The 56,981-nt window shown below is 50.0% G+C and carries 58 protein-coding genes and 2 pseudogenes (1 of these 60 running past the window's edge); 39 read left to right on the top strand and 21 right to left on the bottom strand.

Annotated elements, in window-relative coordinates; genetic code table 11:
• The first annotated feature begins 344 nt into the window (after positions 1-344).
• Together EDM54_RS17240 and EDM54_RS17245 are read left to right on the top strand one after the other, a co-directional pair.
• Positions 345-1,205 (top strand): DNA/RNA non-specific endonuclease, encoded by an 861-nt coding sequence (locus EDM54_RS17240; protein ID WP_031933043.1) that lies wholly within the window; start codon positions 345-347, stop codon positions 1,203-1,205.
• A 98-nt stretch (positions 1,206-1,303) separates the two neighbouring features.
• Entirely contained in the window at positions 1,304-1,504 is a 201-nt protein-coding gene (locus tag EDM54_RS17245; RefSeq protein WP_003386816.1) for a DUF1801 domain-containing protein, read from the top strand.
• Between the two features lie 291 nt (positions 1,505-1,795).
• Here the strand turns inward: EDM54_RS17245 and EDM54_RS17250 are convergent, their stop codons facing one another.
• From EDM54_RS17250 to EDM54_RS17260, 3 genes are read right to left on the bottom strand one after another with little or no spacing between them, the layout of a single operon-like run.
• Positions 1,796-2,038 carry a hypothetical protein gene (locus EDM54_RS17250; RefSeq protein ID WP_122958532.1) on the bottom strand — a complete coding sequence of 81 codons (243 nt, stop codon included), beginning with the start codon at positions 2,036-2,038 and terminating at the stop codon, positions 1,796-1,798.
• A 7-nt stretch (positions 2,039-2,045) separates the two neighbouring features.
• Positions 2,046-4,958: a DEAD/DEAH box helicase gene (locus tag EDM54_RS17255; protein ID WP_122958533.1), complete on the bottom strand. Its 2,913-nt coding sequence runs from the start codon at positions 4,956-4,958 to the stop codon at positions 2,046-2,048.
• Positions 4,955-6,562: an SWIM zinc finger family protein gene (locus EDM54_RS17260; protein ID WP_122958534.1), complete on the bottom strand. Its 1,608-nt coding sequence runs from the start codon at positions 6,560-6,562 to the stop codon at positions 4,955-4,957. Before EDM54_RS17260 ends, EDM54_RS17255 begins: the two co-directional genes overlap by 4 nt.
• A 182-nt stretch (positions 6,563-6,744) precedes the next feature.
• Here EDM54_RS17260 and infC point away from each other — a divergent pair, with 182 nt between their 5' ends.
• Both infC and EDM54_RS17270 read left to right on the top strand, forming a co-directional pair.
• Entirely contained in the window at positions 6,745-7,230 is a 486-nt protein-coding gene (gene infC, locus EDM54_RS17265; RefSeq protein WP_122958556.1) for a translation initiation factor IF-3, read from the top strand.
• A gap of 247 nt (positions 7,231-7,477) precedes the next feature.
• A complete protein-coding gene (locus EDM54_RS17270) occupies positions 7,478-9,817 on the top strand; it encodes an S-layer homology domain-containing protein (protein WP_228006658.1) in 2,340 nt (779 codons plus the stop codon).
• Positions 9,818-9,992: 175 nt separating this feature from the next.
• Here EDM54_RS17270 and EDM54_RS17275 read toward each other — a convergent pair whose 3' ends face one another.
• From EDM54_RS17275 to EDM54_RS17285, 3 genes are all read right to left on the bottom strand, one after another.
• Complete coding sequence (locus EDM54_RS17275; RefSeq protein ID WP_371862617.1) at positions 9,993-10,319, bottom strand: DoxX family protein; 327 nt, start codon at positions 10,317-10,319, stop codon at positions 9,993-9,995.
• 34 nt (positions 10,320-10,353) lie between these two features.
• Positions 10,354-10,956: a TetR/AcrR family transcriptional regulator gene (locus EDM54_RS17280; RefSeq protein ID WP_024984841.1), complete on the bottom strand. Its 603-nt coding sequence runs from the start codon at positions 10,954-10,956 to the stop codon at positions 10,354-10,356.
• 119 nt (positions 10,957-11,075) lie between these two features.
• Positions 11,076-12,017 carry an MBL fold metallo-hydrolase gene (locus tag EDM54_RS17285; RefSeq protein WP_122958537.1) on the bottom strand — a complete coding sequence of 314 codons (942 nt, stop codon included), beginning with the start codon at positions 12,015-12,017 and terminating at the stop codon, positions 11,076-11,078.
• A gap of 241 nt (positions 12,018-12,258) precedes the next feature.
• Between EDM54_RS17285 and EDM54_RS17290 the strand changes: the two genes are divergently transcribed.
• From EDM54_RS17290 to EDM54_RS17305, 4 genes are all read left to right on the top strand, one after another.
• Positions 12,259-12,627: a sigma factor gene (locus EDM54_RS17290; protein WP_052259727.1), complete on the top strand. Its 369-nt coding sequence runs from the start codon at positions 12,259-12,261 to the stop codon at positions 12,625-12,627.
• A gap of 303 nt (positions 12,628-12,930) precedes the next feature.
• Positions 12,931-14,565, top strand: a complete 1,635-nt coding sequence (locus EDM54_RS17295) for a spore germination protein (protein WP_228006657.1) — start codon at positions 12,931-12,933, stop codon at positions 14,563-14,565.
• Positions 14,555-15,781: a Ger(x)C family spore germination protein gene (locus EDM54_RS17300; protein WP_122958539.1), complete on the top strand. Its 1,227-nt coding sequence runs from the start codon at positions 14,555-14,557 to the stop codon at positions 15,779-15,781. Before EDM54_RS17295 ends, EDM54_RS17300 begins: the two co-directional genes overlap by 11 nt.
• A gap of 20 nt (positions 15,782-15,801) precedes the next feature.
• On the top strand, positions 15,802-16,929 hold the full coding sequence (locus EDM54_RS17305) for a GerAB/ArcD/ProY family transporter (protein WP_024984846.1): 1,128 nt from the start codon (positions 15,802-15,804) through the stop codon (positions 16,927-16,929).
• 6 nt (positions 16,930-16,935) lie between these two features.
• On the opposite strand, the gene EDM54_RS17310 is transcribed toward EDM54_RS17305, so the two are convergent.
• Entirely contained in the window at positions 16,936-17,160 is a 225-nt protein-coding gene (locus EDM54_RS17310) for a YczF family membrane protein (protein WP_003386801.1), read from the bottom strand.
• Between the two features lie 128 nt (positions 17,161-17,288).
• Here EDM54_RS17310 and EDM54_RS17315 point away from each other — a divergent pair, with 128 nt between their 5' ends.
• The 3 genes from EDM54_RS17315 (at position 17,289) to EDM54_RS17325 (ending at position 19,455) form a co-directional block, all read left to right on the top strand.
• A complete protein-coding gene (locus tag EDM54_RS17315; protein WP_003386799.1) occupies positions 17,289-18,209 on the top strand; it encodes an aldo/keto reductase in 921 nt (306 codons plus the stop codon).
• A gap of 88 nt (positions 18,210-18,297) precedes the next feature.
• Complete coding sequence (locus EDM54_RS17320; protein ID WP_003386797.1) at positions 18,298-18,498, top strand: hypothetical protein; 201 nt, start codon at positions 18,298-18,300, stop codon at positions 18,496-18,498.
• Positions 18,499-18,609: 111 nt separating this feature from the next.
• Positions 18,610-19,455, top strand: a complete 846-nt coding sequence (locus EDM54_RS17325; RefSeq protein WP_122958557.1) for a nucleotidyltransferase domain-containing protein — start codon at positions 18,610-18,612, stop codon at positions 19,453-19,455.
• 187 nt (positions 19,456-19,642) lie between these two features.
• Here EDM54_RS17325 and EDM54_RS27045 read toward each other — a convergent pair whose 3' ends face one another.
• Genes EDM54_RS27045 through EDM54_RS17335 form a run of 3 tightly spaced genes read right to left on the bottom strand, consistent with a single transcriptional unit; the run spans position 19,643 to position 21,054 of the window.
• Positions 19,643-19,768, bottom strand: a complete 126-nt coding sequence (locus EDM54_RS27045) for a hypothetical protein (RefSeq protein ID WP_255320348.1) — start codon at positions 19,766-19,768, stop codon at positions 19,643-19,645.
• A gap of 20 nt (positions 19,769-19,788) precedes the next feature.
• The gene (locus tag EDM54_RS17330) at positions 19,789-20,760 is read right to left on the bottom strand and encodes a tetratricopeptide repeat protein (protein WP_122958540.1); all 972 of its coding nucleotides are present in this window, start codon (positions 20,758-20,760) and stop codon (positions 19,789-19,791) included.
• Between the two features lie 39 nt (positions 20,761-20,799).
• Positions 20,800-21,054, bottom strand: coding sequence for a helix-turn-helix domain-containing protein (locus EDM54_RS17335; protein ID WP_081607718.1), 255 nt, complete (start codon positions 21,052-21,054; stop codon positions 20,800-20,802).
• A gap of 499 nt (positions 21,055-21,553) precedes the next feature.
• Here EDM54_RS17335 and EDM54_RS17345 point away from each other — a divergent pair, with 499 nt between their 5' ends.
• Both EDM54_RS17345 and EDM54_RS17350 read left to right on the top strand, forming a co-directional pair.
• Positions 21,554-22,930 carry an MATE family efflux transporter gene (locus EDM54_RS17345; protein ID WP_003386789.1) on the top strand — a complete coding sequence of 459 codons (1,377 nt, stop codon included), beginning with the start codon at positions 21,554-21,556 and terminating at the stop codon, positions 22,928-22,930.
• Between the two features lie 69 nt (positions 22,931-22,999).
• Entirely contained in the window at positions 23,000-23,359 is a 360-nt protein-coding gene (locus EDM54_RS17350; RefSeq protein WP_003386788.1) for a Lin0512 family protein, read from the top strand.
• 72 nt (positions 23,360-23,431) lie between these two features.
• Here the strand turns inward: EDM54_RS17350 and EDM54_RS17355 are convergent, their stop codons facing one another.
• Positions 23,432-24,382 (bottom strand): LysR family transcriptional regulator, encoded by a 951-nt coding sequence (locus EDM54_RS17355; protein WP_122958542.1) that lies wholly within the window; start codon positions 24,380-24,382, stop codon positions 23,432-23,434.
• A gap of 205 nt (positions 24,383-24,587) precedes the next feature.
• Here EDM54_RS17355 and EDM54_RS17360 point away from each other — a divergent pair.
• Together EDM54_RS17360 and EDM54_RS17365 are read left to right on the top strand one after the other, a co-directional pair.
• A pseudogene (locus EDM54_RS17360) lies at positions 24,588-25,964 on the top strand (MFS transporter).
• Positions 25,965-26,178: 214 nt separating this feature from the next.
• A complete protein-coding gene (locus EDM54_RS17365) occupies positions 26,179-26,742 on the top strand; it encodes an AAA family ATPase (RefSeq protein WP_003386783.1) in 564 nt (187 codons plus the stop codon).
• Positions 26,743-26,748: 6 nt separating this feature from the next.
• On the opposite strand, the gene EDM54_RS17370 is transcribed toward EDM54_RS17365, so the two are convergent.
• Together EDM54_RS17370 and EDM54_RS17375 are read right to left on the bottom strand one after the other, a co-directional pair.
• Positions 26,749-26,958 (bottom strand): CDGSH iron-sulfur domain-containing protein, encoded by a 210-nt coding sequence (locus EDM54_RS17370; RefSeq protein ID WP_081607731.1) that lies wholly within the window; start codon positions 26,956-26,958, stop codon positions 26,749-26,751.
• A gap of 135 nt (positions 26,959-27,093) precedes the next feature.
• On the bottom strand, positions 27,094-28,230 hold the full coding sequence (locus EDM54_RS17375; protein WP_122958543.1) for a zinc-dependent alcohol dehydrogenase: 1,137 nt from the start codon (positions 28,228-28,230) through the stop codon (positions 27,094-27,096).
• Positions 28,231-28,349: 119 nt separating this feature from the next.
• On the opposite strand from EDM54_RS17375, the gene EDM54_RS17380 reads away from it, so the two are divergent.
• The 12 genes and pseudogenes from EDM54_RS17380 to EDM54_RS17435 all read left to right on the top strand — a co-directional run bounded on the left by EDM54_RS17380 (position 28,350) and on the right by EDM54_RS17435 (position 39,674).
• Positions 28,350-28,826, top strand: coding sequence for a hypothetical protein (locus EDM54_RS17380; RefSeq protein ID WP_024984852.1), 477 nt, complete (start codon positions 28,350-28,352; stop codon positions 28,824-28,826).
• 531 nt (positions 28,827-29,357) lie between these two features.
• On the top strand, positions 29,358-30,356 hold the full coding sequence (locus EDM54_RS17385; protein WP_024984853.1) for a histidinol phosphate phosphatase domain-containing protein: 999 nt from the start codon (positions 29,358-29,360) through the stop codon (positions 30,354-30,356).
• 244 nt (positions 30,357-30,600) lie between these two features.
• The gene (locus EDM54_RS17390; RefSeq protein ID WP_122958544.1) at positions 30,601-31,659 is read left to right on the top strand and encodes a putative 2-aminoethylphosphonate ABC transporter substrate-binding protein; all 1,059 of its coding nucleotides are present in this window, start codon (positions 30,601-30,603) and stop codon (positions 31,657-31,659) included.
• A gap of 55 nt (positions 31,660-31,714) precedes the next feature.
• Positions 31,715-32,779: a putative 2-aminoethylphosphonate ABC transporter ATP-binding protein gene (locus EDM54_RS17395; protein WP_003386777.1), complete on the top strand. Its 1,065-nt coding sequence runs from the start codon at positions 31,715-31,717 to the stop codon at positions 32,777-32,779.
• Positions 32,776-34,476 (top strand): putative 2-aminoethylphosphonate ABC transporter permease subunit, encoded by a 1,701-nt coding sequence (locus tag EDM54_RS17400; RefSeq protein ID WP_003386776.1) that lies wholly within the window; start codon positions 32,776-32,778, stop codon positions 34,474-34,476. The genes EDM54_RS17395 and EDM54_RS17400 overlap by 4 nt, the downstream gene beginning before the upstream one ends.
• 16 nt (positions 34,477-34,492) lie before the next feature.
• The gene (gene phnX, locus EDM54_RS17405; RefSeq protein ID WP_122958545.1) at positions 34,493-35,287 is read left to right on the top strand and encodes a phosphonoacetaldehyde hydrolase; all 795 of its coding nucleotides are present in this window, start codon (positions 34,493-34,495) and stop codon (positions 35,285-35,287) included.
• A gap of 2 nt (positions 35,288-35,289) precedes the next feature.
• Complete coding sequence (gene phnW / locus EDM54_RS17410; protein WP_003386773.1) at positions 35,290-36,402, top strand: 2-aminoethylphosphonate--pyruvate transaminase; 1,113 nt, start codon at positions 35,290-35,292, stop codon at positions 36,400-36,402.
• 195 nt (positions 36,403-36,597) lie between these two features.
• Positions 36,598-37,383, top strand: a complete 786-nt coding sequence (locus EDM54_RS17415; RefSeq protein WP_003386771.1) for a DeoR/GlpR family DNA-binding transcription regulator — start codon at positions 36,598-36,600, stop codon at positions 37,381-37,383.
• A 74-nt stretch (positions 37,384-37,457) separates the two neighbouring features.
• Positions 37,458-37,625: pseudogene (locus EDM54_RS17420) on the top strand (PduL/EutD family phosphate acyltransferase); the annotation flags it as partial.
• A 5-nt stretch (positions 37,626-37,630) separates the two neighbouring features.
• Complete coding sequence (locus EDM54_RS17425; protein ID WP_122958546.1) at positions 37,631-38,449, top strand: hypothetical protein; 819 nt, start codon at positions 37,631-37,633, stop codon at positions 38,447-38,449.
• 5 nt (positions 38,450-38,454) lie between these two features.
• Positions 38,455-38,727 (top strand): EutN/CcmL family microcompartment protein, encoded by a 273-nt coding sequence (locus tag EDM54_RS17430; protein WP_003386764.1) that lies wholly within the window; start codon positions 38,455-38,457, stop codon positions 38,725-38,727.
• 80 nt (positions 38,728-38,807) lie between these two features.
• Positions 38,808-39,674 (top strand): SMR family transporter, encoded by an 867-nt coding sequence (locus tag EDM54_RS17435; RefSeq protein WP_122958547.1) that lies wholly within the window; start codon positions 38,808-38,810, stop codon positions 39,672-39,674.
• A 278-nt stretch (positions 39,675-39,952) separates the two neighbouring features.
• Here EDM54_RS17435 and EDM54_RS17440 read toward each other — a convergent pair whose 3' ends face one another.
• Positions 39,953-41,146: a saccharopine dehydrogenase family protein gene (locus EDM54_RS17440; protein ID WP_003386761.1), complete on the bottom strand. Its 1,194-nt coding sequence runs from the start codon at positions 41,144-41,146 to the stop codon at positions 39,953-39,955.
• Between the two features lie 366 nt (positions 41,147-41,512).
• Between EDM54_RS17440 and EDM54_RS17450 the strand changes: the two genes are divergently transcribed.
• The 6 genes from EDM54_RS17450 (at position 41,513) to EDM54_RS17475 (ending at position 45,450) form a co-directional block, all read left to right on the top strand.
• Positions 41,513-42,037, top strand: a complete 525-nt coding sequence (locus EDM54_RS17450; RefSeq protein ID WP_003386759.1) for an MgtC/SapB family protein — start codon at positions 41,513-41,515, stop codon at positions 42,035-42,037.
• A gap of 249 nt (positions 42,038-42,286) precedes the next feature.
• Positions 42,287-42,952 carry a bifunctional transcriptional activator/DNA repair enzyme AdaA gene (locus tag EDM54_RS17455; RefSeq protein WP_024984863.1) on the top strand — a complete coding sequence of 222 codons (666 nt, stop codon included), beginning with the start codon at positions 42,287-42,289 and terminating at the stop codon, positions 42,950-42,952.
• Positions 42,936-43,472, top strand: a complete 537-nt coding sequence (locus EDM54_RS17460) for a methylated-DNA--[protein]-cysteine S-methyltransferase (protein WP_031933017.1) — start codon at positions 42,936-42,938, stop codon at positions 43,470-43,472. Before EDM54_RS17455 ends, EDM54_RS17460 begins: the two co-directional genes overlap by 17 nt.
• Entirely contained in the window at positions 43,465-44,178 is a 714-nt protein-coding gene (locus EDM54_RS17465) for a 2OG-Fe(II) oxygenase (RefSeq protein WP_024984865.1), read from the top strand. The genes EDM54_RS17460 and EDM54_RS17465 overlap by 8 nt, the downstream gene beginning before the upstream one ends.
• Positions 44,179-44,237: 59 nt before the next feature.
• Positions 44,238-45,059: an SPL family radical SAM protein gene (locus EDM54_RS17470; RefSeq protein ID WP_122958548.1), complete on the top strand. Its 822-nt coding sequence runs from the start codon at positions 44,238-44,240 to the stop codon at positions 45,057-45,059.
• 130 nt (positions 45,060-45,189) lie between these two features.
• Positions 45,190-45,450 carry a DUF2573 family protein gene (locus EDM54_RS17475; protein WP_003386754.1) on the top strand — a complete coding sequence of 87 codons (261 nt, stop codon included), beginning with the start codon at positions 45,190-45,192 and terminating at the stop codon, positions 45,448-45,450.
• Between the two features lie 92 nt (positions 45,451-45,542).
• On the opposite strand, the gene EDM54_RS17480 is transcribed toward EDM54_RS17475, so the two are convergent.
• From EDM54_RS17480 to EDM54_RS17505, 6 genes are all read right to left on the bottom strand, one after another.
• A complete protein-coding gene (locus EDM54_RS17480) occupies positions 45,543-46,136 on the bottom strand; it encodes a YdeI/OmpD-associated family protein (protein ID WP_003386753.1) in 594 nt (197 codons plus the stop codon).
• A gap of 236 nt (positions 46,137-46,372) precedes the next feature.
• Entirely contained in the window at positions 46,373-47,206 is an 834-nt protein-coding gene (gene nadE / locus EDM54_RS17485) for an NAD(+) synthase (RefSeq protein WP_031933015.1), read from the bottom strand.
• Positions 47,206-47,850, bottom strand: a complete 645-nt coding sequence (nadD, locus tag EDM54_RS17490; protein WP_024984868.1) for a nicotinate (nicotinamide) nucleotide adenylyltransferase — start codon at positions 47,848-47,850, stop codon at positions 47,206-47,208. Before nadD ends, nadE begins: the two co-directional genes overlap by 1 nt.
• Before the next feature lie 14 nt (positions 47,851-47,864).
• A complete protein-coding gene (locus EDM54_RS17495) occupies positions 47,865-49,499 on the bottom strand; it encodes a nicotinate phosphoribosyltransferase (protein WP_122958549.1) in 1,635 nt (544 codons plus the stop codon).
• 65 nt (positions 49,500-49,564) lie between these two features.
• On the bottom strand, positions 49,565-50,119 hold the full coding sequence (locus tag EDM54_RS17500) for a cysteine hydrolase family protein (RefSeq protein ID WP_122958550.1): 555 nt from the start codon (positions 50,117-50,119) through the stop codon (positions 49,565-49,567).
• 77 nt (positions 50,120-50,196) lie between these two features.
• The gene (locus EDM54_RS17505) at positions 50,197-50,973 is read right to left on the bottom strand and encodes an NUDIX hydrolase (RefSeq protein ID WP_122958551.1); all 777 of its coding nucleotides are present in this window, start codon (positions 50,971-50,973) and stop codon (positions 50,197-50,199) included.
• A gap of 754 nt (positions 50,974-51,727) precedes the next feature.
• On the opposite strand from EDM54_RS17505, the gene EDM54_RS17515 reads away from it, so the two are divergent.
• The 6 genes from EDM54_RS17515 (at position 51,728) to EDM54_RS26540 (ending at position 56,115) form a co-directional block, all read left to right on the top strand.
• Entirely contained in the window at positions 51,728-52,447 is a 720-nt protein-coding gene (locus EDM54_RS17515) for a YebC/PmpR family DNA-binding transcriptional regulator (protein WP_024984872.1), read from the top strand.
• A 194-nt stretch (positions 52,448-52,641) separates the two neighbouring features.
• Positions 52,642-52,935 (top strand): hypothetical protein, encoded by a 294-nt coding sequence (locus EDM54_RS17520; protein WP_024984873.1) that lies wholly within the window; start codon positions 52,642-52,644, stop codon positions 52,933-52,935.
• Complete coding sequence (locus EDM54_RS17525) at positions 52,919-54,343, top strand: FMN-binding glutamate synthase family protein (protein ID WP_003386743.1); 1,425 nt, start codon at positions 52,919-52,921, stop codon at positions 54,341-54,343. The genes EDM54_RS17520 and EDM54_RS17525 overlap by 17 nt, the downstream gene beginning before the upstream one ends.
• Positions 54,344-54,483: 140 nt before the next feature.
• On the top strand, positions 54,484-55,041 hold the full coding sequence (locus tag EDM54_RS17530) for a spore coat protein (protein WP_039071237.1): 558 nt from the start codon (positions 54,484-54,486) through the stop codon (positions 55,039-55,041).
• Between the two features lie 34 nt (positions 55,042-55,075).
• Positions 55,076-55,759 carry a hypothetical protein gene (locus EDM54_RS17535; RefSeq protein ID WP_122958552.1) on the top strand — a complete coding sequence of 228 codons (684 nt, stop codon included), beginning with the start codon at positions 55,076-55,078 and terminating at the stop codon, positions 55,757-55,759.
• 200 nt (positions 55,760-55,959) lie between these two features.
• Positions 55,960-56,115: a hypothetical protein gene (locus EDM54_RS26540; RefSeq protein ID WP_003390366.1), complete on the top strand. Its 156-nt coding sequence runs from the start codon at positions 55,960-55,962 to the stop codon at positions 56,113-56,115.
• A 74-nt stretch (positions 56,116-56,189) separates the two neighbouring features.
• Here EDM54_RS26540 and EDM54_RS17540 read toward each other — a convergent pair whose 3' ends face one another.
• Positions 56,190-56,981, bottom strand: partial view of a flavin monoamine oxidase family protein gene (locus EDM54_RS17540; RefSeq protein WP_122958553.1) — the 3' portion only. It continues 666 nt past the right edge of the window; the window shows 792 of its 1,458 coding nt (coding positions 667-1,458); the start codon falls outside the window, past its right edge; its stop codon occupies positions 56,190-56,192.

A 56,981-nucleotide genomic window follows, 5' to 3' on the forward strand; every position in this document is an offset into this window, starting at 1 on the left:
ATGTAAAAGCCATTGAAATTGCAAATACCCGCAAGGGTGCATGGCGTACCACAAAATCTCCGCATATACACAAAGCCCTCGGCATTGCCTACTGGCAACAACAAGGGCTGAAAAGCTTAGTGCAACGATATTCTCAAATTCGTCAAGCTTGGTGAACCGCCGTATACCGAACGGTACGTACGGTGGTGTGAGAGGACGGGGGTTAGTCGCCCCCTCCTACTCGATTTTTGCTATATGCGAGCAGGTTCCACAAACCGACAAAAATCACAAGGAAACGAAGGTATAATCAGAACAAGGCCGCCTGCGGTTTACCATTCTCGTGATCAGAAGGAGGAGAGGACGAAATGAGTACCGGCTACGATCCTTTTTTTCTGGGAGAAAAACACGAGGTTCCCTTGCCGTTGTTAATCGGCAAAACGGCACAGGATGCACTGCATAATGGAAAAGTGTACGATTTTACGCATTTTTCGATTGTTATGAATCAGAGACGCAAATGCGCCATTTATTCAGCAGCCTGTGTGGATGAAAGCAGGATGGTGCAGATTCCGAGGGATAACAAGTCTTGGCACTTTGATCCGCGGATCGGCGAGGAGAATCAGGCGGGCCACGAATATTACGCCCAAAATGATTTTGACAAAGGGCATCTGACCCGAAGAAAAGACGTGTGCTGGGGGGATCGGCGCGAGGCGGAAAAAGCCAATTACGATTCATTTTGCTATGCCAATATCGCCCTGCAGTACCACCACTTCAATACCGGAATATGGAATTGCCTGGAGGATTGGGTGCTGGACGGTTTGGAAAACGAAAAGAAAATGCTTGTCTTCACAGGACCGATTTGCAAGGAAGAAGATGAAGAGTACTGCGGCGTCCACGGCGAGCCGGGATGTCAGATCAAAATTCCTTTCGGTTTTTGGAAGTGCGTATTTTTTACCGTCAGGCAAAAGCTGACGAGCCTGTCATTTGTCATCAGGCAAAGGCCGGATCGTTTGCATGATTCCTGTGAGTACGAGCGCTTGGAGACGTACCAGGTACCGCTCGCTGTCATTACAAAAGAGACGGAGCTGTTGTTCATGCACAGCTTGTACGAGGCAAATCCGCTCTATTTTTGGAAGCGACTCTCTCCCGCGGCGGGGCCCATCAATATTCCGGAGCAGCACCGGATTCAACAGCCGTCAGACATTGTCTTTGGCCGAGAACCGGAATGAAAAAAGCCAGGTTCCGCTGTCGCTGGCGACAAGTAGCTGGTTTAACGTGGGTTTGAGTAATATCCCTGCATGAATACATTATTTTTTGGAGGAACAACATGGAAGTTTTTCAGGATTTTTTAGCCCGCATAGACAACCCGCAACATCGGGCCCGAACAGAAGCGGTTTTGGCTTGGGTAGCTGCAACATTTCCAAATTTAACGCCAGCAATGAAGTGGAATCAGCCTATGTTTACCGATCACGGCACATTTATTAATATCTTGGATAAGGCAGGCTGTTCAACCTTTTGGCGGGAATAGGATAAACAGGGTAATCTAATGTCGCTCAACTAACGGAGAACAAAAGTAAAATAGCCCAACATAATAAAACAGATCACGTAATGGCATCTATGTTCCATCAAGTGATCTGTTTTTGCACGTATGCGGCAGTATCTGTTGTCGGGCTCCCAAATGCCGCTACGATACCATCTGCTTTTCAGATGGCGGGAGCTTTGCTGGTACTACGTCCTCCTTGTATTAGGTTCAGCCGGAGAAACAAGCTTGACGGAAAGCGTTATCCAGTTTGGGGCGGGAGAGGGTGGGTGTGTACTATCACTTCTCCGCAACTCTCTTTCTGACTTCCTCGAAAAACCGGCGCCATGCTTCCGGAAGCTCTGCCTGTTCGCGTTTGTGTCCGGAACGGTCGGCAGGAACCTCTGCCCGCTCCTGCTCTTGACCAGACTGAAGCATGCCATTTTGGTCCTTGCCGACTGAAGGCGATCCGCCCGTATTCGCAGAAAGCGAAATACCCGGCTCGATCTCAGTCGAGAGCTGTTTTCCAGATGCATTGTCCATGGGTCACCTATCCTTTCAGATCAAGCCACTCGCTGCGGAGCAGAAACAGCTCCCGAAGCTCCTGCGTGGACAGCTCGGTTATCCAGTTTTCGCCGTTGCCGACAATCTTCTCGCTGAGGCTCAGCTTTCTTTCCATCATTTCGTCGATCTTCTCCTCGATCGTCCCGAGAGAGATAAATTTATAGACCTGCACATTGCGCTGCTGACCGATCCGGTACGCCCGGTCCGTCGCCTGTTTTTCGACGGCGGGATTCCACCATCGGTCGATGTGAAAGACGTGGTTGGCTTCCGTCAAGTTCAGGCCGGTTCCGCCTGCCCGCAGGGAAAGGATGAAGATCGAAGCACGCTCCGAGTCAGGCAAGGCGGTATCTTGAAAGCGAGAGATCATCCAGTCCCGCTGTTCCTTTGGGGTAGAGCCGTTTAAAAACAGGACGGGGCCATAGCCTTCTCTTTCGAGGACGCGCTGCAGCAGCTTGCCCATCTCGATGTACTGGGTAAAGATGAGGCTGCGTTCGCCTTTCTGCCGAATGTCGCTGATCAGCTCAAGCAAGCGCTCGATTTTCGGAGAGCGCGTCTTCTCATCCGGCGCGCCGAGTCCATTGTCGATCAGTCCGGGGTGATCGCAAAGCTGCTTTAACCGGGTAAGCGTTGTCAGAATCAGCCCGCGCCGCTGCATCGGCGAAGCCTGGTCCAGCCGGTCAAACATCGACTGGATCGTTGTCTCGTACAGCGCACCTTGCTCAGCGGTCAGTGTGACGTACTCTTTTCCTTCATTTAATGCAGGCAGGTCCAGTTGGATATGCGGGTCCGTTTTTACGCGCCGCAGCAAAAACGGCTGGATGAGCCGCTGTACCTGCTGAACCAATGTCTGATCTTGATCACGCTCGATAGGATGGACAAAACGCTGCGAAAAATCGCGCAAACTACCCAGGTAGCCTGGATTCAAAAAATCGAAAATCGACCAAAGCTCCGTCAAACGGTTTTCGATCGGTGTACCGGTCAAAGCGATGCGATGTCCGGCACGCAAGCTGCGGATGGATGTCGCCTGTTTGGTCTGGGCGTTCTTGATGTGCTGCGCTTCGTCCAGACAAATGGTGCTCCAGGCAAGAGAAGCGAGCTCCTGTTCATCCAGATGGGAAAGGGAATAGGAGGTGATCACCAGGTCAGCTTCCTGTGCCGCCTGGATAAATGCCTCATTTTTATGCCGAGCCGTACCGTAGTGCACGTAAACAGAAAGAGACGGGGCGAACCTTTGGAGCTCTTTCTGCCAGTTGCCGATCACTGAGGTCGGGCAGATCAGCAGGGAAGGGCTTTGCCGTGATTCGGTTTCCTTCAGAAAGAGCAGATAGGTAATGAACTGGATTGTCTTCCCCAGACCCATATCGTCCGCGAGACAGGCTCCCAGCCCAAACTGCCGCAAAAAGAGCAGCCACGAACTGCCCTCCCTTTGATAGTTGCGCAGCTCTCCCTGAAAACCGGGTGGCTGCTCGATCAGCGGTATGCGCTTTGTATCCTGGAGCTTCGCCATGAACTGAAAGAGATGCCGGTTCAGCTCAACCTCGACGGGAAGGGCAGATGGCCGGTCCCATTCCTCCCATGACGGGTCGGATGGCTCCTCTGTGCCGGCCAGATAGAGCTTCATGACCTCGCGCAGCGTGAGCCCATTCTTTCCTGTCGTTCCCTTCAATGTCTCCTGCATTTGCGCAAACAGCGCGGGAGTCAATTGCACCCACTGTCCCTGGACCTTCAGCAAACGCTGTTTCTGGTCCAGCAATCGGCGAAATTCCGCTTCGCTCAGCTCGAGCGGACCGAGCGCAAGCTTCCATTCAAAATCCATGACTTGATTGATGCCAAAAAAGGACGGGCTTCTTCCCGAGGAATGCGCCGACACTTTTATTTTCACCCGAGGTTTGGTCCGCTTGACCTGCTCCCACCAAACGGGCAGGAAGACGTGGATTCCTGCTTGCACCAGCTGCAAACTGTGTTCCGTCAGAAACGTCCAGGCCTGCTCATTGGACAATCGGGCAGAAAGAGGGGTGTCATTTGCTCCTTTGTCCATCCATGGGAGAATTTCCTTGCACTTCTCGATGTCGCGCCTCAGACGGTGGCGATACTCTCGCCAATCGTCCGGCATGGCGGTCGTCATGATGGCGTTACCAGTCGGGGCGGTCTCGTCTTGGTTTCCGAGCGTCAACGGGAATACCGCGAGTTGGCCCTCCAGGTCTTCCGACAATAGCTCGAAGACACGGTCGGGCAAATCCCGATCCTGCAAAAGAAGCTTGAGAGACCAGTCAGCCTCGTCACCCTTCGGTTCGAGCAGCTGCAAGCAGGTGCGGAAAGGAGTATTGTCGGGGACAAGTCCAATCGTTTGCAGCCATTCCGATTCCCCCAGATGGGGCGACATGTCTTCTCCCAGCACATCGAGCGCAGGAAACTGTCTGAGCAGTCCGTTCCAGGCATTCCGTACCCCGCCCCTCTGGGAGAGAAGATCGTTTATAACGAGAGAAAGCAAGCGTTCTCCTGAGGCTGGCAGCGGTTCACGCGGATCAGCCAGCTTCCAGCCATAGCGGCCATTCTGCCAATCGGAAAAGCTCGGCAGGAAGTTGCCGGCTGCAAGGGCATCCATGATCGTCCCGGCGGCTGTCCGGTAACCGGCCAAGTCTTCACTCAGCGTAAAGGTAACGTGCTCAAGCCACCCCGGTGACACGAGAAACCGGAGAGCCTCCAGCGGCTCCAGCAGGATGACCTGATCTGTTTTTTCGATAAACGTTCCATAAAAAGAGTGTTCATCCCAGGCGAACAGACAGGCTGCCGCCCGCTCCGGATGCACGGGATTGCCCATGCAGTCCTCAGCCTTGAGGAAAAAACGACCGTCCGGCAAGAGTCCTCCGGTGAGAAACATATGCAAAGTAACATTCATGAAATCAGATTCCCTCTCTTTAGCTCCTCTTGAAATGCCCGCAAACGGCTATACTTGGTTGCCAGCCCTTGTATGAAACGCTCCCAAACGTCAAGCTGATCGGCTTTCTGATAACTGGCCCGAACTTTTTTCAGCAGTTTCGCCGCTTCCCGATAACCCGAGCGATTTCGCGACCCGATCTGTTGATTGATCTCACGGATCAACAGCGGCAGGAGAAGAAGGGGCTTTTGGTCCTCAATGATCTTGGCTTGCTGCTGATTCATCTGTTCCAGAGCGCTTTGGTACGTCATGAGTACATCCAGATATTGCTTGTACTGCCGGTTTTCAAACAAGTAGGCGCAGTAGTCGGTCAGGCTTGCCGGCAAAAAACGCTTCAGCATCGCGCCGGAGTCGGCCGATCTGCCCAGCCGTTCCATCGCTTCCCGCCAGACGGCAGCAACCAGGCGGTATTCGGGTCCATCCGCTGTCCCGATCAAGGTTTCCAGCCTATCGACCCAGTACAAGAAGCGTTCCCATTCTTCATGCCGCGCAAAAGCTTTCATGTAAGGCAGATAGAAGGACAAAGCAAGCGACTGCGATCCATTCCATATCCGGAGAGCTGTTTCGTCTTCCCCTTTCATAACCAAAAAATGCGCTTGCAGGATCGAAAACCTTTCACGCTCGGCGTCGGTCAGGACGGGGTTCTTGATCAGGCGGTCCAGCTCATCCATTTCCTCTTGTATCCAAGCAGGGGTGTTCAATAGGTACCACCACAGGAGGCGATATGCTTGTATCCAGTAAATCGTGGCAGAATCGCAATGCTTCCATTCCTTGCTTTTCTCGTGTGTCTCTTCCAGGTGGGAGGAGAAATGCTTCCGCAAGCTCTCTGCATCCAGATAAAAGAGGGCAGCCTCCAGCTGCTCGACAAGCCTGTCAGCCGTTTGCGTCAAGTCGGAAGCCCAGTAGGAGGAGCGCACGTCTTTTACGAACGTTTGCAGCTTCAGCAAATGAAACAGGTTGGCGTGAACAGAAAATAGCTGTGCCAGCTCTTCCGGCCAGGAGCTTGTAACTCCCAGGACGTTTTCATAGCTGGAAAACAACTCCGAAGACGGGCGCGCTGTTTCCATGGCCAGCGGGAGATTCCGTGTCCATTTCTCCAGGAAGCTCCACCAATCGCTTACCTTGCTTTCTGGGCGCAGGGAAGCGCCTAGCGAAGCGGAGGGAGTCGGATTTGCCCCGGATTTTACGATTTTTTTATAGGCAGGAACAAGCATGGCGGGAGAAAACACAGTGCTCCGCGGCTTGTGCAGTACGTTCATAAAGGCTCGGGGATTTTCAAACACACTGTATGCTTGAAAAAAGGTAGCGGCGATGTGCTTGCAATAGCGGGCATACGAACAGGTACAGGTGCTGTTTGCAAAGGCATTCAGGTCAATTTCCACATGGTAAACCGCAGATCCCTGCACATCGCTGCGGAGATGTGCGCCATCTTCCGCCTGAACGTTAAACACCATGCCATCGGTAAAGTACTGATATCCTTGCTCCACGATGTGTTCCTCCATGTTAACGAGGATTTGTTCGCCCAGTTGCTTGACTTGTTCCCGCGTTAACTCTCTTTGCAACATGTAGTCGATGCCTCCGTGCCAAGTGTCATCCCTCCATTATACCGAAAACGGCCGCAGAAACAAAAACGGATCGTTTCACAAACCGTATGAGGCATCATCGAAACCATGCTGCGTGCCTTGACTATTTAGGAAAGTATAAGAAAATGGGAAGGAACGAAATCGAAAGAGGACGGTGCAGCGATATGCTGATGAATGAAAAAATCAAAGCCTCCGAAGTGGAGCTGACCGGACTTCAGGGAGAAAATCTGGGCATCGTTTCTACCAAAGAAGCATTGCGTATGGCCAAGGAGCTGAATGTCGATCTGATTTGTCTGTCACTGGCTACAAGTCCGCCGCCATGCAAGCTTGTCAGTCGGGATGAGTATCAACAACAGCGCGTCCAGGAAAAGAAAAAGGAGCGCAAAGCGGCGCAAGGCCATAAAACAAAGGAAATTCGTCTTAGTGCATATATTGAACAGCACGATTACGATACGAAAAAAAGGCAGGCGGAGCGAATCCTGCACTTCGGAGATGCCGTACAGCTATGTGTTCGTTTGGAGAAAAAAGAGACACAGCAGGCAAAAGAATTGATCGAGCAGCTTGTCAAAGAGTTGGGTCATTGCGGGAGACAGGAAAAGGGCATCCAGGTGAGCGGGAAGCAAGTGGTTGCCGTGCTTTTTCCTTGTTGAGAAATTGTATAGTTTGTTGTCGTATATTGTCAGTTAGCCTTGAACAGCGCACTTTTTCTTTACCATCCTTTCCCTTGCAACTTTTCTCGACAATCCATCGTCAAGTAATCACCTGCTCATGAAGCGTATAGACTATTTCTGACAGAATCGTATATGACCAAAATTTACGAAAAGTACGATTCGTGACCGCAAACATCATGCATCCCAAAAAAAATCAAAAATCAAAATGAGTAATGGGGGAGTTATTTTGCATCATTTCAAAGTTTTATCGACAAAAACAGTAAAAAAAGGACTGGCAGGCGCTGTTATGGCCGGGCTTTTGGCGGTGTCGAATACCGGTTTGGCCGCAACTGCTCTTCCATTGTCCGATATTGCATCGAATGCTTATAAAGGAGCGATCCTGAAGCTGAATTATGCCGGAGTCCTGAAAGGCTATACGGATGGCACATTCAAGCCCGAAAAAGAGGTTACTCGTGCAGAGTTTGCCAAAATTGCCGTGTTGGCAATGGGATACACCGACGAGCAAGCCAAGCTGATGCAAGGAAAAACAGCGTTTAAAGACCTGCCGGCGGATCACTGGGCAACAGGCTACATAAATCTTGCCGTTTCTCAGGGAATTATCAAAGGGTACCCGGACGGCACATTTAAACCGAACAATACCGTGAAAGTCGCAGAAGCTTTGACCGTTTATGTACAAGGCTTGAAAATCAGCGTACCGGCTTCGACTACCGGACAATGGTACTATCCCTATCTGCTCGAAGCCAACAAGGCGGGCATTTACGATTCAAAGGACGAACCGACTGCAGCAGCAAGACGTGATGTCGTAGCCAAGTTCACCGACTTCTTCATGGAGACGCCTGTTTACGCCAATGGCGCTTATTACGACAAGAACGGAAATGCAAAAGGCACGGTCCAGAAGCTTCCTGTCGTAAAAGGAACTGTCGATTCCTACGACAAATCTACAAAAAAACTGAAGCTGACCGGACAAAAAACAGAAGTGACGATCGCTGACAATGCGCAAGTATTCGGCAGCATCGTGGCAGGAGCCAAAGTCGAGTACATCGTGAAAAACGGAAAAATCGCTTTCCTGAACGTAGTGACTGCTGACACCAATATCGTCGAAGGCATCGTGAAAACAGGCCTGAACTTCTCCAGCGCGGTTGGGGACGAAAAACAATTCAAGGCGATCGTAAACGGGAAAGAGATCATCCTGGAAGTAGAAAGCGGCGTAACGGTTTCCCGCTCTCACATCGGCAAGAAATTCGTGGCCGTTATGGATGAGGACGGAAAGGTAGCCTCCATTACCATTTCGGATAACGCAACGAGCGGTCTCGTGAAAAAGACCTCGACCGTTAGCGGCACAAAAGCGAAGAAAGAGATTCAAGTCGGCGATCAAACGTATGAATTGACCGCAAATGCTGTCATCAAGGGGAAAACTCATCCGCTGGCCAAGGAAGCAACGGGATCGTTCGCTGACATTGCCAAAGGGGACCTCGTTGAGCTGACACTGGATGTTGACCGAAAAGCGTCTGCTGTCACCTACACGAAGCTGAGCACGACACAAACGATCAAGGTCGATGCGGATGACAACGTGATCAGCTTTGACGGGTATGAATACGAAGTTCTTCAAGATACGAAGCTCTATGTCGACGAGGACAAGGTATCGGAATTGGATGATCTGAAAAACAACAGCGTTGCCGTTCTCACCTTTGACCAGGACGGAAATTTGATCAAAGTGGAGCAGGGCGTAGGCGTCTCGGAAGGCAAGCTGGTAGACGATACGACAGCATATGAAGGTCAGACGAAACTGGCGACGATCAAGGTTGACGGCAAAACCTACGACATCTTGGCAAACGCGAAGCTGACTATCGACGGAAACTCGGTCTCCGCAACAACAATCAAGGCCGACCAGTTGAATGATTACCGGATCGTCAGCTGGAAATACAATCTGGGAACCAATGATATCGTCGAGCTGACTGCTGAGAAGCAGACGGTAGTGGGCTATGTAACCGAGAAATCGGGTAAAACCATTACGGTGAACGGCAAGGATTATGAGCTTCTTTCCGGAGTATCGATTGATGACAATGCAGACACCAACGACAAAGAGTATACACTCGTACTGAACAACGACGGCAAGGTAAAAGCGGTGACTGGTGCTGCCAAAACACTCAGCGGCGTAGTCGATTCTGTAGAAGTGGTGAATGAAAACGGCTCGACCAAATCGGCCGAGATCGAAGTAAACGGCAAGACATACAAGGTCCTGAACGCGGATACGGTAGATGATGTCGACCAATTTGAGTTGGTTACACTGACAATGAACCGTGAAGGCGAAGTGACGAAAGCCGTTGTACAAGGCACTCTGACCAAGGAAGAAGAAAAGTTCATTGGAATTGAAGCCCGTGTAAACGGAGATAAATACGTCTTCTTCAACAACGTCTCCACGAGCATCAAGCTGTCGAAGGACGCAAAAGTGAAATACTACGACGGTTCTGATATGGATGAGGACGAAGTGAAGTCTTCCGATAAAGTCGACTTGTGGACGAATGCGGACGGCCAGGTTTATCTGATCGTTGTAAACAAGCGATAACGGGTAGCCTTCCGTTCAGCAGGGAACAGAATATAGGGGAAATCAAAAAGATTCAGGATCGGGCTCATTTTTTGAGTCGATCCTGAATCTTTTTTACGTTGTACGACTGCCTCATGAAAGCAAGGGAAGCGTAAATGGTCTACGGTTTTTATAGCTGCTGTCTTGTGGTGAATCCTCAGAGCCTTGAGCTGATAACGATGACAGATAGAATCAGGCAGATTGCCGCCGGCAGGATGGTGACAATCGGCTGCTCTGCTCGAAACAGATCGGCGTGGATCGCCCCCGCCATAAGAACGACAAAGAGTACCCCGGAGCCAATGGCCAAATACCGGTTCCATATTCCGCCAATCAGCGCCAGCGCTCCCACGATCTCAAGAATGCCGACAACGGACATGAACCAGAGAGGATAGTGATAATGGCTCCAATGCTCGACTTGAAACGGAACGCGTGCGAGCTTGATGATACCCCCTGACAAAAGAAACAGCGACAATACGGCTTGCATGATAATCAGTCCCACCGGTTATTCCTCCATTATGTTATTCTTTGGCCTTTGACTCCCGGGGCAGCATGCCGTACATGAGAACATCGACGACCTGCTTCGCCAATCGTGCTGGCGTTTGTTTACCCGGCAACAGGTGTGTAACCGTCAATCGCTCAATCATCCCGAGCAGACATTCCGCGACCGTCGCCATCTCCACATCGGCCCGAAAGTAACCCGCTTCCTGCTCGGCACGCAAGTTTTCAAGCAGGAGAGAAGTCAGATCTTCTTTGATCTGTTCCGCTTGCGGAGCAAGGAAGAGCCCGATTCGAGTCATATGCGGATTGCGGACGAGGAAGCTGAAAACCATTTCCAGCGCCTGTACGATCCGCTGCAGCAAATGCTCCGGCTCGATCCCTGGTTCCAGACGGATGGACGCCGTAAGCTCGCCCAGACCAGACCGAAAGTCATGGATGATTTCATCGAAAATGGCTTCTTTGCTGGCGAAGTAGAGGTAAAAAGATGGCTGGGTCAATCCCGCCTGCTTTACGATCGTACTGATTTTTGTCTCGTGGAATCCCCGCAATGCAAATTCTTCCGCAGCAGCTTCCAGCAGCCGCTTCCGACTTTCCTTCCCTTTCCACCCCTTTTCACGAACCACAATAGCCAATCCTCCTCCACAAAAAGATACTCAAAAGTAATGTTACTTACGAGTAATGTAACAAAGGAATCAACTTCCAGTCAAGAAGATAGAGGGGAAAAAGAAAAAGCCCTTCCAGCTTAAGAGACTGGAAGGACAAATGTTTCGCCTTGTTCCTCAATGACGATGCGGTCTTTTTCATCGCTAGCTGCCGCAAGCAGCCGTTGAATAGGTTCCTCAACAGGCTCCTGGGAGAGAACGAACGTATTCCAATGGATGGGAACGAGCCATTTGGCTCCGCTCTGTTTAAACATCTCCCAAGCTTGCTCCGGAGTACAGTGGGCAGCTTGATATGCATCGGGCTTATAGGCACCTATCGGCATAAAGGCAATGTCAATGCTTCCAAAAGCACGAGGAAGTTCCTCAAATGATGTGTAGGCCGTGTCTCCCGGATAGAGGATGCGTACCCCGTTTTTTTCAATGATGTAGCCGTTATAGCCATAATCTTTATTCCATGGAAAGCGGTTGCCCCAGTGCCGGACAGGGATAGCCGTAATCTTCACTCCGCTGGCAGTACGTACGGTTTCATGCGGAGCAATTTCTTCATACGAACCAAAAGGCATGCGGGCAATCAGTCTGCTGGTGTTTTTTGCAGTGATGACATGGATGGATGGACGAGCCAGCTCCCGCAAGCTGGGCAGATCGACGTGATCCATGTGAGCGTGAGAGATCAAAATAATGTCCACATCTCCGATTTCCGCAGAGCTCAGAGCGGGTGGCGTATAACGCTTCGGCCCAAAGTGAATCCCCGCGATGCGAAGCCCCAATTTTTCCCCAAGCACGGGATCAGTCAGAATTTTTGTGCCAAAAAGATTGATTAGAATGGTTGAGTGTCCCACCCAGGTAAACGTAACCTCTTCATCTTTCCAGGTTGCGGGCATCGGTTTATTCCGGATAGACCGGGATGGGGGTTTCGGAAGCCGGCCCATGTGGTACCAATAGCGGTACCCGATATAAGCCAGCAGGATGACGAAGAGCACAGCGAGCGCCCCGCCCAGCCACGATAACAATGTAGGTAGCATGCCAAAACTCCTTTTGCTTAGCATCGTAATCACTATAGCAACGACCCAACTTTGAAGTAAAGAGATCGATGTGCATTTTTTAGCCGCAGTATTTTCGTGATTGTGCCAGGCAGTGTAAATTCTTATAGATGATACATACCTCTTTCGAGTCTTGTTTATATTTGCTTTGAACTGATAACCGAACCTTTTCGGATGTCGGAACCAATATGTAGTGAAATAAGCACTAGGGGGCCGGCCGCCTATGACAGAAACAGAATTGCATGAGTGTATCCGCAGTACGAGAAGCGGCAACAAGGACGCTTTTCGCAAAATCTACGCACACAGCAAGGACTATGTGTACGGGACCGTTTCGCTGCTTGTCAACAACAAGCAGGATGCAGCTGATGTCGTCAGTGAGGTCTACGTAGAAGTGTTTAAATCGCTGTACCGGTACGACTTTGATAAACCGTTCCGATCCTGGATAACCGGTGTTGTTATCCGACAGGTACGCAACTGGAACCGGAAGCTATGGCGCAAATTTCGATTGTATGAACGAGGCAAGCTCATGGAGCTGCCTGAGCCGAGCCCAGATTCGGAATCACTTTTTCTGCGGCACAAAAATTGCAAATAATTTCCTCATTGAATCAAAAGAGGCCCATGCACTCAACTGGACTCAGCAAAAAGACGGGGCCGCTGTACTCTACACCATTACTTCAACATCCAAGAATGTTACCAAAGCGGATTTGCTGTCCATAGCAGATCAACTGAGATAACAAAGGCAAGAAAAGACGAAGCCGAACCGAAACAAGACGAAGCTGAAGCTGCTTCGTCTTGTTTCTTGTTTTGCAGGAAGTCGGGCGAGTCTTTCAAGTGCATATCCCCCTGATAGATTGCAAATAATTTACATACTACGATGGGGATATAGGTGTTGAAGATGAAGTTCATCAGGAAGTTTACTCAAAAGACAAGGACTAGCAGCAACCGAAACAGAGACGAGAACCATCAAGGTTCCGCCATAGATGACGGTCACCGCCCGTTAGACACAGACCTTGACATCAACATCAAAAGGTTTCGGGAAGAAACAGGAAACAGCCCTGATTTGAAAGTGCGTCAGTTTGAATTGGGGAGCAATCCGCAAATTCGGGTTGCGGCCATTTATAACGAGGGTCTGGTAGATCAGCCCCAGCTAAACGAATTTGTCATCCAGCCGCTGATGCTCTCCAAAGATAGGGGGCGCCTCTCCGAAGCATCCGGAGAGCAGGTCTTTCATTTTCTCCGAAATCACGCCTTGCCGGTCGGAGAAGTCGACACGGTTGAAAATTGGAATGAAGTCATGAACACCGTTATGGACGGGAACACAATTATTTTTATTGATCACTTCCCGGTGGCTATCGGCTGCAACACGTCTGGCGGAGAATGGAGAGGCATCGAAAAGCCTACGACCGAACTGTCGATCCGGGGACCGAAGGATAGTTTTAATGAATCCATATCGACGAATATTTCACTCATACGCAGACGGATAAAAAGCCCGAATCTCTGGTTGGAGATGTATCGGATCGGAGAAATCACCCATACCGATGTGGCTATTATGTACATGAACGGGATTGTAAGTGACCAAATTGTAGAAGAAGTACGACAGCGGCTGACCGGCATAAAAGTGGACGGGATTCTGCAGGCGGGGAATATTGAGCAGCTCATCGAGGATCAGACGATGACGCCGTTTCCCACTGTGTACAATACCGAACGTCCCGATCTGGTATCGCGCTACCTTCTGGATGGGAGGGTGGCCATCATCGTAGACGGGACCCCGTTTGTATTGTTGGTACCCGCATTGTTCACCCAGTTTTTCGTTGCATCCGACGACTACGCCCAACGCTATGACATCAGCAGCTTTATCCGCTTGCTCCGCTATGCAAGCTTCTTGATATCCCTGCTGGGGCCGTCCATCTATATCGCCGCTATCACCTTCCACCAGGAGATGATTCCGACTCCACTGCTGTTCAGCCTGGCCGCTACCCGCGAAGGTGTGCCGTTTCCGGCGCTGGTCGAAGCGCTGCTGATGGAGCTGAGCTTTGAGATATTGCGAGAGGCCGGCATCCGCATGCCGCGGGCGGTGGGCCAGGCGGTGTCCATCGTTGGCGCCCTCGTCCTGGGGCAGGCAGCGGTACAGGCAGGGATTGTCTCGCCCGCGATGGTCATTGTCGTCTCCATTACGGGAATCGCCAGCTTTTCCACGCCTGCGTACAATCTTGCTGTGTCGGCACGGCTCATCCGTTTTGTTCTGATGATCCTGGCGGCGACTTTTGGCTTTTACACATTGACACTGGCTATGATTGTTCTCGTTGCGCATTTGAGCAGTCTGCGCTCGTTTGGCATTCCGTATTTGAGCCCCTATGCCCCGTTTCAGATGGATGACCAAAAGGATGCGCTCGTCCGGCTGCCCCTCTGGATGCTTGCCACCCGCACGAAAGCGATAAACAAAAAGAACATCAAAAAGATGGAGCCAAGCGGACACTCGATGTTGAAAAAGCAGAATAACAGGCCGGAGGGGGAGCGCCATGAGGAGTAGAAGCCTGCTGATGATCTTGTGCATGGCCCTTCTGCTTTTGACAGGCTGCTGGAATAATCGGGAGCTTGGTACGCTGGCCATCGTTACCGCGATTGGATTGGACAAGGGAAAGAATCAGAATGAGCACGTCTTTTCTTTTCAAGTGGTCAACCCTTCCGCCGTGATTTCGGGAACGGTTGGGCAAGGGGACGAAAACATGGGGCCAGTCACCGTTTATACGGAAACGGGGGAAACCCTTTTTGAGGCCGCTCGAAAAGCCTCGCAAAAAGCACCGCGACGGCTTTTTTTCTCCCATGTTCGCTACATCATGATTGGCGAACAGCTAGCCCGCCAAGGCATCAACGGGGTGTTAGACTCTTTTGAGCGGTCCAATGAAATCCGTTTGACGGCCCGCTTGGTTATTGCCAAGGGCAGAACTGCCCAAGAAGTCCTGGCAATCGTCACACCGATGGAAAAGATTCCAGCAACAGCAGGGGTAGGCGCATTGGAATTTTCCGAAGAGCTGTGGGGAGAAAGCATCAAAATCGAGTTCGATGATGTAATCCGGGCTATTGGAAACCCAGGGAGAGAACCGATGATAAGCGCGGTCGAGCTCCTTGGAAATCCGCGAGCCGGCCAGCGTGTGGAAAATATCCAATTGACCAAGCCGGATGTTATCGAGAAGATCGGCGGGATCGGGGCATTTAGAACCGGGAAGCTGGTGGGTTGGCTGGAAGGAGAGCAAGCACGCGGTGTGAATTGGCTTCACGGCAGTTTAAAAAGCTCCGTTTTGATGGTCGATTGCGATGGAAAAAAGGATCAAGTCGGAATCGAGATTACCCGTTCCAAGACGGATATCCAAGGAAAGGTGGTTCAAGGAAAGCCGCAAATCACCGTAACGATAACGGAAGAAGCCAGCATTGCAGATGTCAAATGCGCCATTCATTTGTCCAGTCCAGCGGTCATTTACGAACTGGCAAACAAGCTGGAAGATAAAACGATGCTTCAGATCATGTCGGCCGTGAAAGCAGCCCAACAGTACAAAACAGATATTTTTGGATTTGGAGAAGTAATCCGCCGGGCAGACCCGAAGGCATGGGGGCATTTAAAGCTGGACTGGCCAGACCGCTTTTCCCAACTGCCAGTGGAGGTGAAGGTGAAAGCGTTTATCCGCCAGCCAGGGATGATCACTGAACCATATTTACTAAAGCGAGACAAGAAAGTCAGGAATGAATGAAGCGGGGGTGACCATCCCACATGGAAAAAATCAGAATCAGTCCAAGACAATTGTTTTGCTTGATTGTATTATTTGAATTAGGCAGTTCACTGGTTATCCCCTTGGGAGCCGATGCGGGACAAGATGCATGGCTCGCCATTTTGGCAGGGCTGATAGCCGGTTTGCTTATTTTTCAGGTATACTTGTATTTGTATCGGCAATATCCTGCCATTCCTTTGACAGGCTACATACGAAAAATCCTCGGAAATGTCCTTGGGTGGCCCATTTCCTTGTTGTACGTCGCCTTTTTCATTTATGGGTCGGCTCGAATTACACGTGACATCGGCGATTTGCTGTTTAACTCTGTGTATGATGAGACCCCTTTGTTCCTGCTGCATTTTCTTATGCTTGCTGCCATTACGTACGTGCTGCACAAAGGGTTTGAGGTATTGGCCAGAACCGGGGAAGTGTTTTTCGGCATTGTGATGATATTGGTCTGTGTCGGCATCCTGCTGGTGATATTTTCGGGGATCGTCCAGTTTACGCTTCTTCAGCCAGTTCTGGAGAACGGATGGGAACCCATCTTTCAGGCTGTCGTGTCGCAAACCTACACCTTTCCGTTCGGACAGATCATCTGCTTTGCCATGATTCTTCCCTATCTGGCAAAGCCGGGGCGTGCCAGACGGGCGGGGATGACGGGGTTGATTGTAAGCGGGATCATTTTAAGCCTGATAACCGCTCTGGAGATTTCCGTTCTTGGCGCTGACCTCGTCCAGCGTTCAACCTTTCCCTTGCTGATCACTCTCAGCAAGGTGGATATTGCCAATTTCCTGCAAAGACTGGACGCGCTTGTCGTCTTTACCCTGATCATCGTCAATTTCTTTAAAATCTCCATCTTTTATTATTCGGCGGTCATCGGTGCTGCCGATCTGTTCAAGGTGGATAAGCTTCGCAGCCTGATCCTCCCGATCGGGGTAATCATCCTGTTCTCCTCCATGAATATCGCCGGCAGTCATGCCGAGCATTCTGTAGAAGGGGACTTTTATTTGAAATATACGCTTGAGTTATTCGTGACCGTCATTCCGCTGTTTTTGTTGGTTGGTTCCTTTATTCGCAGACTTCTCGGCAATCGCGGGGAAAGTGGCTTTTCCACTGAACAGCAGAGGTAAGGCGAGTTATCGCTTCGTTTCTTTTGCATGCTTGAAGGTGTGCGCAAAGTGAAAGACAATCACGATCAATAGGAAAATGACGAGGATATATTCAGCGGGAGACATGATCCAGAACAGGTTTGCCAGATTTTGCAAGGATGCCGGAGCACCCAGGCCGATCAAAACATCCATTGCCATTGCAAATAGCAGAGACAGGATTGTCAGGAAAAGAAAGATCAACAAGCTTTTCATGGAGTCCACCTCTTGTGGAAGAGACATTACGCGTATTTTCTGCCAATCACCACGGATTATTCCCGCAAGCATGCAGGGAGACAGTCCGGGGCTCAGAGCAATTTAGCAAAGATAGAGGAGGGCTTCTCGTGAAATATCGCAGATTGGGAAAAACAGAGTTGAAGGTGTCAGTAGTCGGCATCGGGACATGGCAATTCGGCGGCGAATGGGGTATGGATTTCTCCCAGGAGGAAGCGGATCGAATCCTGCACAGAGCCAAGGAACTGGGCATCAATCTGATCGACACAGCGGAGTGCTACGGCGATCACTTGTCGGAGCGGTTGATCGGCGGCTTCCTGAAAAAGGATCGACGGGAAGACTGGGTGGTAGCGACCAAGTTCGGCCATCACTTCCACGACAAGTTTACACGGACGAACAACTACAGTGCAGACGATGTATTGAAACAGCTGGACGCGTCACTTCTGGCGCTGCAGACCGACTATATCGATCTGTATCAGTTCCACTCCGGTCCCGATGAAGCCTTTGACAATGACGAGCTGTGGACGGTGCTGGACAAACAGGTGCAAGCAGGGAAGATTCGCCATCTCGGCCTCTCCATCGCCAAGAATGACAACATTCATCAGACAGGATCGGCCCCGAAGGTAAACGCCAAGACAATACAGGTCGTCTACAATCGGTTGGATCGTACCCCTGAGGAGCAGGTTTTCCCCGCGTGCATGGAGAATGACCTGGGGGTGCTGGCTCGCGTCCCGCTGGCAAGCGGCTATCTGAGCGGCAAGTACAAGCCGGGTTCCGTCTTTGCCGAAAATGACGTACGCCATAATCACGACCAGGAGCGCGTTCGCTCTTTGCTGCAGCAGGTCGAAGAGATCAAGCAAAACGAAGTGCCTGCGGGTACGGACATGGCACAGTGGGCTTTGGCCTGGTGCTTGAAGCATCCTGCCGTCACTGCGGTGATTCCGGGATGCAAGAGTCCATCTCAGGTGGAAGCGAACGCCAAAGCGGCAGAGCTGGTGAACGAGGACCATCCACAAGCGTGGAAGGCGTGATTGGAAAACCAATGCCATTCCCGTTTGCAAGCAATAAAACAAAACTGTTTTTCAAGCGAGAGAAAAGTAGAAACAAGGTGGTGTTTTTTTGGGTACGGTAGATTTGTCTCTTTTGCCGTGGAATGTGTTCTGGGTGGGCATCGCGTATTTTAGTGTAACGGGAGTTCTTTTCTGCTTTGGCTTTCTTCATCTGTTTCAGAAGAAGACGAAAAGCGGAGTTCTTTTCATGGGCGGAGCCGCAATCAGCGCTTACTTCTTCTTGTCCTATTTATTTACGCATCACATATAGCAGCGCCTCATGCGATCAAACAATAAAGGTATGGCATGGCCAGGTTGCCGTATCAGCGGAGGGTGAAAAAATGGACAAATAACTGTAGATGATCAGATTCAAAAAATGGAGATGAGCTTTTTGACCGTACAAAAAATCATAGAAGATGTTGCGAAACATTTGCAAGGCGTACCTGGCGTAGTAGGAATCGTATTAGGCGGGTCCAGAGCTAGAGAGACTCATCGCCCCACTTCCGACATCGACATCGGCATTTATTATGACGAAGCCGGTGGTTTTGACGCAGCCGAGATCGGAAAAATCGCCACGAAGCTGGATGACGAGCACAGAGAAAACATCATCACACCTCTGGGCGCTTGGGGTCCGTGGGTAAACGGCGGAGGATGGCTGGTCGTTCAAGGGTACCATGTGGACTTTATCTTTCGCGATGTAAACAGGGTCTCGCAAGTAATCGATGATTGCCTGTCAGGTTCTGTCACCGCGAATTACCAAACCGGGCATCCACATGCTTATTTGAATGTGATGTATATGGGCGAGCTGTCGATCTGCCGGATTTTATGCGATCCGGCCAAGAGACTAGCCGCTTTGCAAGCGAAAACCAAGCCGTATCCAAAAGCCTTGCAGCAGGCAATGATCGGGTATTTCATGTTTGAAGCATCGTTCTCTCTGATGTTCGCTGATAAAAACGTTGACAAAGATGATGTGACCTACGTGGCTGGCTGCTGCTTTCGGGCGATTGCATGCTTGAACCAAGTATTATTTGCCAAGAATGAAGAATATTGCATCAATGAGAAAAAGGCTGCAATGATGATCGACCGTTTTTCTGTCAAGCCAAAGGACTACAAGGCCAGGATCGATCAGGTCATTACCTTGTTGTCTGTAGAGGAGGCAAGCACGAGAAGAGGGGTAGAGCAGCTTCGGGAGCTGGTAGCTGAAGTGGAGCAGCTATTAGGCAGCTAACAGTACCCGCTATTTGAGCAGAAAGCACCATGCGTATGGTAGTACTCGCCCAAGAATTTGGAGTGGTATTGGGTGCTAACACATTCTTCCGTTAAACGGTTCTGATTGGTTTTTATTAAAAAAATGGGCTACTTCTCAAATAGGGTGTCTATTTTGAGGTAGCCCATTCTTACATGTTAATGAAAAATTACCATTCAGGATCTACGGACATGATGACAGATGGAGCCTTAATTAATGTTTGCTCAATATCAGAGGATAAAGCAAAAAATCCCAAAAGCAGAACTGAACACAACAGCGTTAAGAACTTTTGCATAAAAAACTCCTCCTGTTTTATTAACTATGATTGCATATATCTGAGATTTTTTCTATGATCTCAGATGGAATACTTCTTTCGCTTTCCTCAATTGACTTCAGTACAAATCCGACACAATTCATTGCCTCTTTGTATTGACCAATTTGTTTGAAATGAGTTGCACTAACCAATGTGTGATTGATTCCTTCGTCAAACTTATCAATCGAGAAATTATAAAATCCCTTAAGTCTTAAATATTTTGCCATCTTTTCAATACGTCTTGGATTCTTGATGGGAACAGAAGGGAAGAAAGTAGCCTCGGAAGCAATTATTTCGTTTACTGTATTTGTGTCTCCGAGGCGCAAGCAATCCTCTATGAGATCGACTACAATAGATATTCGACGTTCCTTATCTACAGAATGGAGCAATTCTTTGTATAGACTGATTGATTTATCATACTGACCCTTCTTTGAATAGATCATTGCTTGTATATGGTCTTGTTTGAAATCAGCAAATTGACTGTTTTTGTATTCTTTCAGGTAAACCTCTGCCAAAGTTGTATCGTCTAAATACAGGTAGGAGCCGATGACCGCAGTTAAAGCTTCGGCCTTCATATGATTATCTGATTCGTCTCTATCAAAGGCAATTTTGCAAAAGTTTATGCATTCGTCGTATCTCTGTAGTGCGTAGGCATGTATTCCCATACGATAATAGAATTGAACGTAGTCGTGCGGATCTAGATGCTCAGTATAATGTGTTAATTCTATTCCACGCTGGTAAGCTTCTTCAAGGCGAACAAAATCATCTCGCTCTAGTAAGTATCTATCTAGTAATGCTTTGGCAAGGTATCCATGACTCCTTGAATAATTAATGATGGTCTCTAATAGCAGTAACTTCATTTTGGCATTATCTAAAGTAGTTGATCGCTGGAGAACAAAATCAAGAGCAATAAAGGTATCTATTTTGGGGGAATTAAATAAAGCTTGGGCGCTCTTTTGGGCTAAAGTTTCCAATTGGTTTTGGATGGATTCTTCTAGTAGCAGCTTTAATGTTTACGGATTGTCCGCAGTCTCAATGAAAGAACTAATAATAAATGGATAGGGAAGCTCTAGAACACCGCTGAGTTTCTTCCAGGTAGTAAAGGCTGGTTGCTTTGTTTCTCCCTTCTCAATTTTAGCAAGGACAGTCTTACTTACGCCTGATAATTCTGCCAATTGACTCAAAGTAATATTTGCCTTCTCCCGATACTGGTTGATCAAATCTCCAAGTGATAACAAAGACATTTCCACACCACCTATCAAACTCATTTACAATTACACCTTACCATATATGGTAAACATTGTAAATACCTGTCGATCAGCTGTTTTTGTTCGGTAAATCCGATTATGGCAGAGAAAAAATCCTCTGGATGAACCAAGGGGGATTGTTAAAAAGAGCAAATCCAAAGAGAAGCTTAAAAACCTCATGCGAAAGATAGCCTGTGCGGCCGGCAGCTCTCTACAGGAGCTAAGCCGGCTTTTTGTTGCCCTTTCATTCCATATCTGCAGGCAAATCATCTTATTCGCCGCTAAACTATTTATTAATTTCTTGGACTGGCTTACAATAAGTTTTGCAAAAAAGTTAGTGCTGTTAAAATTTGCAATGCTGTTAGACAAGGAGATGATCTCTGCAAAGAAAGAACAGTTTCATCTAGGTAGATCAGTTCATTTTGTCCTTAATAAGAATGCGAGAACAACTCAAAAAGCCGCTGGTCAACACCTGCATCATGCGGTGTCGCCTCAGACAAAGGGTTAGAAAGGTACGATCATGAAATCAATCGCAACCAAGGCTGCAACCAAGCAGACGACTCCAAAAGACTTCAATCTCTTTGTATTGACCTGGCCCATCTTTTTGGAATTGTTTTTATTCATGCTCATGGGCAGTGCCGACACCTTCATGTTGAGCGAGGTCTCGGACAATGCCGTTTCGGCGGTTGGAGCGGCCAATCAATATATTTTTATCGCCATCTTGATCATGGAGGTTATCGGAAACGGAGCTTCCATCGTGATTGCCCAGTATATCGGCTCAAACAGACGGGAAGATGCGGCGAGAATTTCCGCCATTGCCGTCACATTGAACCTGATGATCGGCGTTGTGATCAGCACCTGTTTCATCCTGTTTGGAAAATCCCTGCTCCAGTCTGTCAATCTGCAGGGGGAGATTTTGCATTACGCGCAAACCTACATTACGATTGTCGGTGGCGGGCTTTTTCTGCAAGCAGTCATCAATACGCTGGCCAGCATTATACGGACGTATGGCTATACAAAAGAGTCGATGCTTGTATCCTTGGGGATGAATGTCATTCACGTCATCGGAAATTACCTGTTGATTTTTGGCCATCTCGGCTTTCCAGAGCTGGGAGTGGAAGGTGCAGCGATCTCAACCGTTGTAAGCCGGCTCATCTCCCTCTTTATCTTTTTCTGGCTGCTATACCGTCTGATGGAAGTCAAGATCGCGGTCCGGGATTACTTCAGCTTTTCCATGGAATACATCAAAAAAATCTTGCGGATCGGCATTCCCTCCGCGTTTGAGCAGGTAACCTACAATGCGTGTCAGACGGTGTTTCTTTATTACGCGACACTCCTCGGGGCTGTCGAGATGGCATCACGGCAATATGTCATGAACATCTCTACGTTCATCTATCTGTTTAGCTTGGCTATCGGGATGGGGACGGCGATTATCACAGGCCGCATGGTCGGAGCCGGGCGGACCGAGGAAGCGTATAAGCGGGTGTGGCGAAGCTTGCGCTGGGGCCTGTTTTTAACCATTGCCGTTAATATTGTCATTATCCTTTTCCGAGTGCCGATCATCGAGCTCTTTACGGAAGATCGGGAGATAATCGCTCTGGCGACGCAGATCCTTTTGCTTAGCATACTGCTGGAATCCGGCAGGACGTTCAACCTGATCCTGATCAACTCCTTGCGCGCGGCAGGGGATGCCAAATTTCCGGTTTATATGGGGCTGCTGTCGATGGTCTGCATGAGCCTGCCGCTCGGCTATTATCTCGCATTTTCGCTCGATCTGGGCTTGGCGGGAATCTGGCTGGCGATTGCGGCAGATGAGTGGATGCGCGGAATCATCATGTTTTTCCGCTGGAGAAGCAGAGCGTGGGAACAAAAGTCTTTGGTGCATCCATCTGCGTAAAGCGGCTGACCGTGAAAAGATGGTAAGATAGAGATGGCGACCAAAGTTTGATAGAGGAGTGAACCTGTTATGGATAAAGTAATGTTTATCGAGATCGGGATGGGGGTTGATTTGCACGGCCAAAACGTGACAAAAGCAGCCGTGAGAGCGGTGCAAAATGCAATCCACCACAACTCGATGCCGGGTCTGCGATCTGTATTGCCGAATCATGACATCAACATGATGAAAGTAAACGTCAGACTCGCTGTGCCGGCTGACATGGACAAGCTGGATTTGGCTGCCGTTCGTGCAGAATTGCCATACGGCGAAGTCACCTTTGACGTTGTCGAGGGAGGCATGCTCACGAGCAGCGGTGTCGTCCTTGCTGACAAGGAGGATAAAAATGATCTCGCTTATGTGGTCATCGCTTCTGTGGAAGTAGGCTATTGAGCGGCTGCCTGCAGCCTTACAAGGAAAAACCATTTTCCTATTTGGAAGGGAAAGGAAGAACCCGGTGATGCGTTATACCGCCGGGTTCTTTTTATTTGTTGCCTGTGAAGCGGCAACTTCCTGCAAAACGGGAGGTGCAGCTGCTCCTTGCTGCATATCGGTAAAATATTTCACGACAAACTCCCGGAACTTCTTAGCTGCCTTGGAGAGATAGCGCTTTTCATGCCACGCAAGCTGGTACGTTCGCTGACAAACCGGGCTTTCAATATCCAGCTTGATCAATGGAGATTTCTTGTCGGTTTTGCATGCGCCCACAAAAGCGACGCCGAGTCCTGCCTGAACAAGGCTGCTGATCGCGGATGGCTCATCAACCTCGCAGACGACATTGGGTTTGAACCCTGCCTGAAGACAGAACTCATCATTCATTTTCCGAAAAGGAAAGCTCTCCTTGTACCCGACAAATGGATCATGGGCCACCTCGCTCAACGATACGCTTTTTCTAGAAGCCAACCGATGCCCAGGAGGCACCGCCAAAAACACCTCCTCCTTCAGTACGGGCAATTGATGAATGCCCGCACCTTCAATAGGAACGGCAGTAAAACAAAAATCGACATCGCCGTTTTCCATAAGACGCGACATTTCCTCCAGAGAAGCTTGTGTGATCCGAAAATTCACGTTTGGGTGCAGAGCCAGAAAAGCACCTAGCGGCTCAGACAAGCGATGCAAGGTAGGAGTCGCTACATAAATGCTGCCGCGCTCCATCCCCGCCATATCGGCCACCTCTCTGCGCCCTTCTTCCAGTGCAGTCAGCGCCGTTTCCACCTTTTTCAAAAATGCCTGACCGAACATATTGAGGCGGATTTGTCTGCCTTGACGGTCGAACAACGGAACGCCGAGATCCTCTTCAAGCCGTGAAATCGTCTTGCTGAGGGCAGGCTGTGCAATGCGCAGCTCTTGGGCCGCCTTCGTCATATGCTCAAGTCTGGCAACTGTCCGAAAGTAGTGCAGCTGCAGCAGTTCCATATCATCTATCACCCCGGATTCATATCCCCCAGTATATGTAGAGATATATTAATAAATATTTTTATTTCTATAGTATCGATTGTAGAATAAATCGTGCGAGACGACAACAGTGAAACAACCTGGTGAAACCGTGCATGTAGAGGACACACAAAGGTGACGCACATCAGAACAATCTGAAAGAAAGGGGAGTTTACCCATAAACAAGATTGATGTACATCAAGCGGGAGAAAAATTGATTCGACTATTGGCTGTCACGCTCGTCATCTCAGTGATGAGCGCGACTATGTTCAATATCGTTCTGCCTGAGATCAGATCTGATTTTCAACTTTCCTTCGCGCAGGTCAGCTGGGTGTCGGTCTCGTACATGCTGATTTATGCGATCGGAAGCGTCACGTATGGCAAACTGGCGGACACATAAAGGCTGAAAAGCTTGCTCACCTTTGGACTGGCAGCCTTTGCAGTTGGCTCGATGATCGGTCTGGCCGCACAAGCATTTTGGATGGTTCTGCTTGGACGGATTTTACAGGCAGTAGGGGCTTCGGTTATTCCGGCAACAGGCATGATCATACCGATCCGCTATTTTCCACCGGAGAGCAGGGGACGCGCTCTGGGCATATCTGCTACGGGACTTGCGCTGGGTGGGGCGCTTGCGCCAATTGTAGCGGCGTTCGTTGCTAGCTTTGTCCATTGGCGGTGGCTGTTCTGTATCCCTCTTCTCACCCTTATTACGCTCCCGTTTTATCGAAAGTATTTGGACGATGAGCCCGGACGGAAAGGCAAACTGGATTGGATCGGCGCTGGTTTGCTGGCAGGAACGGTGGCTCTGGTGCTTTTGGCTGTTACGAATGGAGGATGGATGCTCGCATTGGCTGGAGCCATCTTGCTTGCCTTGTTTTTGCTTCACATCCATCGTTCAACCGAGCCTTTTGTCCAACCGAGACTGTTTGCAAACAAAAGCTACTCGCTCATGCTCGTGCTTGCTTTTCTGGCAAGCGGAATCGGCTACGCGCTTCCTTTTCTAAGCCCGCAGATGCTGTCCCAACTGAATCAACTCGCTCCCGGAGTCGTCGGTTTTGTCATGGTGCCGGCCGCTATCTCGGCGGCCATTCTGGGAAGGACTGGCGGGAAGCTGGCAGATTCAAAAGGAAATCCCTTTTTGTTCTATACGGCTACGGCATTGCTCTTTATCTGCTTTGTCCTGCTGTCATTCTTTGCCGGGTTCTCCCCGGTCCTTATCGCCGTCATTCTCATCTTCGGCAATGTGGGCCAGACGTTCATTTTAATTGCACTATCCAATACGACCTCCAAACTGCTGCCTAAGGATCAGGTTGGGGTCGGCATGGGAATGATGTCTCTCTTGAACTTTATCGCTGGAGCTGTTTTTGCAAGTGTTTACAGCAAAATCGTCGATCTGGGGAGCGGCTCCGCCGGTAACGTGATCGTTGCCCCTTTATCCGGCGAGGCATCTGTCTACAGCAGCATCTATTTTGTCTTGGCGTGTCTGTACATCGCCATGGTGTCGATTTACTTCACATTGATGAGAAAAACGAGTCAGGCAGGAAAGCTTCATGCGGATGCCTGATGACGGGAATTCGTGTACCCGTGAACGCAACACAATCGTAGAGCAAGAAAGGCAAAGAGAGGATGAAGATCATGAAAGGAAGACCTGTCTGGTCATCATTCTTGCTTAGCTGTTTCCAGAGAAGACGCTTATCGATTTTATCCGGCTTGTTCTGACGAGCGTGAAATAATTCGGATCGGGAATAACGGCGGCGGTCAGATAAGGGGGATACAAGATGCAAAAAGAAAACAGAAACGGAATATTTCTCATAACGGGAGTCATGGCTGCAGGAAAATCAACGATCGCACAAATGCTTGCGGAGAAATTCGAAAAGAGTGTCCACCTGCGGGGAGATGCGTTTCGGAAGATGATCGTCAACGGAAGAGAAGAAATGCTGCCGGAGACATCCCAAGAGTCCGTCCGGCAGCTCAGCCTGCGGCATGAAATAGCGGCTTCGACCGCAGATCGATACTACCGTGCGGGATTTACCGTCGTTTTGCAAGATGTCATAATCGGTTCCTTCCTCGCTGAAACCGTGACGAGGATTCAAAGCAGGCCTTTGTATGTAATCGTTCTGGCTCCCCGTCCGGAAGCCGTAATGGAGAGGGAGAAGAGTCGCCCAAAAACAGGGTACGGACTTTGGACGGCAGACGAGCTTGATCGGCGCTTGCGGGAAGAGACACCCAAGATCGGTCTGTGGCTGGATACCACCAACCAAACCGCAGCGCAAACCCTCGATGAAATATGGGGGAGGGTGTGGGCCCAAGGAATCATCGAAGAAACAGACAGTCCATACTAGCAGGAGTCATCCTCCCGCCCGCGGCGCGCTCTCGAATCCGATTTTTTTATGCGTCCCGTCACAGAAAGGCTTTTTCTCTGAATGACCGCAGCGGCAAAGTGAAAACGTGGAGCCTGCCTCAAACCGGCCGCCGAGCGCATCTATCAGGTCAACATTGCCGTTGACGCGGATGGAGCCGTTATCGTTGATTTTTATCGTGACTTTCTCGTTTTCCAGATTTCATCACCTCGGAAGGATGATCGTGAGTATTGTTCCGGCCAAGCTTGTCATCTCGGAATTTGTTTTCCGGTTTACACCAGCAGACCCTTTTTAAATAAAGGGATCGATCATAATCAGCCAGAGGAAATCCTCTTATGGCTTTAGTACGACTTTAATGCAGCCATCCGTCTTTGTGTCGAAGATCTCATAGCCGTGTTCTGCTTGATCCAGCGGCAAAACATGTGTCACGATGTCTCCGGGATCGACTTTTCCTTCCGCAATCAAGTTGTACAAATGCGGCATGTAGTGAATGATAGGGGCTTGTCCGGTTCTGAGATTCACATTCCGTTGAAAAATGTCGCCGAGCGGGAAAGCATTGTATCTCATCCCGTACACACCCGTAATCTGAATGGTGCCGCCTTTGCGAACAGCCTGGGTTGCGATGACGATGGCGCCCATGGCACCGCCTTGCAGCTTGAGACCTGTCGCTATCATTTCCAAAGGCGTCATTTTCCCGTCCATTCCTACACAGTCGATGACGACGTCCGCTCCGCCTTTGGTCATTTCCTTCAAATGATTGCCGATATTTTCTTCTGCCTCAAAGTTGACAATCTCGACTTGATTGGTTCGCTTGGCATGCTGCAAACGGTAGTCGATATAGTCAACGGCGATCACTCTTTTTGCCCCTTTGAGCCAGGCAAATTTTTGGGTAAGCAAACCTACTGGCCCGCATCCGAGAACGATTACCGTATCTCCCTTTTTCACGCCTGCATTGTCTACACTCCAGTAAGCTGTAGCCATGGCATCGGACATCAACACGAGTTTCTCATCTTCAATCTCGCAGTCATCCGGGATGCGAAAAGGGACAAAATTGGCGTAGGGGACACGCAAGAACTCTGCTTGTCCACCTGCATACCCGCCGGCCGTTTCCGAATAGCCGAAAAATGCGCCCGTTTCGCCGTGAGGGTTGGAATTGTCGCATTGACTTTCCAACTGGTTTTTGCAATAGAAGCATTCGCCGCAGCTGATATTAAAAGGGATAATCACACGGTCGCCCTTTTTAACCTTGATGACATTCGGACCCGCTTCCTCGACAATCCCCATTGGTTCGTGACCGATGATAAAGTCCTCGGGCATGTTGGGTATCATGCCGTGAATCAAATGCAAATCAGAGCCGCAGATTGCAGTGGATGTCAGCCTGACAATGATATCGTCCGGCTTTTCAATTTTAGGATCGTTGACCTCTTTTACCTTGACATCTTTGAACCCTTGATACGTAACAGCTTTCATGATTCACCTCCCGTGTGTATTATCCCCTGACGGAATGGCGCTATTCCCATTGGCTATCCAACAAACGCTTGTGATATAATCGTGCAATATGAAATGACATTAGGATCACGGAGGAATTCATGCTTACTTTTGAAGAAAAACTGGCGATTATCGAATCGTTTCCGCAATTACATAAGAAACCGGTGTCGCTTGGCCGTTTCAACTTTCATTTCGAAGAGAGTCTCCATGACAAGAAAATCGTCGTGCAAAACCTGCATCCGAACGGCAATGGCTTTGTATATGCCGGACATTTGCCCAAAAAAGCGACAGATCCAAAGGGCATGGTGAACATTCGCGATTATTCTGCGGATGAACTGCGAGCCATTATTCAAGCTTCAATCGATTACTTGTCCCGTAAACCAGAGCCAAAAGCAAGCACAGATGCAGCTCAGGAACAGACGCGCGAAACTTGGGTGGGTCCAAACGGGCAGACCCTGCAGCTCGTACAGGAAGATGAGCTATGGAATGTTTATGCAGGTCCAAACCTGGAGGAGGCCTTCGAGTCGCATAAAGAGGCGAAACGGTATTTGTTAGAAGAAGGCTTTAAACTGCAATAGCTCACAACAGAAGATCGACCATAAAAACGCTGTTTCCACCTGGAAAACAGCGTTTTCTTTTTGCATATTTTTGCTTGGTAACAGTCAAATCAACTGCATCCTTACGCCGAGTAGGTATGACGGGACCACCGTTGGAATTGAGACAGCATGAGATTGATCATTAGGAGCTATAGGGACAAACGAGCTTACTTGACAGTCGGCTGCTTTCTTGTGTATTCGGAAAAACGGGCAATGCATTCCCCGCTAGATACACCTCCACATTCACGGAATCGGTTTATGAAAGATTGCCATCCTGCAGATAAAACGAAGCAGCGAAAGTCCGGCGGAAAGAAGATCATCTGAGCAAGCAGTCAATAGAGGAAAGATCCTGGCTCATTTCTGCTCACTTGAAAAATCAATTGTACATCCCTATTTCCTCCCCGTATAATAGTCACCAACAGACAAAAGCAACACAATCCAACAAAGAATAAGAAAACACACAAACCAACAAGTGAATTACTGTGGCGAACAAAAGCGGGAGGGGAAAATGCCATGTACGTAGACTATCATGTCCATTTGGAGGAGGGGCCGTACTCCCTTCGTTGGTGGACCCGGACGGCAGAGGCTTTGCTTTCATTTCGTCAAACGGCTGGCCAAAAACATGCGCTGGAATGGATGGAAGATCTGTCGGACCAGATGAACAGGCGAATCAAGCAAGGAGCCTACTCGCGTGTATGGCTCGACTTGTACCGTAAGCGGGCCAAAGAATTGGGTCTCTCACACGTTGGAATCGTGGATCATCTCTACCGCTTCAAGGAATTCAAGCCCTACTTTGAAGCAAACATAAATCTCGGAGACGATGAGCTGGGACGCATGCAGAAGCTTTGGCTGGATCAGGTCTGCTGCACCTCAATCGATGCGTTCGTCTCCTTTATTCAGGAGCAAAAACCGATCTGGGAGTCCGACGGCATCGATTTGCGGCTAGGCATTGAAGCGGACTATTTTTCCGGCGGAGAAGCTGTGCTTGCCCCATTGATTAGGCAATATCCCTGGGATCATGTCATCGGCTCTGTCCATTTTGTCGGCGGCTGGGGGTTTGACAATCCGGATACACAGTCACGGTTTGCGGAGACAGACTTGAGGCTGCTTTATCGCGATGTGTTTCAGACAGTGGAGGAGGCGATCTCATCCGGACTGTTCGACATCATCGCGCATTTGGACAATCTCAAGGTATTTGGCCACCGGCCGGAAGAAGAGCAGCTTCTCCCGTACTATCAGCGCATTGCCCAACTGCTGCGGCAGCACGATACAGCCACAGAGATCAACACGGGTCTGTTCTATCGCTACCCCGTAAAAGAAATGTGCCCGAGCCCGAGCTTTCTGCGAGTTTTGCGTGAGCAGGGCGTTCCGATCACAACATCCTCTGACGCCCATTTCCCCGACCATTTGGGCAGCTTTTTGCCAGAAGCCCGCAAAGCGCTGAAAGCGGCAGGGTACACGGAGATCGTCACATTTGAAAAACGCGTCCGCCGTGAGGCAGCACTTCAGTAACAAGAAGTACCGCAATCACACATACAGAGGAATCATTTCAAGTGTAAGAAAAGAGTGGAGCAAAGGAGCTCGGCTCTTTTTTTATAAAAAAACATTTGAAATATTCAGTCAATTCACTATATAATAAAAACGAAAAACAACTAAAAAACGGGAAAACAAATCAATTTATGTGTAATTGGTCTTGTCTTAACCGATGCAGATTGGAAGGGGAGCCAGGAGAGGGAACAAAGGGGAGGGATTTGGGATGAAAAAATGGTATAGCGCATTTTTGGCTGGTGTTCTGCTGTTATCGGTTCTCGCAGGTTGCGGACAATCCTCCAGTCCGGCTGCCGGGGGCAAGGGGGGCTCATCTGAGCTTACCGTTTACACTGCACTTGAAGACGACCAGCTAAAAGCCTACGTGGACGCCTTCAAAAAAGCACACCCGGAGATCAAGCTAAATATCGTCAGGGATTCTACCGGGGTCATTGTAGCCAAGCTGATTGCGGAGAAAGACAATCCGCAAGCGGATGTGGTGTGGGGTACAGCTGCGACTGAGCTTTTGGGAGCAGAATTCCAAGGCGTACTGGAACCGTATTCGCCAAAAGGCATTGAGCGGATATTGCCGGAATTTAGAGATTCGAAAGAGCCGGCGCACTGGGGCGGCATCGATGCCTTTGAGACCGCCTTTGTCGTCAATACCAAGGAACTGGAAAAACACAATCTGCCCATCCCAAAAACATATCGTGATCTGATCAAACCAGAGTACAAAGGGATGATCGTCATGCCCAACCCGTCCTCTTCGGGCACCGGATTCTTTACGGTCTCAGCCTGGATCCAGCTCTGGGGAGAGGAAGAAGCCTGGAAGTACATGGACAAATTGCACGAAAACATCGCCCTCTATACACATTCCGGGTCCAAGCCCGCGAAGATGGCTGCAGCCGGTGAATATCCGATCGGGATCTCTTTCGGTTACCGGGGCATTACCGAAAAGAAAAAAGGGGCTCCGCTTGAAGTCGTCTTCCCCGAAGAAGGCGCTGGCTGGGATGTAGAGGCCAACGCCCTCGTCAAAAAGAAACAGATCAAGCCGGAAGCCAAGCTGTTTCTCGACTGGGCCATTACGGATGAAGCCATGAAGGAATACAATAAAAACTTTGCCATCATTACGCTTAGCAGCGCTGGCGGGACGATTCCGGAGGGCTATACGAAAGATCCCAAATCACAGCTCATCCAGAACGATTTAAGCAAAGTGGCCAAAGAACGGCCAAAGATCCTGGCAGAGTGGGATAAACGATTCAGCACAAAGAGCGAGCCGAAAAACTAACGCTATTCGTGGTTGCAAGCTTCGAATCCAGTGAAATGGAGGAAGGGAGGAACGTATGGCAAATCCATATCTTTCCATCAAGGGAATCAGGAAAACGTTCGGCAAGTTTGTAGCGCTCACGTCCATCGACATCGACATCAAAAAGAACGAGTTTATCTGCCTGCTCGGACCAAGCGGATGCGGGAAAACCACACTGCTCCGTATTTTGGCAGGGTTGGAGCAGCCAACGGATGGCCGGATATTCGTAGGTGGCCGAGACATTACAGCCCTCCCCCCGGCAAAGCGCAACTTTGGCATGATGTTTCAGTCATACGCCCTGTTTCCCAACCTGACGGCGGCTCAAAATATCGCCTATGGACTTCAGGCCAAAAAGCTTTCCAAAAAAGAAGTGCAGGAAAAAGTGCAGGAAGTATTGGCGCTGATCGATCTGGAGCATATTCGCGACAAGTATCCCTCCCAACTGTCCGGTGGCCAGCAGCAGCGTGTCGCTTTGGCCCGGGCCATCGCCCTGTCCCCGGACTTTCTGCTCCTGGATGAGCCGCTTTCGGCTTTGGATGCCAAAGTTCGCCTCAAATTGCGCCGGGAACTGAGGAATCTGCATGAAAAAATCGGCATTACGACGATCATGGTGACGCATGATCAGGAAGAAGCGTTGACGATGGCTGACCGGATCGTCGTGATGAACAACGCGGAAGTGGTTCAGGTAGGAACTCCCCAGGAGGTATATCAAAAGCCGAACAGCCCGTTCGTTGCGGATTTCGTAGGAGCCATCAACTTTTTGGAACCGTCCGTTTTTTCCGGTCATGCAAAAGGAGAGGACCGCCTTCTGGCCATTCGCCCGGAAAACATTCACCTGATGGAACCCGAAGCGGAGTACAGCCAGAAGGCCATCGTCCAAGACATGGAATTTCGCGGCTCCTTTTACCGTGTCACACTGCAGCTCACAAGCGAGCAGGACGGCATTCTTCCCCACCTCGTCACGATGGACCTTCCTGTGGGCCAAACACACCGTTTGGGGCTCAGCCGGGATAAGCGGGTCGCTTTTGAAATGCCGATCGAAAGTCTGATCTCGTTTGATCAGGCAGCCGTGGCGAAAAAGACGGGGAGTGACCAGCGATGAGCACAAGAACCGTCCGCCAGAAGATGGGCAGGGATGAGTTGATTCAGAAAATTCTGATCACAGGCATCGTGATCGTCCTGTTCATCAGCGTCCTGATGCCGCTGGGCGATTTGTTCAGCCGAGCATTTCTCGATGAGAGCGGCCAATACATCGGCTTCTCCAACTTTGTCCATTACTTTGCCACACCTGCTCTTGTCCAGTCGTTTACCAACACCTTGTACGTGTCCGGGATCACGACGATCATTTCTGTGGCTATGGCTTTTCTGTACGCATTTGCCCTGACGCGGACTGACATGAGAGGCAAGACATTTTTTCGCTATGCCGCGATGCTGCCGCTGTTTGCTCCGACGATGATGCACGGGATCGCACTTACCTATCTGTTTGGCAACCAGGGAATTCTCACGACGGGATTTTTCGGACTCTTGCCCGGCTTTGAGATGGAGCTGTACGGACCGCTCGGGATTATTATCTCGGAAGTAATCTATACGTTTCCGCAGGCCTACCTGATCATGGCCGTTTCGCTGGCATTTGCCGACTACAATTTGTACGAGGCGGCGGAGACGATGGGGGCGAGCCGTCTCCGCCAGTTTTTAACGGTGACCCTGCCGAATGTCAAGTACGGTCTGGTCAGTGCGATATTCGTCTGTTTTACCTTGAGCTTTACCGACTTCGGCGCTCCGAAAGTGGTGGGCGGTCAATTCAACGTGCTGGCCACGGACATCTACAAGCAGGTGATTGGCCAACAAAATACGACGATGGGGGCCACTGTGGGGATTATCCTGATCTTGCCTGCGATTCTCGCATTTATCGTCGACCGGATCGTGGAGAGGAAGCAAAACTCAGCCGTCACAGCCAAGTCCACGCCGTACAAGATTACACCGAGAAGGTGGCGGGATCATGCTTTCTTTGCCTACTGCTCACTGATTACAGCTTCGATCTTCATCATGCTCGGTACGGTCGTCTTCGCTTCGCTTGTAAAGGTCTGGCCCTATGATCTGAGCATGACGCTTACCCACTTCGACTTTACAAAAGTAGCAGGGGAGGGAATGCAGCCATTTTGGAACAGCTTGCTCGTCGCCTTCTACAGTGCGGTGGCGGGAACGGTGATCACCTTTGTCAACGCTTATATCATCGAGAAAACGCGGTTTCTCAAGGGGATGCGCCAGGTAGGGTACTTTCTCTCCATCCTGCCGCTCGCCCTGCCCGGGCTGGTGATCGGGCTTGCGTACATTTTCTTCTTCAACCATCCTGACAACCCGTTGAACTGGATTTACGGCACTGTGCTCATCCTCGTAATCGCGAATATCGTCCACTTCTACGCGGTTCCGTTCATCACGGCGACGACTGCGCTGAAAAAGCTGGACAAGGAATTTGAACTCGCATCCGAATCGATGGGCGTGCCATTCTATATCACTTTTTTGCGGGTGACAGTCCCCATGTCGCTGCCAGCCATTTTGGAGATTGCCGTCTACTACTTCATCAACTCCATGGTTACTATTTCTGCCGTCGTCTTTCTCTACTCCGCCGACTTCAAGCTGGCTTCCGTCTCCATTGTCAACATGGATGACGCCGGTGATGTTGCCGCAGCGGCTGCGATGTCCGTCTTGATCGTGGCGACCAACATCGTCGTCCGGATCGTCTACGAAATCGGCACCCGAAAGGTGAGAAAGAAAACGGAGGCATGGCAAAAAAGATAAAGGTGGGAGAGAGGAAATGATTCAAGCAGTAATTTTTGACTGGGCTGGAACTACGGTTGACTACGGATGTTTTGCGCCACTGGACGTCTTTCTGGAGGTGTTCAAAAAGAAGGGAATCGAGGTGACGCATGAAGAGGCGCGGGAGCCGATGGGCATGCTCAAGTGGGACCACATCAACACGATGTGCCAGATGGAGCGGATTGCGGGCTTATGGAAAGAGATGTACGGCAGATACCCGGAGAAAAAGGATGTCGACATGCTTTACGCCGATTTCGAACCGATGCTTTTCTCCATCCTGAGAAACTACACGACGCCGATCCCCGGTGTGCTGGAGCTGGTGGACCGCTTGCGGCAGGCAGGCATCAAAATCGGTTCAACTACAGGCTATACCGCAGAAATGATGGCCATCGTCGCGCCGGAAGCGAAAAAACGCGGATACGCGCCCGATTCCTTGGTCACGCCCACCGAAATGCCTGCGGGGCGGCCATACCCGTGGATGTGCTATCAAAATGCGATCAACCTCGGCGTGTTTCCGATGAAGCACGTGATCAAGGTAGGCGATACGACCAGTGACATCAGGGAGGCAGTCAATGCCGGCGCCTGGGCAGTCGGAGTTATCAAAGGAAGCAGTGAACTCGGAATGACGGAGAGGGAAGTCCTGGAGTGCGACCCCGATCTTTTGGCAGACAGGATGGAAGCCGTAGCCAAGCGTTTCAAGGAGGCCGGAGCCGATTACGTCATAGACAGCATCGGCGAGCTGGATACGCTGATTCCCAAAATCAATCTGCGCCTTGCGCAAAAGGAGAGATGACCATGAAGATCACTCAGTTGCCGGATAACCCGTATCTGCTGCTCACACCGGGACCGCTTTCCACGTCAAAAGGAGTAAAGGCCGCGATGCTGCGGGACTGGTGCACATGGGATGACGAATACAACGATCTGGTGCAGGAAATCAGGCGAAAGCTGGTGAGACTGGCTGGCAATAACCACGACGACTACACGTCTGTGCTGATGCAGGGGAGCGGAACATTTTCCGTGGAAGCGGTCATCGGTTCCGCCGTCCCGGACGATGGCAAGCTGCTCATATTGACCAACGGCGCATACGGAAACAGGATCGTCCAGATTGCCCGGGTGCTCAAGGTCAACACGCTGGTGATCGATTTTGGCGAAGTGTCGCAGACGCAGCCCGAGAAGCTGCAGGAAGTGCTGGAGGGCGATCCGGAGATTACGCACGTAGCCGTCGTTCATTGCGAGACGACGACCGGGATGCTCAACCCGATCGCTGAAGTGGGCAAGATCGCAAAAGCATTCGGCAAGGTGCTCATTGTGGACGCCATGAGCAGCTTTGGCGGGGTTGAGATTGATGCCGCTGAACTGGAAATCGACTTTTTGATCTCAAGCGCCAACAAGTGCATCCAGGGAGTGCCTGGCTTTGGTTTTATCCTCGCGAAGACGGAGGAATTGAAAAAATGCAAAGGGCGGGCCCGTTCCCTTTCGCTTGACCTGTACGATCAGTGGGAGACCATGGAAACGTACAATGGCAAGTGGCGGTATACATCTCCGACGCATGTGGTCCGCGCCTTTTACCAGGCCATGCTGGAGCTGGAGGAGGAAGGTGGCGTAAAAGCGCGGGAGATCCGGTACAGGGAAAACCAACGCACATTGGTTGATGGAATGGAGCAGATCGGCTTTCGGACACTTTTGCCAAGATCAAGCCAGTCGCCGATCATTACCTCCTTTTACTATCCGGAGAGCGCAGCGTTTACCTTTCACGGCTTTTATGAGCGCTTGAAAAAGGAAGGCTTTGTGATTTATCCAGGAAAAATTTCGTTGGCAGACACATTCCGCATCGGCAATATTGGCGAGGTGTATCCGCATGACATGAAGCGGCTGGTAGAAGCGATCGATAAAAACCGATTTTGGTAACAGGCCCTCTTGGTGAACAGCGAAGAGGCTTATTTTTCACCCATAGGACCAAGTAAAAACAATATAACACATGCATGGAATATGTATTTTCCTATATTTCTGTTGCTTTAACCAAGCTCGAAGGACTGAACCCGGATCAAACCAACAATCCTTACCAATTGGAAAATTGCTCATGCAGACAGGAGGACTTTATCCATGTCTCTGGTGGGTGAAGAGCGCAAAGAAGTCATCATCCATCTACTGAACTACGCCGGAAAAGTGCGAACGAACGAACTAGTGGAAAAGCTGCAAGTATCCTCGGAGACGATCAGGCGGTATCTCGAAGAGCTGGAAAGCGAAAAAAAGCTGAAACGTGTTTACGGCGGGGCGGTCAAGATCAACTACGACCGGGAGGAGCCGTCCCACCTGACGAGAGAGGTGTCGCACGCCGAGGAAAAGAAAAAGATCGGCCGGGCGGCAGCCAAACTGGTGCAGGACAACGACGCAATCGTGATCGATGACGGTACGACAACGCTGCATATGTTGAGCTATTTAATCAATAAGAAGAATCTCAAAATTCTCACCATCTCCGTACCGGCATTGAATGTTCTGATGGATTATCTGAACCGGGAGCTGTTCACCGGAGAGGTATACTTTATCGGCGGAAAGGTACAGTCAAAGCATTTTCGAACAGTCGGAACGCTTGCGGAAAAAATGATGCAAAACTTTTTTGTCGACAAGGCTTTTATCTCGATCGACGGGATTCTGGCTCACAAAGGGATTACCAGCTATGATGCCGACAAAGCAATGCTGGGGAGGCGGTTTATCGAACATTCTCAGGAGATCATCGTCTTGACGGATCACTCCAAAATCGGAATCAGTACGTTTTATAAAGTGGCCGATCTCAAGGAGATTGACAGTGTGATCAGTGACGTTCCTGCACCCAAAGAGTGGCGGCACGAGCTGGATCAAAGAGGCGTCAATTGGATTGTCGGTGAGTGAGCGGAGGGTATGATGCCGCTTCACCATTCGGTTAGAGTGATGATGGAAAAAAGCGGGGTGAAGGTATGCTCAGTGGTGAACGCTCCATCATTTTTCCGGATGTAGCCGTACGCATCGATCCGGCGTTCGCCCTCGACCTGCACATCGACCAGGACGAGGCGAATGCGGCCAACCTGCGGACGGGAGACGAGATGGAGGTCATCGGCAAAAACGGCAAACTCCTGTCCTCTACAGGGAGGTGAAGCAAATGGAGGTCAGAAAGCTGGTCGAATCGATCACACGCGAGCTCCTGGCATCGATGCAAGCCGAGAAGGAAAAGCTGCACAAGCACAAGCTGCTGTTCATCTTTTGCGACAGTACGGCACAAGAGCCGTTTGCCGACCAGTTTATTGCGCTGCAGAATCACGGGATTTGCCACGACATCCTGTTTCTCGACGGGGAAACCTCGTCCTGGCTTGGCATGCATCGCATTGAATGCGGAGGTGCCGGCAAAATCATCGCTGTGGACGAGTACGCGCCGGCCCCGCTGGAATTGCCGAAAGAATACGACGGCGTGATCGTTCCGGAAATCGATCTAGACAACGCGGCCCGGGTCGCTGCCGGATTGAAAGGCACCGTCAAGGCAGAGATCATCTTTTCCGCGCTCGTCTTGGGAAAATTCGTGCTGGTCGGGGAAGACGTACCTGGAATCAAGCGTTCGGACCGCCGCTGCCTGAAGACACTGTCACTGCCCGCCGCGTACCAAAAGCTGTTTGAGCGGCACGTGAGCGAGATGAAGGCTTTGGGCGTCGAATTTTTCCCGCAACGAGAATTGGCCAATGCGGCTGTAAGGAAATGGAAGGCAAAAAGACAGGCAGAAGCAATGAAAGAGTCGGATCAGCTCCCCGGTGGGGTGCGCAAGCTGCTGCCGGGCAGTGGGAAGCTGATCTCAGCCGAATGGGTAAAGTCGCAGCCAGACTTCCCTGAAAACAGATTGATCCTGGAACAGGGAGCAATTGTTTCTCCCTTGGCAATGGATCTGCTCAAGGAAAGAGGGATCGCTGTTCACTATGTCGGTAAAGGGTGACCGCCATGTTTCTGGGAAAAGTGATTGGCAGCGTCTGGTCTACGCAAAAAGAAGAGGGCATGGAGAATCTGAAGCTGCTGATTGTCCAACCCATAGACTGGAAGGAAAACGAGGGCGGGCCAACGGTGATCGCGGCCGATCGCATCGGAGCCGGAATGGGCGAGCGGGTCATCGTATCGCGCGGCACTCCGGCGAAAAACATCTTTGCCCATAAAAATGTCCCCATCGATGCCGTCATCGTGGGGATCGTCGACTCCTATGAAGTGCAAGAAGGGTAACGGCTTTTCAGGTGTAGTCTCCACAGGCTGCACCTGTGCTTATTTGCTTCGGCAATCTGAAAAAGAGGGCTGGGAGAAGGATGTCCACCACCATTTTGCTCGTTCTGTTGTTTGCCGCTCTGTGCCACGCGGTCTGGAACGCGGTTTCCAAGCAGATTGAAGAACGCGATTCTTTTTTTACCTTGATCTTGGGCGTCTCTGTCATCCTTTACTTGCCATTGGCTGTGTATCTTTTCTCCACATCGCCCTTTCCTCCTGCAGCGGTCAAATGGCTATTGCTCAGCACTTGTTCGGAAGTTCTATATTTTGTCGCGCTGGCCAAAGCTTATCAGACAAACAACCTGAGCCATGCCTACCCGGTATTGCGAGGCACTGCGCCTATTGTCACCACGATCCTCAGCTTTTTGTTCTTCGGGGCCACGATCGCTTGGACAGGGGTAATCGGAATTGCCGTGATTGTCGTGGGGGTGCTCATGATGAATCAAAAGAGCTTTTCGCCAAAAGAACTGGGCAGCCTGCTGACGGACTGGAGCAGGATGAAATGGGACTTTCTGGCAGGCGCTTTTTCGGCCTGCAGCAGCATGATCGACGGGATGGGAGCCGCCATGATGTCTGGCTTGCTGTTCAAATATGTCGTCTTCATCGGCATGTTCGCGGGGAAATGGATGATCGACAAAAGAACAGAGACGAAAACCGATTACTTGTCACTGGTGAAACGGTATCCGGTCCAAACAGCAGCGGGCGGGCTGTTTGTGTTCATCTCCAATTCGCTCGCGGTCTACGCCATGCAAACAACGCCGGTCACGTACGTGGCATCTGTACGGGAGATCAGCATCGTCTTTGCCACTCTCATCGGCGTCATTTGGCTGAAAGAGCAGGTCAGTATCGTGAAATGGGTGTCGATCACCATGATTCTAAGCGGCGTCCTCATTATCAAGCTGAGCTGACGATGTCTGTCCCTCGAAAAAGCAAGAGCCAAACTCCCAAGTAAAAACAGGTACCCCCGAGAATTTTGGGAGTACCTGCTTTTGTTTTGCCGCTTTGAAACCACGGGGACGAGGTGCAGCCTAAAGGAGGAGCTGCTGTCCAAGAAGGAACTGATGTCCAAGAAGGAACTGTGTCCAAGAAGGGACTGTGTCCAAGAAGGAACTGTGCCCAAGAAGGAACTGCAGTCCAAGGCGGAACTGCAGCTCCAGGGAGTGCTCTGTCTTTTTACAGGCTCATGCTACAGGATCACAGACATAGATTCGTTTTCCGCACCCAGTTGTGTTACTTCCTCGTGCATGTGGATGCCCCGTTTTTCCAGCTCGGCGAAAATCTCTGCAGGGTTGAACGCTTCTTCCGGAATCAGTACACCCGTTCCTTTTACCCTTCCTTTCGCGATCAACTCGGTGGCAATCGCCATCGGAATGCCGACGTTGCGGGTGTAGGCGCGCAGTTTTTCCCAACCGGGAACAGAGCCGTCAGAAGCAGGGTGGGTGTGATAGAGGACATGCTGTACTTTTTTGCCATCCTTCGTTCCGATCACTTCAACATGCAAAGAGTAGCCGTACAGCTCTGTCTCCTGACCTTCTTTGGAATGGAACAAATATTCGCCAATGCAGTCAAGAATTCCGATCTCTGCGCCGTTGACAGTAATTTTGTCATTTCGCATAATGCCCCAGTCGTACATCGCCCGCACGAGCTGCATGTTTTTCGCCGGCCACGTTCCACGTACCTCGATGAGCCTCACTTGCTTGTCTGCCAGTGCTTTGGCCAACGTTTTTGTCTCTGCGTGCGGGATGATGTACTGGACAGTTTTTCCGTACGGTTCAGGCAATTGAATTTCGCGTGGTCTGGCGAACGGAGGCACTTGCACGAATTCGCCGTTTTCGTAGACGACGCGGCCTGGAAGGTGAGGGTCGTATTCATAGGTCGTCGTTTCTGTGATCGAACGGGAAAAGGCGATGGGGCGAAATGCACCGTGGCTGACACGGACCGAGTCGACTGTGTCGAGCTGATTGGCTGCATGCATGGCCATCATTTGCGTAACCCCGGGGGTCATGCCAAAGCCCGGTACGCAGGTCTTGCCATTTCGCCTAAACACCTCGTCGGATTCATCTTCGGCACCGAAGCCGTTTAGATTGATTCCGTGGCACCCCGCTTCTGCGATGCAGGCAGTGGAGAGGCCGTTCAGGGTGATGGTGGTGCCATCCATCACGATGTCGTAGCCTTTCATTTTGTTTACGGTGTCTTCATGATCCAAAACGTTGATTTTGACAAAATCGACACGGGGATCATTCAGCCATTCAACGACTTTTCTGCCTTCTTCCTCGTTGAAATCCGCCACTGTGATTTTCTCGAAGCTGGAGTATTGCACCAGATCGAGAATGGACTCCCGGCAAATTCGTCCTGCCCCACCTAAACACAGAACCTTCATGACGAAGCCTCCTCGTTATCTGAATAGTAATTCTTTTTCCTGTCTGATTTTTAGTATAGCACACCGCTTGGGTTTTGTGTTGTTTTTAATTGTAAATGTATTGTGTATTTTATTTTTTTGTCCTTTGTTTACGTGAAAACAGAATAAAAAACACATATTTTTTTAAAACAAATGATTTATCCCAAATAAAAACAACAAAACAAGCATACCCTGTGATATAATAAACGAAAAATTCAGTATATTTACCCCTGTCCTGCCCATTCTTCCAATAGAACGCGATGGTCTTCATATGACAGGGCTCCGAATCATAAGGATAAGGTATTGCCTTTGAGCAAATGCCTGAATAGCAAAAAAGAAGGTGTGAACATGGAATATCTGCAGGTTATTTATGAGCAGCATGTCATCATGAATCTGGAGATGTATCTGCGTGTCATCATCAGTGCGGTTCTGGGAATGTTTATCGGGTGGGACCGCTCCCATAAGAACAAGCCTGCCGGGTTAAAGACGTATATGTATGTATCCGTCGCTTGCACGCTGATCACACTGGTCTCCATTTACAGCACAAAGCTGTACAGCTCCCCGAACAGCGGGACAATGATGGATCCGATGCGTCTGGCCGCTCAGATCGTGACTGGCTTGGGCTTTTTGGGCGCAGGCGTGATTCTGAAAAACGGCTTGCAGGTAAAGGGACTGACGTCTGCTGCGATGATTTTCTTTGCGGGTGGCATCGGGATCGGAATCGGTGCGGGCTTTTACGGCATCGTCATTTTTTCCGTGATCGTTTCTTTCGCCCTGGCCAGGGTAAGTCTGCGCTTTGAAGAGAATCATCATAAGCGGATAGAAGAAGAGGGAGTCAAAACACACGAAGGAAAGCGGCAGGAGGTCATGTAGTCATGTAGACTGTATCTAGCCTGCCCGCAAGTCTGAACAAGCAATGCTCGTCTCGTCTGAAGGGGAATGCATCTCACCCGTCTGTTTGGACAGTCCATGCAGAGGGGACAGAGATGCTTTTGCTTTTTATTGAATGGAGTAAGTACACTGCCGCTGCAGGCTGGAACGATTTCAATATCTTGCTTTTCCATTCGGAATTGCGTACAGACGACAATCGGCGAGGTTATACTGATGGTGGAGGTGAAGCTGATGGCAAACATAGGCGGACATGAACCAAAGCATCATTCCATTCCAATGGCGGATGATGCAAAAATAGCTGCCGACGAGGGACAGCTAACAGATGAAAGATGGCAAGCCATCATAAACAACGATGCTTCCTACGATTTTCAGTTTTTTTACGCCGTCAAAACGACCTGTATTTTTTGCAGGCCGTCTTGCAAATCCAGGCCTCCGAATAAACAAAATGTCCGGATCTTTCAAAACGCGCAGCAAGCCCTGGCAGCCCATTTTCGCCCATGCAAGCGATGCAAGCCGACTGGACAGCGTTTGCCCGACAGCGAGTGGGTCGATCAAATTACGAATTTCATTGACAGCCATTTCAGTGAAAATGTAACACTGGAAATCTTGGCGGAAATGTGCCACGGCAGTCCGTATCATTTGCACCGCACCTTCAAGCGGGTAAAAGGAATGACGCCCGGCGAATACGTTCAGCAGTTGCGCATGAACAAGGCCAAGCAGCTTCTGGCCGATACGGATAAAACGATAACCGATATTGCTTTTGCTGTAGGTATGTCCAGTACGCCTTATTTCGTAACACTGTTCAAGAAAATGACCGGGACGACGCCTACCGAGTATCGGCACCGGCATAAACAAGCATCGGAAACGGGGAGGTTGCACTATGAACGCGAAAACTGATCAGACGATTTACTGGACCTTGTTGGTTCATGAAAACTGGAGAATATACCTGGCCGCGACATCCAGGGGACTTTGCTTTGTGGGGACACCGAATCAGCCTTTGGAGGAAATGAGAGAGTGGGTGGAAAAGCATTTTTCCGGGAGCCCACTGGTGCAAGACGATGAAAAAGTTCAACCGTATGCAGCAGAACTGATCGAGTATTTTCAAGGCATCCGCAAAAGCTTTTCCATCCCTTTTGATGTTTCTGGCACGCCGTTTCAGCTCGCTGTATGGAACGCGCTCCGCGAAATTCCTTACGGGCAGACCAGCACCTATTCAGATATTGCATTGCGTATCCAAAAACCGGCAGCAGTCCGGGCGGTCGGGGCAGCGATTGGCGCGAATCCGGTGCTATTCACCGTACCGTGTCATCGGGTGATCGGAAAAAATGGATCGCTTACCGGCTACCGGGGCGGTTTGGATGTGAAAACGAAGCTGCTGCAGTTGGAAAAATCCGAAGGCAGTCCGACATATGCCTGATCGTCTCGCACAGCGAATTTCTGCTCTGGATTGGGATACGCCGCAACAGACGCTGGACGAGCAGGGCTATGCTGTAGTTCCCGGCATCTTGACACAAGAACAATGCAGGGAAATCATCGAAACCTATACGGTAGAGAGCCATTTTCGCAGCACAATCAAGATGGCCAGATACCGATTTGGGGTCGGAGAGTACAAGTACTACCAAGCTCCTCTTCCCGATTTGCTGCAAACACTCCGTCACGGCTTCTATCCTGAGCTGGCGAAAACTGCGAATCGCTGGCACCAGCAGCTAGGCCACGGCATCGTCTATCCGGATACGCTGCCCGAGTTTCTCGACTGCTGCCATCAGCAGGGGCAAGTGCGGTCAACACCGCTGATTCTGAAGTATGAATCAGGCGGATACAACTGTCTGCACCAGGATTTATACGGAGAAGTATTCTTCCCGTTTCAGGTCGTGCTTGCCTTGAATCAAAAAGAGCTGGATTACAAGGGAGGAGAGTTCCTCCTGGTAGAGCAGAGGCCAAGAGCGCAAAGCAGAGGTCACGCGATCAGTCTGGAGCAGGGCGCGGGACTTATTTTCCCGACGAACCACCGTCCAGTCCCGGGAACGCGCGGGTACTACAAGACTACGCTTCGGCACGGAGTCAGCACGGTTGCCTCGGGAACGAGGTACAGTCTCGGGATCATTTTTCACGATGCCAAGTAAACACAACGTATCGTGTATGATAAAAGGAGGAGGCGTATCAGGAATAGGGGAGAGTCTTCATGAAAAGCGAGTTATTCTACAAGTACCCCAAATCGCTGCTTAACAAAGGGACAGGGTTTCTATCCGATTACAGCCACTCTCTCAATCCCTATACTGGCTGTGCTTTTGGATGCTCATACTGTTACGTGCGTCAGATGCCCGTCTCGACGTTTCGCGGCGCTGAATGGGGAACCTGGGTGGATGTGAAAAAGGAAGCTGCGGAGCTTTTGCACAAGGAGCTTCGCAAAGCCAAGGCCAAAGGCGAGGTAACGATATTCATGTCCTCGAGCACCGATCCTTATCAGCCTGTCGAGTATCGGGAAAAAGTGACGAGATCCCTGCTCGAGGTCATGACAGAGGAGCCGCCTGATTTTCTTTTTGTGCAAACCCGCAGTCCGCTTGTTTCCAGAGATGTCGATTTGTTATTGCAGCTCAAGGATCGTGTTCGGGTAAGCATGACCGTAGAAACGGACCTGGAGGAAATACGCAAGCACTTTACACCGGGCGCTCCGCCCATTGCAGCAAGATTAAAAGCGCTGCAGGAACTAGCAGATGCCGGTGTGCCGACGCAGGCGACGATTGCACCGCTACTTCCCAGCAGCGAAGACTTCCCCGTAAAGCTGAAGTCTTTGGTCAGCCGTGTCTGCGTCGATGATTATTTTATGGGGGACGGCAGCGGCGGGAGACGCACGGGAAGATTGGGGATTCGCGCATTGTACGAAGAACTTGGGATGGAAGAATGGTACGACCCGTCCGCTTATCGAATCGTCTACGACAGAATGAGACGGGTTTTTCCCGATCATCAGGTTTTCGTAAGTCAAAAGGGCTTTGCCCCGTTTTAATCAGGGGCAGGAAGGAGCATGTTTCATACAGATCTTTACCCACGTCCGGAATAACCTTTTCCCAGGGAGCAATATTTCGTAAAATAAAGCGAAGGAATAAACGTTGAATGCCGAAAGCGAGGGTAACTGCATGGACGATAAAAAAACGCCGCTCGTTCCAGAGCTTGATGAGCTCCTCTACAAATTCACTGAACTGTTGACGGGAGAAGCAACGCCAGAGCGCGTGGAAATGGTAAAGATCTGGTGCCTCTATACACATATGTCAAAAGCGATGCCGCCGCTGGTTCAACATTGGGCGAGCGAGCCGGAACATTTCGAAGCGCGCGACCAGATCCGGGGAATCATTGAGCAAATCAAGCAGTGGAACCAAACAAAAAACCAGAAGCACTGAAAATAGTAGAAACGGTTGCGGTGAAAGGGCTTGGTGCATGCTGCCAAGCCTTTTCACCGTGTGAGAGTCGAATAAACGGACGATTGTAGTTGTTAATCATTCAATCCTTTTCCATCGAGAATTTGCGGTATACATTTTTCTACCCTTGACGCTCGCGTTTTGGATTGTTTGGGTGATGAAAAATAAAGAAGGTAGGCTCTTTGCCGTCCCGGCGTCAATGCTTCAAAAGCAGTTTTCAAGGCAGGGTTTTCATCTAGTTTCATTTGAAATTCTTCCGCAACGCTGTAGTCCGTATGCTTTTTAAAATCCACTTCCAAACCGGCTTTTTCAACTTCAATCGCTTCATGAATATAGGCTTTCAAGACGGTTTCCAGTTCAATGATTTCTTCAACATTGGTGAACCGAATCTGGCGAGCCGCCTGTACATTCTCCGTTTGTTGAACGAGAATCCCATGGGTATCCTGTAGCAAGGCACCTTTGTGAAACAGAAGTGCGCAGTATTCTTTAAATCCGTGTATTAACACTATGTTTTTATTCTCATACGTGTAGCAAGGATGCATCCACTTCCATTCTTCTGTCAGCTCACAGTCAAGAACAATATTTCTCAGCTTTTCATATTCTGCCTTCCACTTTTCCGCTTTGCTTACGAATTCGTCAACCTTAGGATTCAATTTGCTATTTGCCATCAAGGAGCACCCCTCATCAATTTCTCGTTGAGCTGACAGTCAAGAATAACCGTTTTTGATCCATTCAATTCTCTTCTGTAATCTTTCGGACTGCCAATTTTATTTCATTCCAAATTCTACCTCACTCGGAAGCATGATCTCAATCATAATCTTGCGTACTTTGCAGATAACTGCCCACAGCGAGACGGCTTACAAAAAAGAACCTCCGGCTTCGCATTATCTCCGGAGGTTCCTGCTCATTTCCACCATCTGTCAAAAGGAGTCACAGGGAGGCTGCGCTTGTGCATGGTCACGTCATATTGTCGTTCGATCTTTTCTTTCACTTCGGCTGATACAGCTTGATTCGTCAAGTATTTATCCAAATCGTCGTAAGAGAATCCAAGTGCGACCTCATCGGGCAGCAGCGGCCGGTTGTCTTCGAGATCGGCAGTAGGGGTTTTCATATAGAGATGCTCCGGTGCGCCCACGTATTGGAGTAGTTGACGCACTTGGCCTTTCGTCAACCCGGTGATGGGGGCGACATCGGCTGCACCGTCTCCGAATTTCGTGAAAAACCCTGTAGCGGCTTCCGGCGCCTGATCTGTGCCCAGGACGAGGAGGCCGAAATGGCCAGCTATGTCATATTGGACCTTCATGCGTTCACGCGCTTTTGTGTTCCCTTTGTGGAAATCGGAGAGAGCCGCACCGGTCGCCAGTTGGAATTGCTCCATGGAAGCATCGACGGCGGGCTTGATGTTTACCGTAATCGTGTTATGTGGACGAATGAATCTTATTGCTTTTTGAGCATCATCTTCATCCAACTGCTGGCCGTAGGGGAGGCGGACAGCGACAAATCGGTATTCCTTGCCCGTCTCCTTGGCTGCTTCATCGCAGGCAACCCGGGCCATATAGCCGGTCAGCGTAGAATCAACCCCGCCGCTGATCCCCACCACATATCCTTTTGCACCTGTTTTCAACAGGTATTCTTTTAAAAAATCCACCCGAAAGCGCAGCTCTTCCTCTGCGTCGATCGTTGCCCGAACATGCAAGCTCTCTATGATTTTCTCTTGCTTTGTCAAGTTCCTGTTCATTAGCGGCCAACCTCTTTCGTGTACAACTGATTCTTGTAAATGTAGTCGAGTACCAGGTCGGGAAGCAGGAAGCTCGGATCGCCGCCATTGCGAATTTCTCCGCGGATATAGCTGGAGCTGATGCCCATACTGATGCCTTTTGACATCGTGAGGAAGTTTTCGTCATTGTTTCTGAGCAACGGGTCCTTTGCGATCAAGTCATCCATGTGATAGCCTTCCCGAGACATGACAATAAACTTGTGGTTTTTCACCAATTTCTCTGCATTTCCCCAGCGGGACAATCCTTCCAACAGGTCGGCGCCCATGATGAAGAAAATCTCGTCGTCCGGAAACTGCTTGCGAAAGTGCTCCATGGTGTCATAGGTATAGGTTTCGCCAGGGAGCGCATTCATTTCAACCAAAGAGATTTCGAACAAAGGCTCCCCGAATCGGTTGGTTTTGTTTTTGCAGGCTCCCAAAGCAAGCTCGAGCATTTTGACGCGATGCCGGTCTTCCGTTTGCAGAATCTTGTCTCTGCGCATGGAGGAGCAGGGGGTAAAGTACACCTTATCGAGGCGCTTGCGGCTCGCTACCGCAGCTGCCGTAAACATGTGGGAATACGTAATGGGGTCAAAGCTGCTGCCGTATATACCGATTCGTCGCATGGTCGAATCCTCCCTTATTCCATAAGAGCAAATTGCCTTTTTTCGTGGATCAGCTTCTCTTTCAACTCTTTCAATTCGTCAGACAACGATACCGGGTACACCTCCGGGTTGTCGAGGCGCAAATACTCCTCCCAAAACGTATTCTTCTGTGCCAGATGGAAACGGCGGGATTGTTCGAGTGTCGGAGTTTTGTAAACCCGCTTTCCGTGTTCAAAGATCGGGACGAGCAAGGGGACAGCCCGAAAATTGACCACGCGTTTGCTCTTTAACGGGTTCGTCGGATGCTTCAGCACAATTTCTTTGACATGCCCGATTTCTTCATGCTCCAGGCAAATGTAGTCGCCCTTGGCCATTCCGTCCTGATCGTACAGCCGATACACTTTTTTAATGCCCGGATTCAGGATCTTGTCGATATTTTCGGAGATTTTGATCAATGCCATCCAATCCTTTTCCGTCTTGCGGGCCACGATTTTGTGGACGCCGCCGAGTGCCGGGCTGTCGTAAGCGGTGATGTACTTGGTGCCGATGCCCCATATGTCGATTTTGGCTCCCTGATATTTGAGGGAAGTGATCGTGTACTCGTCCAGATCGCTGGATGCGGCTATCTTGACATCGTGCAAGCCGGCATTATCGAGCATTTTCCGGGCTCTTTTGGAAAAGAAGGCGAGGTCCCCGCTGTCCAGGCGAATCCCGCTCAGCTTGTGACCGCGTTCCTGCATGATCTTGCCGACCTTGATCGCATTTGGAATACCCGACCCGAGCACATCGAAGGTATCGACCAGCAAAATGCTTTTCGCCGGAAACACCTCTGCGAATGCAAGGAACGCTTCCAGTTCATTCGGGAAAAACTGCACGAACAGATGGGCATGGGTTCCGGTTGTCGGGACACCGTATTGTTTGCCTGCCTTCATGTTGGAAGAGTAATGGAATCCCGCTATATAGGCGGCACGGGCTCCTTGTACGGAGGCGTCACGTCCTTGGGCTCTTCTTTTGCCCATTTCGATGACCGTCTGACCTTCGGCCGCAGTCATAATCCGCGAAGCCTTGGTCATGAGCAGAGACTCGCTGTTCACGGTATTCAGCAACTGGGCTTCAATCCAGACGCATTCCATGATCGGGGCCACAATCCGGATATAGGGCGTGTTCGGAAAAACGATCTGGCCTTCTTCCATGGCATAAAGCTGACCAGTGAATCGCAGCGAGCGCAGTTCAGCGAGAAATTCTTCATCGTACAGTTGCTTGCTGCGGAGGTATTCGATGTCGCTCTCGTTGAAGTAGAGATTTTCTACGATGTCGATCAGCTGGTGAAGTCCGCAAAAGGCGACGTATCCGCCAAGCTCTCCCGTATGGTCGCCAACCGGTTTTACAAAAGGCGCCTTGCGGTAGAAGTCGTCGAAAACGACAGGCGTTTGGTGCAAGCCCTTCTTGTACAGGGCATACATCATGTTGATCGCGTATTCGTCTACGTCGAGACCGTAATCTCTGGAAGGATCGAAGAAGGGCAGAATCTCGAAGTCTGCCGTCTGGCCGCACGCAGAGCAGGGATTCACCTGATCCGAGATGCGAAAATTTGGTTGCTTGCAGGAATTGCAAATATGGACAAAACGATATACTTTCGGATCAATCGCATCAAAAATGGTCCTTTTCATCCGTTCCCAATCCTTTCTGCTCCGGCAAAGGGAGTTGTAAGAGAGGGGAGAGGAGGCTCCCCTGGTCAAGCTTTCGATACAACCTTCATGCCCATCTGGTTTTTAAAGTGACCCAATGCCCATTCGTGACCGGCAGGATTGAAGCTTGCCACGGCATCCTCGTGAATGACTACCTCGTACCCGAGATACCAGGCCGAAACGGCAGTATGGAGAACACAAATATCCGTGCAAACGCCGACAAGATGGATTTCCCGGATGCCCCGCGCCTGAAGCTGGAGAGCCAAATCTGTTCCCTCAAAGGAGCTGTATCTCGTTTTGTCCATCCAGTAAATCGCCGCTTCATTTTCCAGGTAGAGATCGTGCAGCGCTCCATATAGATGGCGTCCCTTTGTGCCCATGATATTGTGCGGGGGATAGAGGGCGGTTTCCGGATGGTAAGGATCGTTTTCTTTGTGGCCATCCACAGCCATGACGACATAATCTCCATTTTGCAGAAACTCATTGGTTAGCTCGCAAATCCGCTTCTCGATGTTTTGTCCGGGTTCTCCGCAAGTCAGGGCACCGTCTGCAGCAACGAAATCATTCGTATAATCGATGACAATCAACGCTTTTTTGCTCATCATCATGACCTCCCGAAAATCAAAATGTATTTTTGATATTGTCAAAATAACCTTATCGTTACTTAAAAAAAGATGGACTAATAGATCGTTAAAAAGGGGACGTAGTCCGTAAAACGGTACAGTTTCGCCTTGTTTTGCGAGTATTCATTCGAATATTTGATCCGGTCTTGCGAGTCCCGGGCGACTTCAATGATCCCTTTTCTCGTTTTGGTGCCCACTAATTTTTTCTCAAAGTTTGATCTATCCACTGTATATGTCGGCACTACCGTTTCGATGACCTGGAGCAGCTCGGATAACGTGAATTCTTCCGGCAGGAATTCCTTGGCGATGTTGGTTTGCAGCATTTTTTCCTGGATGCGTTTGAGCGCATCCTCCAATATCCTGTTATGGTCAAAAGCAAGCTTCATCGACAAGGCTTCTTCCACTGTAAACAAGCGAGCATCAACTGCGTCGTCATCCGCTTTAAAACCGGAAAGGCTTTTCTCGTTCACCAGAGCGTAGTAGGCGACCGTGGGAATCCAGCCTCCCGGATCTCTTCCCGGAGTGTAGTAGGCTTTCAGTTGTTCGATATGGACGTTTTCGTTCAGGATGTGGGTTTCTTCTCTCAATTCCCGCTCGGCACAAGCGTCGAGAGTCTCGTGTTCATTGGAAAAACCGCCGGGAAAAGCCCAGTAGCCTGGAAACCGGTCGCTGTTCGGATCGCGCTGGATGAGCAGGATCTTCAGCTTTCTCTCCGGAAGCGACTTGTTTTTTGTATCTTTTCTGGGCTCGGATGTGATTGTAAAAATGCATATATCGGTAGGCAGACCGTCCGGAGAACGAAAGACCGGCTTTGAAACGGATGCAGAATTCAAAATTGTCTCCTCCTTTCTGCATCGTCTTGGCTTTATTTTATAAGGTGGAAATTACCTTGTCAATATGGTATGGTGAAAAACACCATATGATTTTATTCTATGTTTCTTTATTGAGTAGTAGACCGGTAGTGACAGCATATCTTTTTATTGACGTTAACGTAAACGTAAAGGTATGTCTATGGTAGAATAGCAAAGAAAGGATGCTCCTAGACGCAATGAGAAAGGCCGTGATCGGCATGCTATGCAACAAAATTTTGATGCCTTTCGATGGATCGGCGTTAGCCAAAAAAGCACTGGAAAAAGCGGTCAAGCTGTCGTGCAGCATGCTCATATTCCGGTGCTGCTCGTAAAATATGAACCGGATTCGCGGAAAATGATAGCTCGTACTGAGAAAATCGACTTCATTCAGAGGGCATTTTTTTAGAAATGCGAGAAAAACAATCTGCTGTAAACCGAAAGGAAAGCGATCGAGGCTTCTGATAGAGAGAGCCATTCTGTTTATGTTATAATAGGTACCGTCTTTCTTGAATTGGCTGCAGATTCAGGAGGTATGCCATTTCATTTTTTCCGCCGCTCAGTTTCAGGCATAGCCGGTTTTATAAACATCCCTGCTCCGGCATTGTTTTATAATTTCCTCTTGTGAACTGGATATCTTTCATTTAGTATTTTTTTGTCAGCAATCATTTCGTTGCTATGAACCTCCTCTTGAGGGGAGCAGCCTTAATTTGAAACCGTCGAAAGAGAGTGGGACATTATGGGTCGTAAATGGAACAATATCAAGGAAAAAAAAGCGTCAAAGGATGCCAATACCAGTCGGATATATGCAAAGTTCGGTAAAGAAATTTACGTTGCAGCCAAACAGGGAGAACCGGACCCGGAATCCAATCGCGCCCTGAAGGTCGTGCTTGAGCGCGCAAAAACGTACAGCGTACCGAAAGCGATCATTGACCGGGCCATCGAAAAAGCAAAAGGCGGTTCCGAAGAAAGCTACGACGAGCTGCGTTATGAAGGCTTCGGACCAAATGGATCGATGATCATCGTCGATGCACTGACCAACAACGTAAACCGTACTGCTTCCGAAGTCCGTGCAGCCTTTAATAAAAATGGCGGCAACATGGGCGTGAGCGGTTCGGTAGCCTATATGTTCGATGCAACTGCCGTTATCGGTGTCGAAGGCAAAACTGCGGAAGAAGTTCTCGAATTGCTCATGGAAGCGGATGTGGACGTACGCGACATTCTGGACGAAGACGGATCGGTGATCGTCTACGCGGAGCCAGACCAGTTTCACGCCGTACAGGAAGCGTTCAAAAATGCCGGCGTCACTGAGTTTACCGTTGCAGAGCTGACCATGCTCGCGCAAAATGAAGTGACACTTCCCGAAGACGCGCAAGCTCAATTTGAAAAATTGATTGATGCACTGGAAGATCTGGATGATGTCCAGCAGGTGTACCACAATGTAGATTTGGCGGAGTAAATGCTTGGCGCCGGTCCCGGCGAAAGGGACGTCCTTGCAAGCCAGCTGAATCAACTCGATATTTCATATAAGAATCGAAAAACTGTCCCTTCAAAAGAGGGGACGGTTTTTTTATTTACTCAGGACAAAAAAAGCATAGAACTTACAAACATTGGTTAATGTATAAACAAAATGGAAAGGGCAGGTGCCATGCAATGAATGCCAACCAAGAACTGAAGAACACGCTTTCGTATATCCATTCCGAGCTGAATCGGATCGAAACGATGGCCGGAACGCTGTCTACCATTGAGCACGACCATTACAAAAAGCTCACGAATTTCGATGACCGAAACCTGGTCGATATTGCCGTGGAAGAACAGAATGCTGCCCGCCAGCTTGGCACCATGAAGCACATGTGCTTGGCGATGACCCAAAAATTAGAGGGGCTCATAAACGCACTAGACGGTGGTGAACCGGGGGAGAGTGGGCAACGTGCTGAGACTCATTGAAAACTTCATCCGTTCGGCTATTAACGAAACGGTGGATAAAGCAGTAACGAGAATGATGAGGGATCAATACATTGAAAACCTGTTTGAGATGGTGCCTGCCACGAAAAAGGTTGGACCGATCAACCTTATGGAAATCGCGATGCGGGCTGCCCAGGGAACACCCGTCCCTCGTCCGCTTGGCAGTCACCTTCACTTTTCCCCGTGGGAGAAAATCTTGTTTAATCCCGTACATTTATTCCGCTTTCCAACACCAGAAAATGTAGGGATCAAGACTTCTGTCACGATCGGCCACCGCGCGCGAAAACCATTGACCATCTCCATGCCGATCATGATCGCAGCGATGTCGTTTGGAGGGGCGCTTAGCAAGAGTACAAAAATTGCGTTGGCCAAGGCGGCTGCGGCTGCGGGGACAGCGACCAATACAGGGGAAGCAGGTCTGCTCGAGGAGGAGCGGGAAGCCGCTCGCTTGCTGATCGGTCAATACAATCGCGGCGGCTGGTTGAATACCCCTGACAAGTACAACCGTCTGGATGCCATTGAGATTCAATTGGGACAAGGCGCCCAGGGATCAGCCTACCAGCGGACAACAGCAAAAAACATCGGTGAAGATTACCGAAAGGTTTTTGAGCTTCGCGAAGGGGAGGATGCGCTTATTCATTCGCGTCTTCCGGGGGTAAATACAAAAGAAGATTTTATTCAGCTCGTCAGGCGGCTTCGGGATGAGACGGGTGTACCGGTCGGGCTCAAAATCGCAGCAACCCATCACCTGGAAAAAGAGCTGCAAATTGCGGTAGAGGCCGGGGTAGATTTCGTTACGCTGGATGGAGCAGAGGGTGGAACCCATGGAGGAGCGCCGACGCTTCAGGATGATGTGGGGCTGCCGACTCTTTTTGCGATCACGAGGGCAACAGAATTTTTTGCCCGCAAAGGCGTTTTCCGGGATGTCAGTCTACTGGCCACAGGCGGACTTGTAACGCCGGGGCAAATGCTCAAAGCGATAGCACTGGGTGCAGATGCAGTCTATATCGGCACCGCAGCACTCATGGCGCTCGTGAGCGAACAAATGGTCAAGTCGGTTCCGTTTGAACCTCCCACCAGTTTGCTGGTTTATACGGGAAAAATGACGGATCAGCTAGATATTGACCAGGCGTCGACCAATTTGTTTCGGTACCTCAACGCTTGTGTGACAGAAATGGAATTGGTTGCTGTATCAGCAGGAAAAACCGCTTTATCCGACATTTCCAAAGCTGACCTTTGCACGCTTGACCCGTTTCTCGCAAAAGCAACCGGCATTCAGCTGGGGTACGTTTCGCCCGAGAATCAAGATCGTTTCTTCGAAGAAACCAAACCCGTGTTCGATCAGACCGAAGAGCGCTTTGCAGAAACACAGCCTTCCACTTTTCACTAGCAGAATGAATTATTTTTCTCCAGAGCCATCATACGGGGTGGAATTTCCTTACTCCGCAGATACATAAAGGCAAATTTGCCCGGGAAGTCTATGATGGGATGTACTATGTACACCAAACCATATGAAGAGGAGGTGCATATATGCAACGGTTTGCCGCACATGAATTTTTGGAAACGCAAGAAGCGCTGCGCTCCAAGCATGCGGAGATCGAAATGCATGGCTTATTTGCCGAAATGGCACAGGATCCGCAACTGAAAAACATGGTTCTCAATCACCAACGCCAAATCATGAATGCCTATCAGCAAGGGATCAATCTGTTGATGGGGAAGGGTGTAAACGTAGCAGCCACTCCCCAACTGGCTCAAATCCGTACGACTGAGCCAGCGACCGTCGGGCTGAATCAGCCTCAGATGATGGCGCCAAATCCACATCCAACCCGCCTTTCTGATATGACGATCGCAACAATCATGCTCAACTGGCACAAGGCCGGTTCCGCCATCGGTATGCTCTGGGCTAGTGAATGCGTAGACCCGCAAATCAGACAATATCATGTTAATGGAGCCAATCTGTGCCAACAAATGGCCTATGAAACATGGCAGTATATGAATATGAGAGGGTTCTACCAAACGCCGCAGCTAGCAGACCATACGATGAACACGATGATCAATGCTTACCAGCAACAGCCAGCAATGGCTTAAGTTATGAACCACATTAAAAAGGAGGAACACAAACATGTTTACCAATCAAACACTCTCCAATAACTTCGGTGGAGCCCAAGCGATTTTCCAACCAGGCTTTGCAGGGACCAACCCGCAGCAAGTAAGACAGGATATCGCCCGTGAAGGCGGATTTGGACAAGCTGGCTTCTCCGGCGGCTTCACCCAGCAAGCTTCCCCGGCTGCATTCGGCGGAGCCCAAGCTGTATTCCAACCAGGCTTTGCAGGCACCAACCCGCAGCAAGTAAGACAGGATATCGCTCGTGAAGGCGGATTTGGACAAGCTGGCTTCTCCGGCGGCTTCACCCAGCAAGCTTCCCCGGCTGCATTCGGCGGAGCCCAAGCGATTTTCCAACCAGGCTTTGCAGGCACCAACCCGCAGCAAGTAAGACAGGACATCGCTCGTGAAGGCGGATTTGGACAAGCTGGCTTCTCCGGCGGCTTCACCCAGCAAGCTTCCCCGGCTGCATTCGGCGGAGCCCAAGCGATTTTCCAACCGGGCTTTGCAGGCACCAACCCGCAGCAAGTAAGACAGGACATCGCCAGTGAAGGCGGATTTGGACAAGCTGGCTTCTCCGGCGGTTTCACCCAGCAAGCTGGATTCGGCGGAGCGCAAGCTGTATTCCAACCGGGCTTTGCAGGCACCAACCCGCAGCAAGTAAGACAAGATATCGCTCGTGAAGGCGGATTCTTGGCTTAAAAAACGCGGCAAGAAGACTTTCATAAGACAATGCCAGCCAGTGTGTAGAGATGCGCTATCAAAACACACTGGTTTCTCCATTTGCAGGCAAAGTATGAGCTGACGGAAAGAAGACTGTTTTGATGATTGACACATGTGACGCTTCCTGATGAGAAGAAAAACCGATATACGCAACAACAACAGTGAAAGGAGGTTTTGAGATGAAAAAACCGGACGAGAAGCCGAACGGAAATGAAGAACTGCAGGTACTGGGCACTCACGCAGCGGGAGCAACCGACCTCTTCCAAACCAGCAAAGCGCAAAAGGACACGGAGGTACAACCGCCTGAACACCCTGGAGGAGCGGGGACAGGGTAAACGGAACAACAGACGAAAAACCAGGTCAAATCAGCCTGGTTTTTTTACGCAACGCAGATTGCTGTTTGCAGTTGTCAGTCTGCTTGATTCACTTCGTAAGCGGCCCGAATTCCGGATTCGATGGCTCCTTGTATCCAACTGCGAAAATGAGAAGTGTGTTCCCCGGCAAAATGAATGTTCCCTTCAGGTAACGCTATATAGGGTGAAAGATCTTTCTCCTGGTTCGGTTTAAACATCGAAAAAGCTCCTGCAGAGTATGGGTGCAAAGCCCAGTTCTGGACAAATCCGGACACAAAATATCGCTTTGTCTGTTCTCCGTGAATTTCTGCCAGGTCTCCCAGAGCTTCTTCCACTTGCACTTGCCTGCTCATGCTTACCCAGGGCAACGCATCATCCTCCCATGTATAGCTGGCTAGCACAACGCCCTCTGCGTCCCCGAAACGATGGCTAGGATAGTAGGCAAAACGGATGGGCAAGTCGGTAACCGTTTGCCCTCCAAACATGCCTGCGTCTTCCCAAAAACGACGTGAAAATTGAATGCCAATTTTCGTAGAGGATACGTAGTGAAGCTGGTGAATGGCCTTCCATTTGTAATAGGAAAAAAGATCGTAGGGCTGTACCTCGATAAAGTTCATGAGAGAAAACGGGATCGTCAAGATGAGGCGGTCAGCTGTGAACTCCAGTTTTTGCATTGTGTTCGTATCGATTGCGCTTAGCCGAAGATAGTTGCCGCTCAGCGAAAGGGACGTTACCTTCATCGAAAACAAAATGTGATCGCTCAATTGATTGAAAAAAGCGTTGGGAAGCTGATCATTCCCACCCGTAATCTCATAAAATTCTGACTCTGGTGCAATCGCGATGATGTT

The sequence above is a fragment of the Brevibacillus borstelensis genome (assembly GCF_003710865.1).
GTDB lineage: Bacteria > Bacillota > Bacilli > Brevibacillales > Brevibacillaceae > Brevibacillus > Brevibacillus borstelensis.

Coding starts and splice junctions, on each gene's coding strand:
- EDM54_RS17335 (WP_081607718.1), bottom strand. CDS start 21,054: ATGAGTTTGATAGGTGGTGTGGAAATGTCTTTGTTATCACTTGGAGAT.
- EDM54_RS17480 (WP_003386753.1), bottom strand. CDS start 46,136: ATGGCAAATAGCAAATTGAATCCTAAGGTTGACGAATTCGTAAGCAAA.
- EDM54_RS17275 (WP_371862617.1), bottom strand. CDS start 10,319: ATGCAAGCCGTATTGTCGCTGTTTCTTTTGTCAGGGGGTATCATCAAG.
- nadD (WP_024984868.1), bottom strand. CDS start 47,850: ATGCGACGAATCGGTATATACGGCAGCAGCTTTGACCCCATTACGTAT.
- EDM54_RS17460 (WP_031933017.1), top strand. CDS start 42,936: ATGAACGCGAAAACTGATCAGACGATTTACTGGACCTTGTTGGTTCAT.
- EDM54_RS17345 (WP_003386789.1), top strand. CDS start 21,554: ATGAAATCAATCGCAACCAAGGCTGCAACCAAGCAGACGACTCCAAAA.
- EDM54_RS17325 (WP_122958557.1), top strand. CDS start 18,610: ATGAGCTTTTTGACCGTACAAAAAATCATAGAAGATGTTGCGAAACAT.
- EDM54_RS17435 (WP_122958547.1), top strand. CDS start 38,808: ATGTCCACCACCATTTTGCTCGTTCTGTTGTTTGCCGCTCTGTGCCAC.
- EDM54_RS17245 (WP_003386816.1), top strand. CDS start 1,304: ATGGAAGTTTTTCAGGATTTTTTAGCCCGCATAGACAACCCGCAACAT.
- EDM54_RS17530 (WP_039071237.1), top strand. CDS start 54,484: ATGCAACGGTTTGCCGCACATGAATTTTTGGAAACGCAAGAAGCGCTG.
- EDM54_RS17495 (WP_122958549.1), bottom strand. CDS start 49,499: ATGAAAAGGACCATTTTTGATGCGATTGATCCGAAAGTATATCGTTTT.
- EDM54_RS17385 (WP_024984853.1), top strand. CDS start 29,358: ATGTACGTAGACTATCATGTCCATTTGGAGGAGGGGCCGTACTCCCTT.
- EDM54_RS17430 (WP_003386764.1), top strand. CDS start 38,455: ATGTTTCTGGGAAAAGTGATTGGCAGCGTCTGGTCTACGCAAAAAGAA.
- EDM54_RS17425 (WP_122958546.1), top strand. CDS start 37,631: ATGGAGGTCAGAAAGCTGGTCGAATCGATCACACGCGAGCTCCTGGCA.
- EDM54_RS17475 (WP_003386754.1), top strand. CDS start 45,190: ATGGACGATAAAAAAACGCCGCTCGTTCCAGAGCTTGATGAGCTCCTC.
- EDM54_RS17300 (WP_122958539.1), top strand. CDS start 14,555: ATGAGGAGTAGAAGCCTGCTGATGATCTTGTGCATGGCCCTTCTGCTT.
- EDM54_RS17290 (WP_052259727.1), top strand. CDS start 12,259: ATGACAGAAACAGAATTGCATGAGTGTATCCGCAGTACGAGAAGCGGC.
- EDM54_RS17500 (WP_122958550.1), bottom strand. CDS start 50,119: ATGAGCAAAAAAGCGTTGATTGTCATCGATTATACGAATGATTTCGTT.
- EDM54_RS17285 (WP_122958537.1), bottom strand. CDS start 12,017: ATGCTACCTACATTGTTATCGTGGCTGGGCGGGGCGCTCGCTGTGCTC.
- EDM54_RS17465 (WP_024984865.1), top strand. CDS start 43,465: ATGCCTGATCGTCTCGCACAGCGAATTTCTGCTCTGGATTGGGATACG.
- EDM54_RS17415 (WP_003386771.1), top strand. CDS start 36,598: ATGTCTCTGGTGGGTGAAGAGCGCAAAGAAGTCATCATCCATCTACTG.
- EDM54_RS17260 (WP_122958534.1), bottom strand. CDS start 6,562: ATGTTGCAAAGAGAGTTAACGCGGGAACAAGTCAAGCAACTGGGCGAA.
- EDM54_RS17455 (WP_024984863.1), top strand. CDS start 42,287: ATGGCAAACATAGGCGGACATGAACCAAAGCATCATTCCATTCCAATG.
- EDM54_RS26540 (WP_003390366.1), top strand. CDS start 55,960: ATGAAAAAACCGGACGAGAAGCCGAACGGAAATGAAGAACTGCAGGTA.
- EDM54_RS17355 (WP_122958542.1), bottom strand. CDS start 24,382: ATGGAACTGCTGCAGCTGCACTACTTTCGGACAGTTGCCAGACTTGAG.
- EDM54_RS17520 (WP_024984873.1), top strand. CDS start 52,642: ATGAATGCCAACCAAGAACTGAAGAACACGCTTTCGTATATCCATTCC.
- EDM54_RS17255 (WP_122958533.1), bottom strand. CDS start 4,958: ATGAATGTTACTTTGCATATGTTTCTCACCGGAGGACTCTTGCCGGAC.
- EDM54_RS17295 (WP_228006657.1), top strand. CDS start 12,931: ATGAAGTTCATCAGGAAGTTTACTCAAAAGACAAGGACTAGCAGCAAC.
- EDM54_RS17470 (WP_122958548.1), top strand. CDS start 44,238: ATGAAAAGCGAGTTATTCTACAAGTACCCCAAATCGCTGCTTAACAAA.
- EDM54_RS17365 (WP_003386783.1), top strand. CDS start 26,179: ATGCAAAAAGAAAACAGAAACGGAATATTTCTCATAACGGGAGTCATG.
- EDM54_RS17535 (WP_122958552.1), top strand. CDS start 55,076: ATGTTTACCAATCAAACACTCTCCAATAACTTCGGTGGAGCCCAAGCG.
- EDM54_RS17400 (WP_003386776.1), top strand. CDS start 32,776: ATGAGCACAAGAACCGTCCGCCAGAAGATGGGCAGGGATGAGTTGATT.
- EDM54_RS17250 (WP_122958532.1), bottom strand. CDS start 2,038: ATGGACAATGCATCTGGAAAACAGCTCTCGACTGAGATCGAGCCGGGT.
- nadE (WP_031933015.1), bottom strand. CDS start 47,206: ATGAACAGGAACTTGACAAAGCAAGAGAAAATCATAGAGAGCTTGCAT.
- EDM54_RS17395 (WP_003386777.1), top strand. CDS start 31,715: ATGGCAAATCCATATCTTTCCATCAAGGGAATCAGGAAAACGTTCGGC.
- EDM54_RS17380 (WP_024984852.1), top strand. CDS start 28,350: ATGCTTACTTTTGAAGAAAAACTGGCGATTATCGAATCGTTTCCGCAA.
- phnX (WP_122958545.1), top strand. CDS start 34,493: ATGATTCAAGCAGTAATTTTTGACTGGGCTGGAACTACGGTTGACTAC.
- EDM54_RS17390 (WP_122958544.1), top strand. CDS start 30,601: ATGAAAAAATGGTATAGCGCATTTTTGGCTGGTGTTCTGCTGTTATCG.
- phnW (WP_003386773.1), top strand. CDS start 35,290: ATGAAGATCACTCAGTTGCCGGATAACCCGTATCTGCTGCTCACACCG.
- EDM54_RS17240 (WP_031933043.1), top strand. CDS start 345: ATGAGTACCGGCTACGATCCTTTTTTTCTGGGAGAAAAACACGAGGTT.
- EDM54_RS17440 (WP_003386761.1), bottom strand. CDS start 41,146: ATGAAGGTTCTGTGTTTAGGTGGGGCAGGACGAATTTGCCGGGAGTCC.
- EDM54_RS17350 (WP_003386788.1), top strand. CDS start 23,000: ATGGATAAAGTAATGTTTATCGAGATCGGGATGGGGGTTGATTTGCAC.
- EDM54_RS17515 (WP_024984872.1), top strand. CDS start 51,728: ATGGGTCGTAAATGGAACAATATCAAGGAAAAAAAAGCGTCAAAGGAT.
- EDM54_RS17305 (WP_024984846.1), top strand. CDS start 15,802: ATGGAAAAAATCAGAATCAGTCCAAGACAATTGTTTTGCTTGATTGTA.
- EDM54_RS17310 (WP_003386801.1), bottom strand. CDS start 17,160: ATGAAAAGCTTGTTGATCTTTCTTTTCCTGACAATCCTGTCTCTGCTA.
- EDM54_RS27045 (WP_255320348.1), bottom strand. CDS start 19,768: ATGCAAAAGTTCTTAACGCTGTTGTGTTCAGTTCTGCTTTTGGGATTT.
- EDM54_RS17375 (WP_122958543.1), bottom strand. CDS start 28,230: ATGAAAGCTGTTACGTATCAAGGGTTCAAAGATGTCAAGGTAAAAGAG.
- infC (WP_122958556.1), top strand. CDS start 6,745: ATGCTGATGAATGAAAAAATCAAAGCCTCCGAAGTGGAGCTGACCGGA.
- EDM54_RS17450 (WP_003386759.1), top strand. CDS start 41,513: ATGGAATATCTGCAGGTTATTTATGAGCAGCATGTCATCATGAATCTG.